At 35.6% G+C, this 57671-nt stretch carries 58 protein-coding genes and 1 pseudogene (2 of these 59 cut by a window edge); 17 read left to right on the forward strand and 42 right to left on the reverse strand.

Translation table 11 applies throughout. The features are described from left to right. The 3 genes from BCI01S_RS13275 to hxlR form a co-directional block, all read right to left on the reverse strand. Positions 1–136 carry the 5' portion of a glycoside hydrolase family 13 protein gene (locus BCI01S_RS13275; RefSeq protein WP_047942298.1) on the reverse strand. Its footprint begins 1529 nt before the window's first position, so the window shows 136 of its 1665 coding nt (coding positions 1–136); its start codon is at positions 134–136; its stop codon lies off the left edge, out of view. 57 nt (positions 137–193) lie between these two features. Next, a complete protein-coding gene (locus BCI01S_RS13280; protein WP_047942299.1) occupies positions 194–1219 on the reverse strand; it encodes a LacI family DNA-binding transcriptional regulator in 1026 nt (341 codons plus the stop codon). 262 nt (positions 1220–1481) lie between these two features. Then, a complete protein-coding gene (gene hxlR / locus BCI01S_RS13285; RefSeq protein WP_047942300.1) occupies positions 1482–1856 on the reverse strand; it encodes a transcriptional activator HxlR in 375 nt (124 codons plus the stop codon). Between the two features lie 177 nt (positions 1857–2033). Between hxlR and hxlA the strand changes: the two genes are divergently transcribed. Further along, positions 2034–2666, forward strand: coding sequence for a 3-hexulose-6-phosphate synthase (gene hxlA / locus BCI01S_RS13290; RefSeq protein WP_047942301.1), 633 nt, complete (start codon positions 2034–2036; stop codon positions 2664–2666). Positions 2667–2670: 4 nt separating this feature from the next. After that, positions 2671–3228 (forward strand): 6-phospho-3-hexuloisomerase, encoded by a 558-nt coding sequence (hxlB, locus tag BCI01S_RS13295; protein WP_047942302.1) that lies wholly within the window; start codon positions 2671–2673, stop codon positions 3226–3228. Positions 3229–3283: 55 nt separating this feature from the next. On the opposite strand, the gene BCI01S_RS13300 is transcribed toward hxlB, so the two are convergent. Both BCI01S_RS13300 and srtD read right to left on the reverse strand, forming a co-directional pair. Continuing rightward, entirely contained in the window at positions 3284–4186 is a 903-nt protein-coding gene (locus BCI01S_RS13300; protein ID WP_047942304.1) for a UCP032817 domain-containing protein, read from the reverse strand. 236 nt (positions 4187–4422) lie between these two features. Further along, complete coding sequence (gene srtD, locus BCI01S_RS13305; RefSeq protein ID WP_047942305.1) at positions 4423–5001, reverse strand: class D sortase, LPxTATN-specific; 579 nt, start codon at positions 4999–5001, stop codon at positions 4423–4425. Positions 5002–5371: 370 nt separating this feature from the next. Between srtD and BCI01S_RS13310 the strand changes: the two genes are divergently transcribed. Next, positions 5372–6073: a YoaK family protein gene (locus BCI01S_RS13310; protein ID WP_047942306.1), complete on the forward strand. Its 702-nt coding sequence runs from the start codon at positions 5372–5374 to the stop codon at positions 6071–6073. 47 nt (positions 6074–6120) lie between these two features. Here the strand turns inward: BCI01S_RS13310 and abc-f are convergent, their stop codons facing one another. Together abc-f and BCI01S_RS25635 are read right to left on the reverse strand one after the other, a co-directional pair. Further along, positions 6121–8007 carry a ribosomal protection-like ABC-F family protein gene (gene abc-f, locus BCI01S_RS13315; protein WP_047942307.1) on the reverse strand — a complete coding sequence of 629 codons (1887 nt, stop codon included), beginning with the start codon at positions 8005–8007 and terminating at the stop codon, positions 6121–6123. Positions 8008–8293: 286 nt separating this feature from the next. Beyond that, positions 8294–8431, reverse strand: a complete 138-nt coding sequence (locus BCI01S_RS25635) for an RAxF-45 family protein (protein ID WP_162837580.1) — start codon at positions 8429–8431, stop codon at positions 8294–8296. Between the two features lie 218 nt (positions 8432–8649). On the opposite strand from BCI01S_RS25635, the gene BCI01S_RS13320 reads away from it, so the two are divergent. Next, positions 8650–9627 carry a LacI family DNA-binding transcriptional regulator gene (locus BCI01S_RS13320; protein ID WP_047942308.1) on the forward strand — a complete coding sequence of 326 codons (978 nt, stop codon included), beginning with the start codon at positions 8650–8652 and terminating at the stop codon, positions 9625–9627. A gap of 59 nt (positions 9628–9686) precedes the next feature. Here BCI01S_RS13320 and BCI01S_RS13325 read toward each other — a convergent pair whose 3' ends face one another. The 10 genes from BCI01S_RS13325 to BCI01S_RS13365 form a co-directional block, all read right to left on the reverse strand. Next, the gene (locus BCI01S_RS13325) at positions 9687–10973 is read right to left on the reverse strand and encodes a Gfo/Idh/MocA family protein (protein WP_047942310.1); all 1287 of its coding nucleotides are present in this window, start codon (positions 10971–10973) and stop codon (positions 9687–9689) included. A gap of 359 nt (positions 10974–11332) precedes the next feature. Beyond that, positions 11333–13318, reverse strand: a complete 1986-nt coding sequence (locus tag BCI01S_RS13330; protein ID WP_047942311.1) for a beta-galactosidase — start codon at positions 13316–13318, stop codon at positions 11333–11335. A gap of 29 nt (positions 13319–13347) precedes the next feature. Beyond that, complete coding sequence (bglB, locus tag BCI01S_RS13335) at positions 13348–14451, reverse strand: beta-galactosidase BglB (protein ID WP_047942312.1); 1104 nt, start codon at positions 14449–14451, stop codon at positions 13348–13350. Positions 14452–14514: 63 nt separating this feature from the next. Further along, complete coding sequence (locus BCI01S_RS13340) at positions 14515–15387, reverse strand: carbohydrate ABC transporter permease (RefSeq protein WP_047942359.1); 873 nt, start codon at positions 15385–15387, stop codon at positions 14515–14517. A gap of 38 nt (positions 15388–15425) precedes the next feature. Further along, positions 15426–16325, reverse strand: a complete 900-nt coding sequence (locus BCI01S_RS13345; protein WP_047942313.1) for a carbohydrate ABC transporter permease — start codon at positions 16323–16325, stop codon at positions 15426–15428. Between the two features lie 130 nt (positions 16326–16455). Next, positions 16456–17751 (reverse strand): ABC transporter substrate-binding protein, encoded by a 1296-nt coding sequence (locus BCI01S_RS13350; RefSeq protein WP_047942314.1) that lies wholly within the window; start codon positions 17749–17751, stop codon positions 16456–16458. A 178-nt stretch (positions 17752–17929) separates the two neighbouring features. Beyond that, positions 17930–19471: a response regulator transcription factor gene (locus tag BCI01S_RS26295; RefSeq protein WP_061799107.1), complete on the reverse strand. Its 1542-nt coding sequence runs from the start codon at positions 19469–19471 to the stop codon at positions 17930–17932. 4 nt (positions 19472–19475) lie between these two features. Then, positions 19476–21227 carry a sensor histidine kinase gene (locus BCI01S_RS13360; RefSeq protein WP_061799110.1) on the reverse strand — a complete coding sequence of 584 codons (1752 nt, stop codon included), beginning with the start codon at positions 21225–21227 and terminating at the stop codon, positions 19476–19478. A gap of 19 nt (positions 21228–21246) precedes the next feature. Then, positions 21247–21408, reverse strand: coding sequence for a hypothetical protein (locus BCI01S_RS25285; protein ID WP_156485428.1), 162 nt, complete (start codon positions 21406–21408; stop codon positions 21247–21249). A gap of 62 nt (positions 21409–21470) precedes the next feature. Next, positions 21471–21884: a DUF624 domain-containing protein gene (locus BCI01S_RS13365; protein ID WP_061799114.1), complete on the reverse strand. Its 414-nt coding sequence runs from the start codon at positions 21882–21884 to the stop codon at positions 21471–21473. A 243-nt stretch (positions 21885–22127) separates the two neighbouring features. Between BCI01S_RS13365 and BCI01S_RS13370 the strand changes: the two genes are divergently transcribed. The 3 genes from BCI01S_RS13370 (at position 22128) to BCI01S_RS13380 (ending at position 23635) form a co-directional block, all read left to right on the forward strand. Continuing rightward, positions 22128–22322, forward strand: a complete 195-nt coding sequence (locus tag BCI01S_RS13370; protein WP_061799119.1) for a hypothetical protein — start codon at positions 22128–22130, stop codon at positions 22320–22322. A 26-nt stretch (positions 22323–22348) separates the two neighbouring features. Further along, positions 22349–22633 carry a spore coat protein gene (locus tag BCI01S_RS13375; RefSeq protein ID WP_053215677.1) on the forward strand — a complete coding sequence of 95 codons (285 nt, stop codon included), beginning with the start codon at positions 22349–22351 and terminating at the stop codon, positions 22631–22633. A gap of 180 nt (positions 22634–22813) precedes the next feature. Further along, a complete protein-coding gene (locus BCI01S_RS13380) occupies positions 22814–23635 on the forward strand; it encodes an STAS domain-containing protein (protein ID WP_047942319.1) in 822 nt (273 codons plus the stop codon). Positions 23636–23920: 285 nt separating this feature from the next. Here the strand turns inward: BCI01S_RS13380 and cdaS are convergent, their stop codons facing one another. Then, on the reverse strand, positions 23921–24544 hold the full coding sequence (gene cdaS, locus BCI01S_RS13385; RefSeq protein ID WP_047942320.1) for a sporulation-specific diadenylate cyclase CdaS: 624 nt from the start codon (positions 24542–24544) through the stop codon (positions 23921–23923). Between the two features lie 149 nt (positions 24545–24693). On the opposite strand from cdaS, the gene BCI01S_RS13390 reads away from it, so the two are divergent. Then, entirely contained in the window at positions 24694–25236 is a 543-nt protein-coding gene (locus tag BCI01S_RS13390) for a hypothetical protein (protein WP_061799122.1), read from the forward strand. 63 nt (positions 25237–25299) lie between these two features. On the opposite strand, the pseudogene BCI01S_RS13395 reads toward BCI01S_RS13390, so the two are convergent. From BCI01S_RS13395 to BCI01S_RS13405, 3 genes and pseudogenes are all read right to left on the reverse strand, one after another. Next, positions 25300–26674, reverse strand: a pseudogene (locus BCI01S_RS13395) (aldehyde dehydrogenase). A 145-nt stretch (positions 26675–26819) separates the two neighbouring features. Continuing rightward, positions 26820–27584 carry a type I 3-dehydroquinate dehydratase gene (gene aroD / locus BCI01S_RS13400; protein ID WP_047942362.1) on the reverse strand — a complete coding sequence of 255 codons (765 nt, stop codon included), beginning with the start codon at positions 27582–27584 and terminating at the stop codon, positions 26820–26822. A 25-nt stretch (positions 27585–27609) separates the two neighbouring features. Then, a complete protein-coding gene (locus BCI01S_RS13405) occupies positions 27610–28140 on the reverse strand; it encodes a shikimate kinase (protein WP_047942325.1) in 531 nt (176 codons plus the stop codon). Between the two features lie 379 nt (positions 28141–28519). Here BCI01S_RS13405 and katA point away from each other — a divergent pair, with 379 nt between their 5' ends. Beyond that, on the forward strand, positions 28520–29974 hold the full coding sequence (gene katA / locus BCI01S_RS13410; protein ID WP_047942326.1) for a catalase KatA: 1455 nt from the start codon (positions 28520–28522) through the stop codon (positions 29972–29974). Between the two features lie 415 nt (positions 29975–30389). Next, a complete protein-coding gene (locus BCI01S_RS13415) occupies positions 30390–31253 on the forward strand; it encodes an aldo/keto reductase (RefSeq protein WP_061799126.1) in 864 nt (287 codons plus the stop codon). 155 nt (positions 31254–31408) lie between these two features. On the opposite strand, the gene BCI01S_RS13420 is transcribed toward BCI01S_RS13415, so the two are convergent. The 9 genes from BCI01S_RS13420 to BCI01S_RS13455 form a co-directional block, all read right to left on the reverse strand. Then, on the reverse strand, positions 31409–32293 hold the full coding sequence (locus BCI01S_RS13420; RefSeq protein WP_095258638.1) for a carbohydrate ABC transporter permease: 885 nt from the start codon (positions 32291–32293) through the stop codon (positions 31409–31411). Next, entirely contained in the window at positions 32283–33155 is an 873-nt protein-coding gene (locus BCI01S_RS13425; protein ID WP_047942328.1) for a carbohydrate ABC transporter permease, read from the reverse strand. The genes BCI01S_RS13420 and BCI01S_RS13425 overlap by 11 nt, the downstream gene beginning before the upstream one ends. 78 nt (positions 33156–33233) lie before the next feature. Next, positions 33234–34547, reverse strand: coding sequence for an ABC transporter substrate-binding protein (locus BCI01S_RS13430; protein ID WP_053215675.1), 1314 nt, complete (start codon positions 34545–34547; stop codon positions 33234–33236). A gap of 37 nt (positions 34548–34584) precedes the next feature. Continuing rightward, the gene (locus tag BCI01S_RS13435) at positions 34585–36102 is read right to left on the reverse strand and encodes an alpha-glucosidase/alpha-galactosidase (protein WP_047942329.1); all 1518 of its coding nucleotides are present in this window, start codon (positions 36100–36102) and stop codon (positions 34585–34587) included. Between the two features lie 109 nt (positions 36103–36211). Continuing rightward, positions 36212–37090 (reverse strand): helix-turn-helix transcriptional regulator, encoded by an 879-nt coding sequence (locus BCI01S_RS13440; protein ID WP_061799131.1) that lies wholly within the window; start codon positions 37088–37090, stop codon positions 36212–36214. 552 nt (positions 37091–37642) lie between these two features. After that, positions 37643–37768 carry a hypothetical protein gene (locus BCI01S_RS26220; protein ID WP_095258636.1) on the reverse strand — a complete coding sequence of 42 codons (126 nt, stop codon included), beginning with the start codon at positions 37766–37768 and terminating at the stop codon, positions 37643–37645. A 93-nt stretch (positions 37769–37861) separates the two neighbouring features. Next, positions 37862–40294, reverse strand: a complete 2433-nt coding sequence (locus tag BCI01S_RS13445) for a heavy metal translocating P-type ATPase (RefSeq protein WP_172885245.1) — start codon at positions 40292–40294, stop codon at positions 37862–37864. Between the two features lie 83 nt (positions 40295–40377). Continuing rightward, entirely contained in the window at positions 40378–40584 is a 207-nt protein-coding gene (gene copZ / locus BCI01S_RS13450) for a copper chaperone CopZ (protein WP_047942331.1), read from the reverse strand. Positions 40585–40596: 12 nt separating this feature from the next. Beyond that, positions 40597–40947 (reverse strand): metal-sensitive transcriptional regulator, encoded by a 351-nt coding sequence (locus BCI01S_RS13455; RefSeq protein ID WP_061799138.1) that lies wholly within the window; start codon positions 40945–40947, stop codon positions 40597–40599. A gap of 119 nt (positions 40948–41066) precedes the next feature. Here BCI01S_RS13455 and BCI01S_RS13460 point away from each other — a divergent pair, with 119 nt between their 5' ends. Next, the gene (locus tag BCI01S_RS13460; RefSeq protein ID WP_061799140.1) at positions 41067–41714 is read left to right on the forward strand and encodes a GntR family transcriptional regulator; all 648 of its coding nucleotides are present in this window, start codon (positions 41067–41069) and stop codon (positions 41712–41714) included. 35 nt (positions 41715–41749) lie between these two features. Here the strand turns inward: BCI01S_RS13460 and BCI01S_RS13465 are convergent, their stop codons facing one another. Further along, positions 41750–42199 carry a MarR family winged helix-turn-helix transcriptional regulator gene (locus BCI01S_RS13465; protein ID WP_061799142.1) on the reverse strand — a complete coding sequence of 150 codons (450 nt, stop codon included), beginning with the start codon at positions 42197–42199 and terminating at the stop codon, positions 41750–41752. 153 nt (positions 42200–42352) lie between these two features. Here BCI01S_RS13465 and BCI01S_RS13470 point away from each other — a divergent pair, with 153 nt between their 5' ends. Then, on the forward strand, positions 42353–43813 hold the full coding sequence (locus BCI01S_RS13470; RefSeq protein WP_061799144.1) for an MFS transporter: 1461 nt from the start codon (positions 42353–42355) through the stop codon (positions 43811–43813). Between the two features lie 61 nt (positions 43814–43874). On the opposite strand, the gene BCI01S_RS13475 is transcribed toward BCI01S_RS13470, so the two are convergent. From BCI01S_RS13475 to BCI01S_RS26360, 7 genes are all read right to left on the reverse strand, one after another. Further along, positions 43875–44642 (reverse strand): MerR family transcriptional regulator, encoded by a 768-nt coding sequence (locus tag BCI01S_RS13475; protein WP_061799149.1) that lies wholly within the window; start codon positions 44640–44642, stop codon positions 43875–43877. Positions 44643–44881: 239 nt separating this feature from the next. Then, on the reverse strand, positions 44882–45595 hold the full coding sequence (locus BCI01S_RS13480) for a GntR family transcriptional regulator (RefSeq protein ID WP_047942337.1): 714 nt from the start codon (positions 45593–45595) through the stop codon (positions 44882–44884). Positions 45596–45842: 247 nt separating this feature from the next. Further along, positions 45843–46568, reverse strand: coding sequence for a DsbA family oxidoreductase (locus BCI01S_RS13485; protein WP_047942338.1), 726 nt, complete (start codon positions 46566–46568; stop codon positions 45843–45845). Positions 46569–46705: 137 nt separating this feature from the next. Further along, positions 46706–47302 (reverse strand): nitroreductase family protein, encoded by a 597-nt coding sequence (locus BCI01S_RS13490; RefSeq protein WP_047942339.1) that lies wholly within the window; start codon positions 47300–47302, stop codon positions 46706–46708. A 150-nt stretch (positions 47303–47452) separates the two neighbouring features. After that, complete coding sequence (locus tag BCI01S_RS13495) at positions 47453–47986, reverse strand: NADPH-dependent FMN reductase (protein ID WP_095258633.1); 534 nt, start codon at positions 47984–47986, stop codon at positions 47453–47455. 139 nt (positions 47987–48125) lie between these two features. Next, complete coding sequence (locus tag BCI01S_RS13500; protein WP_061799154.1) at positions 48126–49313, reverse strand: aminotransferase-like domain-containing protein; 1188 nt, start codon at positions 49311–49313, stop codon at positions 48126–48128. A gap of 171 nt (positions 49314–49484) precedes the next feature. Then, positions 49485–50642: a GNAT family N-acetyltransferase gene (locus BCI01S_RS26360; protein ID WP_082810055.1), complete on the reverse strand. Its 1158-nt coding sequence runs from the start codon at positions 50640–50642 to the stop codon at positions 49485–49487. Positions 50643–50895: 253 nt separating this feature from the next. On the opposite strand from BCI01S_RS26360, the gene BCI01S_RS13510 reads away from it, so the two are divergent. After that, the gene (locus BCI01S_RS13510) at positions 50896–51087 is read left to right on the forward strand and encodes a hypothetical protein (protein ID WP_047943810.1); all 192 of its coding nucleotides are present in this window, start codon (positions 50896–50898) and stop codon (positions 51085–51087) included. Between the two features lie 433 nt (positions 51088–51520). Here BCI01S_RS13510 and BCI01S_RS13515 read toward each other — a convergent pair whose 3' ends face one another. The 4 genes from BCI01S_RS13515 to BCI01S_RS13530 form a co-directional block, all read right to left on the reverse strand. Further along, positions 51521–52594, reverse strand: coding sequence for a sulfate/molybdate ABC transporter ATP-binding protein (locus BCI01S_RS13515; protein ID WP_061799159.1), 1074 nt, complete (start codon positions 52592–52594; stop codon positions 51521–51523). Positions 52595–52621: 27 nt separating this feature from the next. Beyond that, positions 52622–53494 (reverse strand): sulfate ABC transporter permease subunit CysW, encoded by an 873-nt coding sequence (gene cysW, locus BCI01S_RS13520; protein WP_061799163.1) that lies wholly within the window; start codon positions 53492–53494, stop codon positions 52622–52624. A 17-nt stretch (positions 53495–53511) separates the two neighbouring features. Then, positions 53512–54348, reverse strand: coding sequence for a sulfate ABC transporter permease subunit CysT (gene cysT, locus BCI01S_RS13525; RefSeq protein ID WP_047943807.1), 837 nt, complete (start codon positions 54346–54348; stop codon positions 53512–53514). Positions 54349–54478: 130 nt separating this feature from the next. Beyond that, a complete protein-coding gene (locus BCI01S_RS13530) occupies positions 54479–55531 on the reverse strand; it encodes a sulfate ABC transporter substrate-binding protein (RefSeq protein ID WP_047943806.1) in 1053 nt (350 codons plus the stop codon). Between the two features lie 356 nt (positions 55532–55887). On the opposite strand from BCI01S_RS13530, the gene BCI01S_RS25975 reads away from it, so the two are divergent. The 4 genes from BCI01S_RS25975 to BCI01S_RS13545 all read left to right on the forward strand — a co-directional run. After that, on the forward strand, positions 55888–56193 hold the full coding sequence (locus BCI01S_RS25975; protein ID WP_235844503.1) for a DEAD/DEAH box helicase family protein: 306 nt from the start codon (positions 55888–55890) through the stop codon (positions 56191–56193). Continuing rightward, entirely contained in the window at positions 56159–56383 is a 225-nt protein-coding gene (locus BCI01S_RS25980; RefSeq protein ID WP_235844507.1) for a hypothetical protein, read from the forward strand. The genes BCI01S_RS25975 and BCI01S_RS25980 overlap by 35 nt, the downstream gene beginning before the upstream one ends. A gap of 362 nt (positions 56384–56745) precedes the next feature. Further along, positions 56746–57522: an amino acid ABC transporter substrate-binding protein gene (locus BCI01S_RS13540; protein ID WP_061799168.1), complete on the forward strand. Its 777-nt coding sequence runs from the start codon at positions 56746–56748 to the stop codon at positions 57520–57522. 72 nt (positions 57523–57594) lie between these two features. Then, positions 57595–57671, forward strand: partial view of an amino acid ABC transporter permease gene (locus BCI01S_RS13545; RefSeq protein ID WP_061799171.1) — the 5' end (the start) only. The gene runs 583 nt beyond the window's last position; the window shows 77 of its 660 coding nt (coding positions 1–77); it begins with the start codon at positions 57595–57597; its stop codon lies off the right edge, out of view.

Genomic DNA, 57671 nt, shown 5'->3' on the forward strand with positions numbered 1-57671 from the left:
CAATCCCAAGTTCTTTTAAATAATCTAATTTAGTTATAATTCCTTTTAAATCCCCTATTCCATCTCCATTTGAATCCATGAAACTTCTAGGATAAATCTGATAGGCTACTGCCTCTTTCCACCACTTTTGAGTCACTCTAATTTCTCCCTTTCTACATCTAATTTCTGTTTTATTACCACATTAAAGGTCGTTTTATTCCGCTACTCGACAACAAGAGTTTCTTTCCACCATTTTCGCAGGTACGGTAATTCGCTTAGTTACAGCATTAGGATACGTAATATCATCGAGTAAGCACTTGGTTGCTTCAACACCAAGCTGAAAAATATTAATATCCACACTTGTTAAAGAAGGCTTCATATACTTACCAGTTGAAATATTATTAAATGCAACAATGGATAAATCTTCTGGAATAGATATGGAAAGTTCCTCTGCATAGCTAATTAATTCAATGGCAATAAAATCATCGGAGACAACAAGCGCTGTCGGTCGGCTTTCCAAATTCAAAATCTCTGTAAGCTTCTCTTTTGTTCGATCCACTAATTCCTTATCATAAATGATTAACTCTTTTTGATAAGCAATTCCATTTTCCTTTAATGCTTGTTTAAAACCTTTCAAACGGTCAATCGTAAAAACCATTTCCATATTGGCTCCAATAAAGGCAATTTTCTGATGACCTAATTGAATTAAGTACTCGGTAATTTGTTTCGTAATAAACACATTATCGTTATCCACAAATGTAATTCTTTCAGCATTTTGATAGGGCCTCCCAATAACAGTAAAGGGAAATTTATTTTGTAAAAGATAATCCATAATTTTATCATTCGTTTTACTATATAATAGAATAATGCCATCTACCCTTTTCCCCTGGACCATCTCGATTACTTCCTGCAATATTTCCTCTTCTGATGCTCCGGTTGTTAAATAAATGCCAAACTGACTTTTTCTTGCCTCCAAACTAATACCTCTTAAAACTTCTGGAAAAAATGGGTTTTCTAGCACCCTTTCTGTCGAATGCGGCATAACAATTCCGATTGTTTTCGTGCTCTTAACTACTAAGCTTCTTGCTTGAAGGTTTGGATGATATCCTAATTCCTCCATTGCTTCCCGGACTTTGCGCTTTGTTTCATCACTTATTTTCGGATGATTCGCCAGTACCCTTGAAACAGTGGATGGAGAAACATTTGCTAATTTACCAACATCTTTAATGGTTACTGCCATACTTTCCCCTCCGTTATTTTTAGCACAATAATGGTAAACGCTATCATTTTATATTAAAAAAATTGTTCTATCATTCACCTTTTCGTGCAAACGATTGCACTAGCATATGTAGAATATACCATAGGAAGAGCTTTATATCAATAAAAAATATTAAAATGGTAGCCAAGATTTATATTCCCATTTCTATAATATAAGCACTGAGAGTCACTCTCTGTGCTTATACTGTCACATATCCTCTCGTTCATTATTTACTATCCTAACATTATTTGTCTATCGATTCTAATTCCTTTATCACAGGAGGACTTTCAAGTACCGTATCCATATAATTTCGTCCCCAGCTATACATAGCATCTAAAATAGGCATAAGCGATTTTCCTTCATCTGTTAAGGAATATTCTACTTTTGGAGGGACAACTGGATAAACAACTCGTTTTACAATATAGTCATTTTCTAACTCACGCAATTGGTTGACAAGCATACGCTGTGTAATTCCGGGAATTAAAGCTTTTAGTTCTCCAAAGCGCTTTGTTCCTTCCTTACCCAAATGCCAAAGAATTAACATTTTCCACTTTCCACCAATTATACTTAAGGTTAGTTCTTTCTCACAATTAAATTCTTTGCCTGCCATTCGTTCCATCATCATTCCTCTTTCCTTAATTGATACTTAGTATACTTTTAGACACTATATAAAAAAAAAGTGCGTACTTACTTAAATGGATTATAAAACGTATAATAACGGTTGTACAGAAATTAGACATATTTCCAGTATTCTGCGTGCAAGATAAAATGAAAAAAAGAAAAGGAGTTAAACAAAATGAAATTACAATTAGCATTAGATTTAGTTAATATCCCACAAGCAATAGAGGTTGTTTCTCAGGTTGAACAATATGTTGATATCGTTGAGATTGGTACACCTGTAGTAATAAATGAAGGCCTTCACGCTGTTAAGCAAGTAAAAGAAGCTTTTCCTAATTTGTCTGTATTAGCGGACTTAAAAATTATGGATGCAGCTGGTTATGAAGTAAGCCAAGCAGTTAATGCTGGTGCTGACCTTGTCACTATTTTAGCTGTTGCTGAAGACGAATCTATTAAAGGTGCAGTTGCTGAAGCGAAAAAGCTTGGCAAAGAAATTCTTGTCGATATGATCGCTGTTAAAGATATTAAAACACGCGCACAACAACTTGATGAGTTTGGTGTTGATTACATTTGTGTTCATACTGGCTATGACTTACAAGCAGTTGGCAAAAACTCTTTTGAAGATTTAAAAGCAATTAAGAGTGTTGTCAAAAAAGCGAAAACTGCTGTTGCAGGTGGCATAAAACTAGAAACATTGCCAGAAGTTATTGCTGCTCAACCAGATTTAGTTATTGTTGGTGGGGGAATTACTAGCCAAGAGAACTTAAGTGAAGCTGCTTCTAAATTTAAAGAACTAATTGCTCAAGGATAAGTAAATGAAAACAAGCGATTATCTTGACCAAGTCATTCAGGAATTAACGCAGGCAGGAGCACTTATTGCAAATGAGGACTTAGAAAAGCTTGTCGAGCGTATTCTGCAATCAAAAAAAGTTTTCGTTTATGGAGCTGGTCGTTCTGGATTTATGCTTAAATCATTTGCAATGCGAATGATGCACATGGGAATTGATGCTTACGTTATTGGAGAAACGGTTACTGCTACCTATGAAAAGGATGACCTTCTCATCGTAGGAACCGGTTCTGGCGAAACAAAAAGTATTCTAACCATAGTAGAAAAAGCAAAAAGTATTGGTGGGAATATTACAGTCCTAACTATTTCTCCTGATTCTACTGTTGGGAAACTGGCTGACCAAGTTATTAAAATGCCTGGTTCACCAAAAGATCGAGGTAATAAAGAAGCGAAAAGTATTCAACCAATGGGTTCCTTATTCGAACAGTTACTCCTTATCGTCTTGGATAGTCTGATTTTAAAATACATGGAAATAAAAGAATTGGATTCCAGTAAAATGTATGGGAAGCATGCTAATTTAGAATAGATTTTTCCTAAAATAGAAAAAGATAGACATATGCTTTATCTATCTTTTTCTTCTACTAATCAGAACCTCCACCACAGCTTGAACAGGAGCTATCAGAGGAGCAAGCGCTATCAGACGAACAGAATACCGACCCAGTTCCACAACTAGTGCAGCTTGCTGAACTATCACTACTCATTTTCATATAACTGGAAAATTCAGCGTAATGAAAATAAGAAACAGATAAGTAAGGAATAAGCATGGAATTGAATTTTTGTTCCCTTTTACTTTTTTTCATTTTGTCATAGATGGTACTTTTTTGATAATCTCTAACCTTCTTTACCGACTTTTTCATAGCGGTAATCAGCGCATAAACAGTAGTATGATATTTCGTGTCCGTTTTAAAATATCGATTTAATAAGTCGTCTTCAGCTAAGTTTTTAAAGTCTTCGATAATAGTTGGATGAACTGGATGTCGAAAAAATCCCTTATATAAATAGATATTCTCTTTTCTTATAAGAAAAAGCTCTGCATAAACCCAATCAAAGAATCCCCGTAGATCAGGATTAGATTTCCCCTTTACATTAGGACTGTGATGGAGAGTAGAGCCTAAGTATTTATGGGAGAAATCCTTATATTCTCGGGTAAACATGAGCATCTGATGCCATAATTCATCAACTTTCACGCTAAACATAGGAGATTCTTTTAAAAGAGAGGTTAAAACAAAATATCGTTTTAAATCAAGTAAGCGCCATTCATACTCATTTTCTCTTAACTTGTTCTCCCTCCTTACTCGTTCTTCTACATTTTCCATATAACTTCTAGTAAGAGAATGTTCTAGGTCTTCACTTAGTTTTTTTAACCCTTTAATTGGCTGAATCTCTAATACTTTAGGAGATACACCAAATTTAAAGGTGAGTCTTGTGCGCAGAAATAAAATAATCCAAACCATAATAGCGGTAAGTAGAAGCAGCCATGCCATCTCATCTCTCCCCTTCCATTTAGAAACATTATCTAATTTATAAAGCATAAATTAGATATTAATAATACGAATTTTATTATGTAAAGTTCCGCCTTTAATAATTTTTTTATGCATTTAAAATGTAGCAGATAAAAAATACACCACTAATAACTAAGTGGTGTACGTATTAAGATAATATGTGTAGATTCTTATCTGCTGTTACGAGTATTTTTTCATTTACAGAGTTGGTATAATCACTATATTCTTTTAGCATAAATAATATAACGCTGCGGTGCATTGCCTACAAAGCGAAATGGATAACATGTTGTCAGGATAAGTTCTTCTTGTGAATCATCTAGTGTAATAATCGATTGATCATCGGCCTCGACTATTTTAGTAGAAGTGATTTGATAAGAGAATTCCCCATATGGCAAAATAATTTTAAGCTCGTCTCCTATTTCTAATTCTCCTGCTCTCCTAAAAACCGTATCACGATGGCCCGATAAGACGATTTGTCCATTTTCATCTGGATAGAAGCTGCCTTTATAATGTCCGACCCCTTTTTCCAAATCATCTGGATCTGTCCCTTCCACAATTGGTAACTCCCCATCAATTTTGTCAATCTCTAATAGCCCAACAGCATCTCCAATAGATGGGACAAAACGTTTACTTTCTTTATCCACCCACTTTTCATTCCCCTTGTTAATGGCTGCCTTAGCTTCGGATAAAGAGTTCTCCGTTTGCGCTTTCGTATCCATTATATTCCAAACGCCATACCCAATAAAAAATACTCCGCCTATTATAAGCAGGAGGGATAACCATTTAGTCCACTTCATATCATCCTATGCCTTTCTTCATTAATTTATTAAAACAACTATTTCGTATTACGACCAGTATAATTTCTACTTTGATTAAATTGTAAGCTATTGTCACAGTATCTGGCAATAGCTTTCCTTCTCTACTTTTTGTTATTTGTACTCATTACAAACATACATACATATTATTCACACGTACTTACTATCAAAAAAGTAGAAAAAAATAATTGACATTTTTTACTTTGTTTAAAACAAAGAGAAAGCGTTTAATATATTAATCCATAAAAAATTCGGTTTTTATTCAAATCCTCCTGAAACGATTTATGTTAAGATAGTAATGTTTTTCCTTATAGCTTTCAGGAAAGAATTATCTCGCAAGGAGCGTAATACCATGATTGATAAATTAAAACCAATTCCCTCTTTATCTTCTAATTCTGTATTCTTAGCCGCTTTATTGGGAATGGTTGGCGGCTTTTTAGATGCGTATACCTTTATTAGCAGGGACGGCGTATTTGCCAATGCGCAAACAGGGAATATTGTTTTGTTTGCAGTGAACGCAGCGACTGGCGAATGGAGAGAATCCCTTCATTATATTCCACCGTTAATAGCTTTTATTTTAGGAGTCCTAGTCTCAGAAATTGTGAAGATTCCTTCTTTAAGAGAGATCTTATACAGCTATAGACGTTCGATTCTAATATTGGAATGTATTGTCTTAATTACCGTTGGCTTCTTGCCGGCATCTATACCAAACATTATTGTGACAACAAGTATTTCTTTTGTATCTTCCTTACAAATATCTACTTTTAATAAACTCGATAAATGGGCCTATAATTCTACTATGACTACTGGTAATTTACGAACTGCGACACAAGCGGCTTATGCTGCTTTTATCAAACAAAGTCAAGAGGCAAGAATCCAATTTAAAGAGTTTTCCCTTATAATTGGCTCTTTTATTTTCGGAGCGCTACTAGGAACGTTTACAACCACTCAATTTGGCAATAAAGCTATCTGGATATCTGCCATCATTTTAATTATTGCATTAGTTCTCTATCATAAAGATAAAGGATATATTCGTAAGCGTTGTGCACAATAATTAATGTAAAAAGGAGAAAGGCTGAGTCTTGGCAGCCTTTCTCCTTTTTATTTGCTATTCATAAGGGTATACAGTTCCTCCCATCTTCTTTCCAGCCTTTCCTTTTCCGATAAAAATTGCGCTAAGCTCTCCCATTCCGTCTCTGTTTCTATTCTTCTCTCTACTTCTGATATCTCCTTCTCCAATCCTTCCAGTTCATTTGCCAAATCCACTGGATTAACGGCAGATTCGGTTCTTTGTCTTTTCTTAATCGGCTGCATCCTCTTTTTCGATGTTATTGTTTCGTCTATAGGCACTTGTGTCCTTTTTCTTTCCTGTGACTTTTCTCGCGCATACGTATAATTTCCTTCATAACATTGAATCTCTTGTGACTCAATCCAATAAATCTTTCGAAAAAGCTTATTTAAAAAGTAGCGATCATGGGAAACAGCAAGAATAGTACCATCAAAATTCTCTAGAGCATCTTCCAATACTTCACGAGAATCAATATCTAAATGATTCGTTGGTTCATCTAATACAAGCAGATTAATTTCTTGATGCATCAGCTGTGCTAATCGCAGCCTCATTCTTTCTCCGCCGCTTAAATTGGCAGTCTTTCGAAAAACAGAATATCCATAAAAGAGAAATTGCGCTAAAATATGTCGAGCCTCCCCTTCTGTCACAGATACTTCATTTCGAAAAGCCTCGATAACTGTTTCTCCTTCCATTTCTGTTAAGGTATGCTGAGAAAGATAACCGATTTTAACATTACTACCGATCTTTATTTCTCCTTCATCTGCCTTGATTTGCTGAAGAATCATTTTTAATAAAGTTGATTTCCCTGTGCCATTCTCTCCAATAATAGCTGCCCTATCCTTGTAGCTAATCTTCATCTGTACATCTTGAAAGAGGATTTGCTCTCCAAATTTTTTGGAAACATTACGAAGTTGAATCACATCCTTGCCACTTCGATCACTTGATTCCATTTCAAAATTCATTTTCTTTCTATTCATATTTGGCCGAGACAATTTCTCCATTCTCTCTATAGCCCGTTCCATGTTTCGCGCACGCTTATGCAGTCCTTCATTAGGCGGGTTGGCACGATTGGCCCATTCACGCAAGCGTTTAATCGCTTCCCTCATTTTCTTGATTTTCTTTTGCTGCTCCTCGTAAGCTTGGAATTCTCTTAAAAGTCTTTCTTCCTTTTCCTTCGTAAAATTGGTGAAATTAGTATGATAGGTCGTTACTTCTCCATCCTCTAAATCGATGACTTTTTGAATTACTTCATCTAAAAAGTAGCGATCATGAGAAATAAGTAAAATGGTTCCACTATAATCTTGAAGAAATCTTCCTAGCCACTCCACTGCCATTAAATCTAAATGGTTCGTCGGCTCATCTAATAAAAGGAAATCTGGTTCTTCCAGAAGAATCATGGCTAAACCAATTTTAGTTCGTTCTCCTCCACTTAAATCTCCATATTTTTTGGTTACTAAATGTTGAATGTTTAACCCGTTTACAATCTTTTCAATTTTGGCATCCATCTCATATCCGCCAGCATTTGTAAAAAACTCTTGCAGTTTTCCATACTCCTCGATTAAAAGCTGTAATTGGCTTGGAGAATTGTCCTTCGCCATTTCCTGTTCCATCTGTTTCATCTTCTCTTCGATGATAACTAGATTTGAAAATGCTTGCTTTAAAACATCCTTTGCCATCCATTCTGGTTTAAATTCTGGTATTTGTTCTAAATACCCATTTTTCATGCCTTTTTTCCAATGAATTTGCCCAGCATCTGGTGTTTCCTTCCCAGCTAGAAGCCTAAACAAGGTTGTCTTGCCACTTCCGTTTCTGCCAACAAGACCTACTTTTTCCTTCTCCTTGATCTCTATAGAAATATCTTCAAATATGGTATTTCCTCCATACATTTTCGCTATCTTATTTACGCTGCAAATAATCATTTTACCGCTCTCCTTTGTTATGATTATCTCTTTTCCCAACCTCTAAACGGACGATTCCAGTCCATTTAAAGCAACACAAAAAGCCATGGAAAACAACTTCTCCATGACTTATCTGTTATAGAAAAGACCTATCTTCTTTTCTATCCATATAACCCTCTACATCTATAACTATAAAAAATTTCCATGTACTTTTCTAAAGACTTTCGATTTTTATAAATCTATGCAAAAAGGAGCGCATGAAAATGCACTCCTTTTACCGTCCATTAGATGTGGGTAAGAGATGTTTTCACCGTTTTAATTTGCTATTTAGTTGTTTAAAAAAGGACACACTTATCCCGTTAACAACTACAATCGCAAATTTCGCACGGTTAATATAAAGACTTTCCATCATATAACCTTGCACTAAAACGGTTGAACTTAACATCCTTTCCCACCTCTTTTCTTTGTAAGATAAATTTATTATACCTTTATCAGGCATACTATACAAGAAAAATCAGTAAACTTCGAATCAAAATAATATTCACTAATTTATCAAGTTTCTTTCTATCGAAGAGGCCTTCTTGTTAAAAAGCAAAGCAGTGGATATAATAAAATGAAAACAACGTTGTTATTTTTATTTATGGATGAATCGGAGGGATGAAGATGAGTGTCACTATTAAAGATATAGCTAAAAGTGCTGGAGTAAGCTATTCCACCGTTTCAAAGGCACTTCGTGATAGTCCATTAGTAAAGAAACCTACGAAGGATCTCATTATGGCAGTTGCTAATGAATTAGGTTATCAACCCAATATTGCAGCTAGAAGCCTTGTTTCCAAAAAATCCTTTACTATTGGTGTTGTGTGGCCTACCATTGAACAAACCGTTCTCTCAAAGCTTATTACAACTATTAACAAGGAATTGGAGGAGCTTTCTTATACAACATTGATATCTATAAATGAAGTAAAGTCTGCTTTAAAAATCTTTAGCCGCTATCAAGTAGATGCCATACTAGTATTTGATTCTAGTCAATCCATCGTTTCTTCTTATTCAGATGTTCCTATTGTCATGCATGGACTAGCCAATAAGCAAACTCCTTATCCTGTTATTGATGTAAATCGCCAAAAAGCAACTTATCAAGCTGCGCAATATCTTTATAAGATGGGGCATCGTTACATTAGCTATATTGGAGATGTAGAAGGTGATAAACTGCAAAAAGAAAAGGTCAAGGGATTTGAACAGGCGATTTTAGAGTTGGAATTACCGACTTATTCTTTTCAAAAAATACGAGTGAATAATTTTGAACAATATGACGGCTATGAGGCTGCTAAGCAATTACTAACTTTAGCTAAACGGCCAACTGCCATTCTTACAGGGAGCTATGACCTTGCGCGCGGTGCTCTTCAAGCTATTTATGAATCTAACTTATCCATACCAAATGATATTTCTATAATTAGTTATGATAACTTTCCAGCACTAGAGCATTTTGATATACCCCTATCAACAGTCGGAGTTCCACTAGACAAAATTAGTGAAAAAACAATTGAAATATTGATGAAAGTGATTAACGACGAAGAAGTAGAAACTAAAATTTTTATGGAACCAGAATTAAAAATTACAAATTCCTGCACAAAAATCTCCTAGATAATAAAAGGAAACTTCTATGAAAATAGAAATTTCCTACTGTCAAACTAACACTCTATCTAAAAGTTCACCAATGAATCTAGTTTTACTGGCATGCCAGTTTTTATAGAAATATTTCCGGCAATCCCTGTTAAAATAGATTTCACGCCGTCAATATGGGTGGCGGCACGATGAAACCGATCTTCGACAGGCTCCCCAAATATATCGCGAAGCAATATTGGATCTCCTCCACCATGACCACCCTCTCCCTCTTCTATCTCTACTTCATATGGTTTTCCTAGCATGGGATGCACAGTAATAGATTTTGAGGATAAGGCTCCTTCCTCTTCCTTATTACCTCCTGAATTAACATATGATTTTTCGACTACGTTGACTTCTAATCTGCCCTTTGATCCATTAAAAACAACATTGAATCCTTCCCACGGTGCATAAGCATGTAAAGAATAAGTGAGAATCGCTTTATTTTTAAACTTAGCTATTAACCCTAATGTGTCTTCTGTGCTAATACCATCTCCAAACACACTTTGATCTCGCTGATATCCATCTTCTTTTTCGGCATTCAGATACATTTCCTTTAAGTGCTCATTTTTTTCTAAGTGTAAGGCAAAATGATCCGATTTTGCATATTTACTGCCATAAGCTCTTTGATAAAACTTAGTTTCTCCGCGTTTTTCCGCATTTTCTCTTCCATAAAACATCAAGTCCCCCATTGCTAAAACAGTATCTGGATAGGACTGCAGCCAGAAATTAACAAGATCAAAATGATGAGTTGATTTATGAACAAGCAAGCCGCCACTATTCCGTTTATCCCGATGCCATCTTCTAAAATAATCAGCTCCATGCTCTGTATTCAGCAGCCATTCAAAATGTACAGCATGCACATCTCCAATTACTCCATCTTCAATTAATTCTCTAATTTTGGTATTATGGGGAGCATAGCGATAGTTAAAAGTTACTCGTAGTTTTCTATTTGTACGTTCCACTGCATCTAAAATACACTGTGCCTTTTCTTCGTCAATCGTCAATGGCTTTTCTGTAATAACGTCACATCCCAATTCCATCGCTTTTATTATATATGTATGATGGGTGCGATCCATTGTTGTAACAATGCAGTAATCTGGGGTTTGGTCTTTCAGCATTTGTTCAAATTGATCTGCTGTATATGTTGGAACCTTTTTATAACTATACTTTGATTCTAATAGATGGTTAGCATAATCCATTCTCGTTTGATTTAAATCACAAAAACCTACTAAATCTGCAGTATCTCGAAAATCTCGCGCAACTGCTCCATAAAAAAATTCCGCCCGTCCACCTGTTCCCACTAATGCATATGTTTTCTTCTTCATAATTTTTCCTCCTTATTGTTTAACCATTTTGATTACTGCCTAACATAAACTTATTGTTGTTTTTAACCACATCAAGAAACTTTGTATACATGGAAAGTACTATAAGCACACACAATAGAAAACGTTTACATTTTATTAATAAATTAATGAAGCTATCTGCTGTGCAATATTTACAATCGAGGATCAAAATAAATAGAGAGTACAATTGAAAATAACAACGTTGTTATTTTCGATTATAAAGGAACTTTCCCTATATATCAACCATCTAAAAGTCCCCTTTTACCACATCCTTATGTGAAAATACAACATAATTAGATTGATAGCTCCTAATACCACTTTGTTATTAGGAGCTACAAGCATTATATTTGGGACATTATTATTTTGTAGCTATAGGCCGGAATTTTATATGTTCCCTCCACTAATTTTTTCTTACTTTTCCACTCCCAACTATTTTCTGGCACGGTTATGTCACCAGTTCCTCCATCCATATTTATCGCAACCCAGTAAGTGGCATTCCCTCCGATTCTCGGGATAAGAACAGTACCAGGAGTGGCTTTTATCTCCCGTCTTATAGCAGCTATTTCTGCATAATGCTGAATCAATGCCTCCAGCATTTCTTCTCCTGATTTGCCAAGGGGAAAACTGCCAAGCATAACTATTTTTCCTTTGCCCCTTTTAGTCTCTTTGATAAATGTTCCTCCAGTACCTAGTCCTTCTTTGATTAAGCCTATATTTCCTTCTTTTTCGGTATTAAAAATAGTGCTCCATAAGCCTAACTCTGCTGTGATTCCAAACGCTTCCCCTAATGTATTCGTTCCGTCTAATGGATTTGTAAATAAAGCCTCCGTACCTGATGCCTTTTCTAGCTCTCCAAGTGCACAATCTGTATGGATAGTATGTTCACTCGTACGTCCTCCGGTAAGCGGGCCCACAATCCAAATCCCTCCTTTTTCAACAAATGTTTCGGCTCTTTTTATATACTCTGTTGAAAGATAAGGAATAAATGGGGTAAACAATATTTTATAACCATCTAAGTCTGCTTTTTCCATAATCAAGTCACGTTGAATGCCCAAAGAAAGGAAGCGTTCATAAAAACTCGTTAAAATCTGTTTATATTGAACTCCATTAAATGGCTCTGTTTGAAAATAGGCTTTAGCCTGGTCCGAATAGCAAATCGCCACCTCTGCTTGCTTTGGCCTCGTATGAAGCAGAAGCGGTTCTAATTCTTTTCGAATTCGTTCTACTTCTAATACATTTTTATAACCAATTGTTGGATTTCCCCAAGCACTAATAACAGATCCATGAGAAATCTCACAACCGCTTCGCTGTTGTCTCCAAAGCCAGTAGCAAAAACCTTCAGCTCCTGCAGCATAAGCATATGCTGCTTCTGCCTGCAAATAACCATCTAAATGTGGATTTGCATATCTTTCCAGTGATGCACTAAAAGAAGTACTTGTTTCCATCAGCCAAAATGGGCTATCTTTCTTTATGTTTCTATACAAATCACACAGCATCATAAAGGAACTAGCATTTTCCTGGACCGCATATGTATCAAAAGAAGCAAAATCTAGATTTTCAAACAATAATGCTTGATCCAGATCAAAAAAGACTGTTGCATTATGTGTAATAGGTGCATTTGAATGTTGACGAATAATAGCGGCTTGCTCTGTTGCAAACTCTGCTATTTTTTCATGTGTGAATAATTTATACATTGTTAATAAAGATGCATTATGCAAAAAAGGTGTTTGTTTAGGCTGTGGAATTTGTTCAAATGTTTGATAGTATTGGCTCCATATATGTGTGCCCCACGCTTCATTTAAATTTTCAATTGTTTCATACTTTTGTTTTAACCAACGATGCCATTCAGATTTACAAGTATCACAAAAGCAGTCTCCGACATGACATTTAAATTCGTTATCTAACTGCCAGGCAATGATACCAGGCAGCTCTCCTAACTCCTTTGCCAGTGTCTCCGTTATAATGGCTGCCTTTTCACGAAAATAGCCATTATTTGTACATACATGCTGCCTTGCTCCATGACTCATAACAGTACCATTTTTATCTACATGCATACGTTCTGGATGTTGATAGGACATCCAGATTGGCGGTGTTGCAGTCGGTGTGCATAGGATAGTATCAATACCATTATCTTTCAATTTATTAATCACTTCTTTCAAAAAAGAAACATTCACATTTCCTTCTTCTTTCTCGATAAAGGACCAAATAAATTCACCTATACGCACCACATTAATTCCTACTTCTTTCATTAGTTGGATGTCTTCTTCAATAATTTCTTGATCCCATAGCTCTGGATAGAAGGCTGCACCATGATATAACTTTTGCAAATTTATTTCCTCCTCCTTATAACTTTCTGCTAACAATAACTGTATAAAAATTCGGATAGACATAAAATCGCTAATGACTGTCCATATGGCATCGTAGTCATCGGAATTTGGCGATAAAATTCCAGTGTTTCTCCCATTCCAGTTCCTACTGATACTTTTTGTAAAGCACCTTGTTCATTTATTTCTTGGATAATTGCCTGTACTGCCTTTAAAGCAACCTCTTTATATTCCGAGCCAATGTACCTTTTGTGAACTGCTTTCAATATTCCGTACGCAAAGCCAGCCGTGGCGGATGCCTCTAAATAGGAGGATCGATCGGTAATCAAGGTATGCCACATACCTGTTTCATGTTGATATTCTTTTAATCTCTCTATCTGCCTAGTTAGTGTCTCTAATAAATATTCACGAAAGAAATCTCCCTTTGGCAGTTCAAGCAAATCGATTATTTCAGGAATAGCAATGGTAATCCAGCAATTACCTCGTGCCCATAGAGCCTCCGCAAAATGGTGATCCCCCTCAAACGTCCAGCCATGGAACCATAATCCCGTTTTTCGATCACACAGATATTTTGTATGAATTAGAAACTGCTTTTTCGCTTCTTCTATATACATTTGGTTATGAAGCAGTTTTCCAATTTTTGCAAGAGGTAAAACAGTCATCATTAGTGTATCATCCCATAGCTGATTTTTATTTTCAGGTCCATAGGTCATGTGCTGAAGTCCACCTTCTTTTGTCCTTGGCATTTCATATAGCACCCAGTCAGCCCACTTCTCTAAATAAGGTAAATACGTTTGATCCCTTGTATCTTCATATAGGTATGCCAAGGTAAGCAGAGGCGCCATCGTATTGACATTTTTAGGTGGAACTCCCTCTTTTAATCTTCGGTAATACCATTCTGTGATTATTTGCTTTGCCTTTTGATTATTCGATATTTTCCAATAATTATAGATTCCATATAAGCCTACACCCTGTGGCCAATTCCATACTTCCCAGCTTTTATCATCCACCACAACTCCATCAAAATGTAGTAAGTACTCACCTGTTTGATCTTTAATACTCGCTAAATTCTCCATCAACTTTTCTATCGAACCAACCACTTTTTGTTTTTCTAACAAAAGTCTTGTATCAACCATCTCTTTCCCTCCATGTAAAGAATAAAGAAAATGTTCAACTGAAAAGATCTCTTTTTTCCGCTGCTATTTTAAGCCACTTGTACTGATACCTTCCACAATATACTTTTGGAATACGAAGAAAATCAAAATAACAGGTAATAATGAGACAACAGACATAGCAAACATTGCTCCCCAATTTGATGCTGACTCCGTATCTAAAAATAATTTTAGAGCTAGAGAAACAGGGTACAATTCTGCTTTATTTAAATATAAAACTGGATTGATTAAATCCTCCCATTTCCAATAAAACGAAAATATAGCAGATGTTGCTAACGCAGGTGTTATCAAAGGTAATATGATGCGAAAGAAGATACTAAAGCGGCCGCACCCGTCTATTCTAGCTGCTTCATCTAACTCTACAGGGATGGTACGAATAAACTGGACAATTAAAAAGATGAAAAAGGCATGCCCAAAAAACTGTGGAACAACGATTGGTTTAAAACTATTTATCCAGCCTATTTTGGCAAAGATGATATATTGAGGAATCATTAATACTTCGTGTGGAAGCATCATCGTCACCATCATGCATGCAAACCAAAAGCTTTTGCCTTTAAACTGAATTCTCGCAAATCCATAAGCGATTAGCGCAGATGAAACTACCGCACCAATGGTGGAAAGTCCAACAATAATCAAGGAGTTTTTAATGAAAGTACCAAAAGACTGTCCAGCAATTCCCTGCCAGCCATCTGCATAGTTGGTCCAAATAAATCTTTCCGGAATAAGCGAATGAGCAGTAACAAAGATAGAGGAACTTTCTTTAAAGGAGCTCACAATTAACCATATAACAGGATAGAGCATAATTATAGCAATGATGCTAGTAATCAGATGAAAGAGTATTTTTTTCGGTCTGATCTTTTTTCTTTTCTTTTCTATTGTTGGCCTGATGTCTGGTTCGATAACATTATTGGTTGCTTGTTTAAATGTCTCCACCTTTATTAATCCTCCTTCGACTCGTAATAAACCCATAAAGATGATGTTTTAAATAAAATGAGTGTGGTAAGGCCTACGATAATCAACATTACCCATGCCATGGCAGAAGCATATCCCATTTGGAAAAAGTTAAATGCTTTTTGGAATAAATAAAGTGGGTATAGTAAAGTACCATCTAGAGGACCACCCTCCCCTTTAGAAATAATGTAAGCTGGTGTAAAAGTCATAAAGGCAGATATTGTTTGCATGACTAAATTAAAAAAGATAATGGGGCTTAAAAGCGGTAATGTAATTTTGAAAAATTTGCGAATAGCATTTGCGCCATCTACACTTGCCGCTTCATAATATGTTGGCGGAATATTTTTTAGTCCTGCCAGGAAGATAAGCATGGAAGAACCAAACTGCCATACAGCAAGTAGAATCAATGTCCATAAAGCGCTTGTCGGATCTTGATACCACAGAATCTTGTTATCAATTCCCATAAAGAACAATAGCGCATTGATTACTCCTTCGTTACCAAAAATATTACGCCACATAATCGCAACTGCCACACTACCTCCGATAATCGATGGAAGATAAAAAAGTACGCGGTAAATCCCTATTCCTTTCATGTTTTGGTTTAAAAGCATTGCTACAAATAAAGCAAACATTAAACGTAGAGGAACCCCTGCAAGTACATAATAAAAAGTAACACTTAATGATTTCCAAAACTTCTCATCTCCAAAGAACATTTCTTTATAATTACCAAGCCCTATCCATGTCGGGGTTGTAAATAAATCATAATTAGTGAAGGATAAGTATAAGGAAATAAGCATCGGAACAACCGTAAATGTTGTAAATCCAATAATAAATGGTGATATAAAAGCATATCCGGATAAATTATCTTTTAATGCACGTGATTTCATAACGAAGACAACTCCTCTCTAATCAGAAATAAAGCACGAATCATTCAAAATAGAACTTTTCGTGCATTTGGTCAAGGTTGGATATGTGCTTTCATGAAAATGTTCTTTAATAGAAGGCTACAGGAGCTCTCTATTTATTTCTTCCTAGAATTTCATTTGCTTGTTCTCTAAATTTCTCTGCACCTTCTGCTGGCTTAATTTGTTTAAATAATATTTGATCGGAAACATCTTTCAGTGCTTTAATTACTTCTGCACTTCCAATCGGATCTGGCGGATCTGCCTGGCTTGCATGTTGTGCCGCAGCTTCTACGTATTCGACAATTTTTGTTTCTGACTCGCTTAACTCTGGCTTGATTGCCTCAGATACTTCAGTAGAAACTGGTACTCCTCTTTCTCCTTTAATCAATTTATTTGCTTCCACATTATTCACAAAGTAATCAATAAATTTTGCTGCCTCTTCTTTTACCTTCGAACTTTTCGGAATAGAGAATAACATACTTGGTTTTAAGAATAAGGCACTTTCCTGTTCTTGGGCTGGAGGAAAGTTAATGGTAAGAGAATCATCGGTTAATTGAGAGAATGCTAAGTATTGATTAGAGTAATTCCATGTAAATCCAGTAGCACCTTTTACGATAAAATCATCTTCCATCCCTTTTATTTGTGCTTGTTCATCTGGTGTTGGAGATGCATCTGCCTCAATTAAGCGCAATTGTCTTTCAAAGTAATCAATAAATAATTGATCATCCTCGTAAGCTAACCCTGTACCATCTTCCTTATAAAAACGCTCCCCTTGTGTTCTTAAATAATACGGAAAGAATACATCTGGGGGATGCATCCCATTCGAACCATAGATTCCTAGTTTTTCTTGTAGCAGCAAGGCTGTTTTTTCATAGTCATCCCATGTCCAAGTTTGGCTGTCAAACTCAATTCCAGCCTCTTTTAATAAGCGATCATTGGAAATAACGGATAATACATTCACACCTGCTGGTAACCCATAAAGGCTATCATCGATTTTCCCTCCTGAAATATTATTTTCAGGAATATTTGCTGTATCTATTGTTCCATTTTCAAGATAAGGTGTTAAATCTTCCAATTGTCCTTTTTCACCGTACTGAGATAAATAGGCCATATCCATTTGAATTACATCAGGTAATTGGTTTGCCGCCGCCTGCGGAGCTAACTTTTTCCAATAATCATCCCAGTTAGCAAACTCTGGCTCGATGTTCACATTAGGATTTTCCTTTTCATACATCTCAATAACTTTTGTTGTGTAATCATGACGAGGCTGACCACCCCACCACGCAAACCGGATGGTAATCTTGTCGCTGCCATTTTTTCCATCTGATTCGTTACTGCTAGATGCACTACAACCGCTAAATGCTGTTACCACAAACAGACTTAAGGCTAAAATGAGAATCTTCCTCACCAAATCCCCCTCTTCCTTCTTTATTGTAAGTGCTTTCATCATGATTCTAAATGTTATTACCACATGATGGAATATAAAAAATAGAGAAATCCTGTTTAAAAAACAGAGGTATTTATTTTAGAAAATTCATCAGTAAAAAGCTCCTAATCTCTTCTTTCCCAAAGAGATTAGGAGCTTTTTATCGTGCGTTCTTATATTCAGAAGGGGTATATCCCGTATGTTTTTTAAATACCTGACTAAAGTATTGCGGATTATCGCCGAATCCAATCATTTCTGCCAGTGTTAGTATTTTTACATCATCCGTCTTCTGAATTTCTTCCATTGCCTTATTCACTCTCATTCTCGTCACATATGTCGAAAACTTTTCCCCTGTTTCTTGCTTAAATAATTTGCCTAGATAATCTGCATTCATATAAACCTGTTTAGCAACCCACTTTAAAGAAAGGGCTGGATTGCTTAATTCACTATTAATTATTTCTTTCATTTGCTCGATTATATGCGACTGAGAAGATTTATGTTTTTCATAATAGATAAAGGTGATTTCCTTTGTATGATGGAGTAAAAACTCCTTCATGGCCTGAATGCTATCGACTTCTAGTAAATAAGAGATTTTCCCCATATAGTCAGGCAGACTTTTAGCCCAGCATGTTTGGATCATGGTGAGAAAAAGTTGAATAACATAGGTTCTTGTCAAATGAATCGGATCTCTTTTAGCTGCAATCTGCTGGAATATATCGTCCATCTCTTGCTTTACTTTATTCCAATTTCCTGATTTTATTTCTAAAAACAATGGTAAATCTCCAAATTCCAAGTTATTTATTTCCTGTTCCTGCTGAATATCTTTTTTTGTTATTATGCTTCCCTCTCCTAAATAAAAACGATGACTTAGACATTCAAGCGCTTCTTGATAAAGTTTTCGCGTTAATGTAATAGGACCTGCTCCGCTCACAGCAACCGTCATATCCATTTCGTAGACAGCATAGAAATTTTTACGGATCTCTTCAATTCTCTCTTGTAATTCATCCTGGCCATTATTTTCATCTACTAGAAACAAAATATATTCTCCGATATTAGACGATAGAATAGGTGATCCAAAAATGTCACTTCCAACATTCTCTAACATAAATAAATGTTCATAGTTAAAATCTCCTTCGAGATGAAACAGCACAACAAAAACTTTCTTACCTTCTAATCTAGTATGAAAAATTCTTTGATAATAGGCTAAAACGTTTTTTTCTGATTTTTTACTAGTAACAAGCTCTGTCAGTAATTGCTTTTTTACAAAAGGCTGCACAGTATCCATTTTCTTTTTCATTTCTAGCAAGTAACGCTTTCTTTTTTCTTTCATCCGAATTTCACTAATCGTCTGTTGAATCGCTTCCATAATTTGCTTTTCGTTACAAGGCTTTAATAAATAATGTTTAACTCCATACTCCATTGCTTTTTTCGCAAAATGAAATTCGGAAAATCCAGATAGAAGGATAAAATGAATAGAAGGATATTCCTTTTTAATTTTAGAAACTAACTCAACGCCATTTAATCCCGGCATCTTTATATCACTAATAACAATATGCGGCTGTAAATTTTTAATTAATTGATAGGCTTCCATCCCATTGGCAGCCTTACCCACGAGCCTTGTATGTAACATATCCCAGTCAATAATACTAGAAATGCCATCTAAAATGATTTTTTCATCATCTACTAGAATTACCTTATACATGTTCTCACCGCCATTTATTTGGAATAATTAGATGTACTTGTGTTCCTGTTCCTCGTTTACTTTTAATTATTAAACCAAATTCCTCACCGTATAGAAGCTTTATCCGTGAATCAATATTATAAAGGCCGATTCCAGTTCCTCTTGTTTTTACTTCCTGCTTTCTAACTTTTGCTAATAGTTCCTCCTCCATTCCTGGTCCATTATCCTCTACTGTAATATGCAAATTATTTTCTCTAAGAACAGCACGGACCGTTATTTTGCAAGGCTCTATCATCTGTTCGAGCGCATAATGAATAGCATTTTCTACGAGCGGCTGAATCATCAATTTAGGTATATAGCAATTCTTCGTCTCTGGAGGTATCATTTTATGAAAAGTTAAGCGGTCACCATATCGATATTTTTGTATTCTTATATAATGATCTACAATAAATATCTCCTCTTCTAACAGAACTGCATCATTTTTTGCACTAATGGCATTCCGCAATAAGTAACCCAATGACTCCACCATACTGGAAATATCAGTTTGCCGATTCATCTTTGCCTGCCAATTAATCGATTCCAATGTGTTGTATAAAAAATGGGGGTTTATTTGTGCCTGTAATGCTTTAAATTCTGTATCCTTAATTAATAATTGTTTCTCATAGTTTTCTTTGATTAATGTATTAATACGTTCAATCATCAAGATAAAATGATCAGTAAGAATGCCGATCTCATCTTTCGCTTGCACAGGCTGCAATGTATTTTTTATGGATAAATCTCCTTTTTGGACATTTTTCATCGCAGACACTAACTGTTCTATTGGCTTTGTCAGTTTACTAGAAAAAACGACTGCCATAAATAAAACAACTAAGTTCAGCAAAAAGAAAATCGCCAGCATAATGTATTTTGTAGTTTGCACTTTTGCAATAATCGAATCAAATGACACAATATTCCAATAAACCCAGTTAACATAGGAGGAAGAAGTATGTGTAATAAAGTATTTCTGACCGCCTATTGACTGAATTTCATAGCCGACCTTCTGATTCGGCAAATAGGGAATATTTTCTATTTCTTTGAATATTCCTTTATAAAAGAATTGATTATCTTCTCCGCTAATCATCATATTACTTGTCACTTTATTATTTTCTGATACACTGTCTTCTACAATTTTATCTACATTGACTTGAATAAGGAGTGTGCCTAAATTATCTAAACTCAAGTTCTGATGGGTTCTGATTTTGCGAATAGCAAAGATCTTATTGCTGTCTGTCTCTGTTACCCACTGATTAGCTCCTTTTTTTCCTTCTCCTATCTCAATCCATTTCTCCTTTTTTTTTGAAATCATGGATGATGTATATCCGCCAGCTCGATATTCCCTTCCATTTGCATCAAATATGTGAATCGCATGAATATATTTTGAAGAGCCCACGTACTCTGTCAGCAGATCCCAAAGCTGGTTATCCAGCTGATAGCGCTGGTAAGGATTGGAGTCTATCTTTATTTCCGAAAGAATTTTTTGAATTTTATTATCTGACATGAGGGAAAAGGAGACTTCCTCAATACTTTTTAATTCTTTTTCTAATTGCTTGGATGACATATGCAAGACATCCGTTGTCTTTTGATAATACAATTGATCGTATACATGAAAGGCATATTGAAATCCAATTAATAAAAAGGATAAGGAACCAACCATTATGAATAAAATGGTTAACGTCAACTTTTTCTTTATTTTTAACTGTCGGTATTTATTTATAATAGAAAAAATGAAATGTTTCATCGTTAACCCCTTTTCATTTTTAAACAATCCTTTGTTGGGTCATTTTCTTTAAACGATGATCAACACTGCCAAAAGCTCTGGCAGCCAGCCAAGTAATAACAAATGCAAGGCTACTAATACTAAAGAATAGAAGAAGCGTTATATGAAGTGATGCCAGAAAAGCTATACAAAATACAGCCATAAAGATTCCTACTGTATGGGCGGGACGTAGAAACCCGATAACAAATGCATATTTTATGTATTCTAATAACTTGAGATCGTAGTATGTGTAAACTGGTAGAAGATATAAAAAAGTCGTACTAAAAAAAAGAAGTAATCCACAAATAAAAAAAGAAGAAGTGTTGTGGGGCCATCCAATATGCCGATAATCCGAAAATCCATATAAAGTAACAGGAAAATAAGCATGAAAATCATCCCAAGAATATTGCCTTTCCACCAATCTTGCTTATAGCTGGCCCAAAATAGAGGAAAAATGCGGATATCCCTTTCCCCATTCACCCATTTTTTTGTAATGGAAAACATAGCAATACTTGCTGGCATCCATCCAAAAAAGCCTAATCCTAAAAATGTAAAAAATATCCATAGTAAATTTACATAGGCTAGTCGCGTTACCCATTCGCAAAACTTATACACACCATTTGTTAAACTGTGTACCAATCTCCCATCTCCCTTATTACATTTTTATTTATTGTACACTAAATTTGTAAGCCTTTACATACTATTATGTAAAGAAAAGGAAAGCAATTAAAAAATTTTAATAACTATCAAAGACTGGAATGCTTTAACTGACTCTATCGCTCCCATCGGATAGGATTCATATATGAAAAAAAATTGGTTTAAGCCTATCCAATTGCGGATATATCAAATACTGAAAAGACAAGTCCAACAGGAGGAGAAAACATGGCTTCTACTAAATTAGCAATACATGAAACGTTAGAATTACATGAAGTACTGACGTTAAAACAGAGTTGTCTCGTAAAATCCTATGCATTACAATCCCTGGTTGATGATGATACTTTAAAAGCAATTTTAGATAATGATGTATCTAGTTCAGAGAAAGCAATCAAAGAACTACAGGAAATTCTAAAACAATAAAGGGACGGGTGATGGGAATGAGCTTCATGGATAAATTAAAGGCCACTGGAAAAATGTGTGATGAGTTAATTGCTACAGAGCTGCTGATTTCTGCGAAAGCAACGGTAAGAACATATGCTGTTGCCATAACAGAGACAGCTTCTCCACAAGTAAGAGAAATCCTAAAGAAACAACTCAATGAAGCGATTGACAATCATGCTAAAATCGCCAATTATATGATAAAAAATGATATGTATTATGCCTATGATGTGGATAAACAATTAGAGCATGATAAAGAAAAAATAGACATATCATTAGAATTAGTAAAATAAATTAAAAGAAGGAGATAAGTGATATAGTCAGCTTATCTCCTTCTTTTTAAACTTTAAATCAATATTTTAATATTTTGGGTTTAATTATGTTTATAATAGGGTAAAGTAGTTTATCGAAAACTATTATTTGTGTAGTTTAGTATATTTCATACTTAAATTAAATCCATGGGAGTAACGAAAATGAACACAATAATGTACATAAAGGACGAATTAAAAAATTTCATTAATGAGAATGGGAACACCTTCAATCAAAAATTATTGACAGAAGCAACAAATGTTTCTATAAAAATTACCGATATATTAAATAAAGGAAATATTGATTTGCTAAAAAATGCCAAAAAACTGATATTTTACACAGTAGATCAACAAGAGTCAGATTTAATTTCTTTTGCCAAAGTAGAAGGAATTGCATGGGCTAAACACTCTTTGACCTTAGAATTAAAGCTAGAATGGGTCCAAGCCATCAGAAGAACCTTATGGCATTTTATTAGCATGATTGATGAGGAAAAGGATATCATACATAATCGCGAGGATTATTATGGAATGGAAAAATTATTTAACGAAAAGATAGATCAATTTTTAAATAATTTTTTCCTTAGCTATTCGCATTATAAAGATGAGATGTTGAATAAACAAAGAAAAATGGTTGAACATTTATCTGTTCCCATTATTCCGATTAAACAATCTATTTCCGTTTTACCATTAATCGGTACCATTGACTCATATAGAATTAAAGTTATTGAAGAGAAAGTTTTAAACGATATAGCAGATTCAAAAATTCAAACATTAGTGATAGATCTTTCGGGTACAGCAAAAATGGAAATGGATGTTATTGATTATTTTGAAAAAGTATTAGCTGGTATTTCGATGATGGGCTGTAACGCCATCCTTACTGGACTTAGACCAGAGTTAGTAAAAAAAATGGTGCATGCCGGTATTCATTTTGAAAAAAATGCTGAAACAAGAGGCACCCTCCAAGAAACCTTAAAGAATATTCTTTAAAACTCCTATTGAAAATACTTAGCAAGGGTATTCAACCAAAGATAGTCATCTGAATATTGGTTGGATACCCATTATTTTTATTTTTCAATCGTTATAATGGTGGTTATTCCCCCGCAGCCTGAATACATTTTGTTTCCTAATGTGGCGAGTGTGGTTTCGTTTATCCTAAAAAGTCTCAGCCATTCTTGCAGCTGCTAAGGAGGGGCAACGTATATTAAGTTGCTTAATTTTAAATAATATATTTTTTATGCAAAATTTTCCAATTCTCTTTCTATACTGGCTATCTTACATATTTATATCACCTGGCTGAATGGGATATAATGCTCCACCCAATGTAAACGATATTCTCCCTGTTTCCTCTGACACAACAATCACTAATGCATCTGATATTTCACTTAACCCAATGGCTGCTCTATGTCTTGTTCCTAATTTATCCTTGCCGTTAAATTTACTTGCAGTTGGAAATATATTGCCTGCAGAAATAATCGAATCCTCTTCGATTAACACTCCCCCATCGTGCAATGGGTTTCCAGGATAAAAAATTGCTTCTAGTAAAGAAGCAGATAATTTTGCATGTAAGGGGATTCCAGAATGAATCAATCTGTCTAAAGAATCCTTACGCTTAATAGCTATTAACGCTCCATGTCGTTTATCAGAAAGAGCTTGGGCGCTAGCAGTAAGGATTTCTAAATTCTTAGTATATGGCTTTAAATATAATTGTAAATAAAATGTAGCTGCACGATGATGAATACTTTTAAATAACTTATTTACTTCCTCAAAATCGTTTAAAATACAGCAATCTTTTTCATCCAGCGTATTTTTTAGTTCGCTAAGTTCCGCCTCTAAATCCTCCAGTAATTGATGCATCTCTTGGTTAAACTCATTAGGTAAATGGTTGTCTCCTTCCATACCAACACTCCCTTTTTTGTTACCTTGTCCAGCTTTAATGAATTTATACAAGCAAGATAATCATTCAAAGGGTTTTGCATGATTGTATTCCATTTTCACTAATGATAGACTGATAGTTGAATATTACTATGGGAGGAAAAATTTCACATATGAAATTTTGGACTTGGACTATTATTATTTTACTATCTGTTACCGCAATAGGTGTTTCTTCCTATTTTATTTTCCAATCATTATTTGACAGCAAATCACCCTTGCAGTCAGAAAACGACCGTCCAGTTGTGAAACAAGCTTCATCAGAGACAGAAGAAAGCTTTGATAAAGAACAGGTCAATACACCAGTCAATGAGGAAGTGGTTGTTCTGGCAGATGGCACAAGTGGACACACCTTTATTTCTAAATGGCATGATTTTTATAACAAAACATTAGGCTGGGGCAGACTTGAAACAACAAACTACGAGAAGCAAAAAGAAGCAGCTTCATCCATCCTGGAGGCTCTAAAGAACATAAAGGTTAACGATGAGCAAATTAAGCAGGATATTAATGATATTGGCGCAAATGCTCAAATAGTAGCAGAGAAAGATGATCGTGTCGCCATGCGAAATCTACATCGCTATTTTCATGATTTAGATATTTATTTTAATGGCTATAATTATGAGCAAACTTTTGGAATTACTGAATTTAGAGGGAACTAATCTTTAAGACGTTCCACTCTCTTTCCGTTTTTTTTAATGTTATTGGGCATTTTTACTTCATCATTATTTAAGTACTTTACGAATTATCTTCTCTTTCTTATTCGTGTATGGTGGAAAAAGAAAGGGAAGATCTACTTTAGTACTCTTTCTAAGGATACTTTTTTGATGAGAGAATGTTTTAAAACTGTATTCACCGTGATAAGCTCCCATTCCCGAGGCACCTACACCGCCAAAAGGCAGACTAGGCGGGACAATGTGGGTTAACACATCATTAATACAAACACCTCCTGATGATAGGCAACGAATCACTTTCGCTTCTGTTTCCTTGTTATTTGTAAAAAGGTAGAGTGCTAACGGTTTCTCCAGCTTCCGAATCGATTCCATTGCGTCCTCTAGTTTTGTATAGGTTAAAATAGGCAAAAGCGGTCCAAAGATTTCTTCTTGCATTGTTGCGGAATCCCACGTAGCATCCAGTAGCGTGGGTTCAATAAAACGTGTATCTCGATTGTTCTTCCCGCCAAAAAGGATGGTCTTCCGATCAGCTTCTAGCATTGCAATTAAGCGCTGAAAATGTCGATCACTCACAATTCGGCCAAAATCTTCTTTATCTTCAATCTCTTCTCCAAAATAGTTTCCTAGTGTCTTTTTCATTTCGACAATCAATGGTTCTTTAACTGACTCATGCACCATAATATAATCTGGTGCTACACATGTTTGTCCGGCATTTAACGTTTTTCCCCATATAATACGCTTGGCCGCTACATTTAAATTTGCAGTCTCATCGATAATTACTGGACTTTTCCCACCTAATTCGAGCGTTACTGGTGTTAAGTGCTGAGACGCTGCTTCCATCACAATCTTCCCTACCTTCGTACTGCCTGTAAAGAAAATATAGTCAAAATCAGCGTGTATCAATGCTTGATTTGTTTCTATTCCCCCTTCTATTGCACTAATATAGGCAGGATTAAAGGTATTATTTATCATGTCCGTTACAACAGCTGAAACTGTTGGCACAAGCTCCGAGGGCTTTAAGATCGCACAATTTCCTGCAGCGATGGCCCCAATTAAAGGCTCGATTAATAATTGAAAAGGATAGTTAAATGGACCGATAATAAGAACCGTTCCATATGGCTCATATACAGTTTTCCCCCTTGAAGGAAATAGACTCCATGTACTTTTTGCTTTTTGGGGCTTCATCCATCTCTTCAAGTGTTTCGTTGTATGACGAATACTCTGAAGCACAAAGCCAATTTCAGAGGCATATGATTCAAAAGGATGCTTTCCCAAGTCTTTCTGTAGTGCCTTTATAAGAAGAAGTTCTTTTTCTAAAATAACATTTTTTAATTTTTCCAGCTGCTCTTATTCGAAAAGAAAGGGGCAATGTTGCTTGCGTCGAAAAGAATGAATTTGTTTGTTCTAATCTTTGATTTACTTCCATTTTTTATTTACGCTCCCTTAATGGGTATTATTTTAATGATGAGTGTATCAAGTAATTCTTCCTATAAGCAAGTTTAAAAAAACACAGTTGAAAAATAACAATAAGGATTTCGCATAAGAATGAGGTTTCTTACACGAAATCCTTGTTATAAACTTTTATGTAAAACATTTAAAATAGTTCTCAACTCTTCTAATGGAATTTGTCCTGGTGCAGATGCCTTATTTGCTGCAGCAAATGTAATTGCAGACCCAAATACTTCTCCTGCCATCCTGCTCACAGCTCCTTTTCCTCCCATTGACATCGTGACAATCGGTTGATTGGGGGCTTCTTCCTTCATCGTAACAGTCGCATCTAATAATGCTATAACATCCTTAACTGATTTTGGCATGACCGCAATTTTGGGAATATCAGCACCTAGCTGGCGCGCCATTTGTAGGCGCGAAACAATTTCCTCCTTAGATGGTGTTTTGTCAAAATCATGATTAGATACGACAACGGCAATTTGTTTAGAATGGGCCATATTTACAACTTCTTTAATGGCTTCCGTCTCCATGAATAACTCTATGTCTAGTAAATCAATCAGTCCTGTTTCTAACACACTTTTGTTTAACGAGAAATATTCTTGCTCCTCTATTTGTCTTTCGCCCCCCTCTTTTGCTGTACGAAATGTAAATAGTAAAGGCATATTGCCAATTATTTCTCTTACTTGCTGCAGCATTTCTATTACCCTTTTTTTATTATCTATTTCTGTGAAATAATCTGCACGCCATTCAAGGATATCTATCCTCAGCTCCTTTAATGCTGCTGCCTCTTCCCTTAGCTCTTCTTTTGTTCTACCAATAAGAGAAACACAAATTTTCGGGATTCCTTCTCCAATAATGACCTCTCTTACCTTTATGCTTTTACTCACCATTTTCCCCTCCAAGAGCTTACTTTTAAGCCAGATCCAATGAATCTATAATAGCATCAACTGTTTCCTCTACCTTGTTTCCATCGGTTGTGACTTTCAGATGGTGATTCCTATAAATTTCTTTTCTCGTATTAAATAACGCCTTTACTTCATCATCAGTCTTACCTTGCAGTACAGGTCTACTATCAATAATAAACGGGATTCTTTCCTTCCACGCCTTAAAGGACATATCGATATATATAACTATCCCATTTTCTAGACAAGCATTGCGAATATCTTCTTGCAGAAAAGCTCCTCCTCCAAGCGAAATCACTTTTTCCTTCTGTTCCGATAACGCCTTAATCAGCTCTTTTTCCTTTTTCCGAAAAAAGGCTTCTCCATAATGGCTAAAAATTTCTGGAATGGTCATGTTATACTCTTCTTCTATCTGATGATCAACGTCTACAAATTCACGTTGAAGTTTTTTCGCTAATTCTTTTCCAATCGTCGTTTTTCCGACTCCCATAAACCCTATTAAAAAAATACTTTTCTCTTTCACTGATCCATTCTGCAGCATGAAATGAAGCCCCCTATAACTATATCCGGCAAAATCTTTCTTTTCATTATAAGGGAAATTGAGTCTTTATCCTAGCAGATTATTGGAATAAATCTGTTTCTTCTCACATATAATGCAGTGGATAAAAGCTATCTTCTTTTGAAAAAACACGTTTTTCTCCCATCCTATATTCTCATTCATGCGCATACGTTCTCTATTAGTTATTTTTTCAATTTTCTAATCCTATCAAGTATTACGTAGTTTTAATGGTTAAATACATTTATAAATTACTATTTTAGAACTTATTTATAATTATTATAAAATTATATTGATTTTTTAATTATAGATGATATTATAATATACATATGCTAAAGAACTAAATTATGAGGTGATTTTTTATATGTCAAATAATCGATTAACGACTAGCTGGGGAGCACCAGTTGGGGACAACCAAAATTCTATTACTGCTGGCCATCGTGGACCAACATTAATCCAAGATGTACATTTACTTGAAAAATTAGCTCATTTTAATAGAGAACGTGTGCCTGAGCGAGTTGTTCATGCTAAAGGGGCTGGAGCTCATGGATATTTCGAAGTGACAAATGACTTAACGAAATATACAAAAGCTAACTTCTTATCTGAAGTAGGAAAAAGAACTCCAATGTTTATCCGTTTTTCAACCGTTGCAGGGGAGCTAGGTTCTGCAGATACTGTTCGTGATCCACGTGGATTTGCGGTGAAGTTTTATACAGAAGATGGAAATTATGATATCGTTGGTAATAATACACCTGTATTCTTTATTCGTGATGCCATTAAATTTCCTGATTTCATCCATACACAAAAAAGAGATCCAAAAACACATTTAAAAAACCCAACAGCTGTATGGGATTTCTGGTCTCATTCCCCTGAATCTTTACATCAAGTAACTATCCTGATGTCAGATCGTGGTATTCCAGCAACATTACGTCATATGCATGGTTTCGGAAGCCATACTTTTAAATGGGTAAATGAAGAGGGAGAAGGCGTTTGGGTTAAATATCATTTTAAAACAGAACAAGGGATTAAAAACCTGGATGTTAATTTAGCTGCTAAACTTGCTGGAGAGAATCCTGATTATCATACAGAAGATTTATTTAATGCAATAGAAAAAGGAGATTTTCCTGCTTGGACACTATACGTACAAATTATGCCATTAGAGGATGCCGATACGTATCGTTTTGATCCATTCGATGTAACAAAAGTATGGTCACAAAAAGATTATCCGTTAATCGAAGTTGGTCGTATGGTACTTGATCGCAACCCAGAAAACTACTTTGCAGAAGTGGAGCAAGCTACATTCTCTCCTGGAACATTAGTACCTGGTGTAGAAGTTTCACCAGATAAAATGCTACAAGGCCGTCTATTTGCTTACAGTGACGCACATCGCTACCGTGTAGGTGCAAACCATAATGCCCTTCCAATTAACCGTCCACGCAATGAAGTAAATAACTATCAACGTGATGGGCAAATGCGCTTTGATGGTAATGGCGGCGGTTCTGTTTATTATGAGCCAAATAGCTTTAGTGGTCCAAAAGAAACACCTGAAAACAAAACAACGCCATTTGCAGTATCTGGAGTAGCCGAAAGTGTAGCATATGATCATAATGATCACTACACACAAGCAGGAGATTTATACCGTCTAATGACCACAGAAGAACGCGAAAGATTAGTCGCAAACATTGTTGGCGCAATGAAACCTGTAGCATTAGAAGAAATCAAGCTTCGTCAAATCGGTCACTTCTACAAAGCAGATCCTGAATACGGCACAAAAGTTGCTGAAGGCTTAGGTCTAAGTGTTCCCGAAACAGTAAAATAATAATAATTGGCGAAAAACCCTCTTTTCTGAGGGTTTTTCTTTTCTATTTGGAGGAGGTTGTAATACTATAATATAAGGATTACAGCCTGTTGTTTGTTGGTACAGTACCCCTTTTAAGTGAAACTCAAACTAATTTTATGATAATTTGTAGTCACTTATTTTTAAGGGATTATTTTCATTGCGTCATTTGCCTAGATGCTTGCTGTTTTTAGCAAATTACTTGCGGGTTTCGGCATTTTTTTGCGGTTATTTATCTTTTCCTTGCGACTTTTCGCTTTTTACTTGCGACTCCGAACCTATTACATACGGCTCCCCCCCTTCGTACAATCCATGCATTTCATCTCAATTATTTGATAATCCCTCAAGAAAGCGCTACTCTTAGAATAGGAAAACTATATTCTAACGAGGTGAAAAGATGGAATTATCAATCAATTCAACAAAAAAACTAAGCAATGGCGTAGAAATTCCTTATTTAGGTTTTGGTGTTTTCTTAGTAAATGATCCAAAAGAATGTGAAGAAAGTGTCCTTGCAGCCATAAAAAATGGTTATCGCTCCATTGATACCGCTACAAGATATGAAAACGAAGAATTTGTAGGCACTGCGATAAAAGCTGCTGGTGTCCCTCGTGAAGAATTGTTTATCACTACAAAAGTGTGGGTAACAGATTTTGGTTATGAAGAAACAAAGAAGGCATTTCATGAATCTTTAAAGAAGCTTCAGTTAGATTATTTAGATCTTTATCTTATTCACTGGGCTGCACCTGGATTTGAAGAAACATGGAGAGCAATGGAAGATCTTTATGAAGAGGGGTTAATCCGCGCAATTGGTGTATGCAACTTCCAAATCCACCATTTAGAAAAATTAGCGGAAACAGCGAGAATCACTCCTATGCTAAATCAAGTTGAAACACATCCTCTTTTCCAACAGGTGGAACTAAGAAATTACTTAGCACAACATAATATTGCCCATGAAGCGTGGGCACCGCTTGGACAAGGTAAGAATGGATTATTCGATTTACCAGCTTTAACGGAGATTGCTAAAAAACACAATAAAACAGTTGCCCAAGTAATTCTAAGATGGCATTTAGAACGTGATACCATCATTATTCCTAAATCAGTTCATGAACATCGCATTATGGAAAATGCTGATTTATTTGGTTTCGCACTTGATTCAGAGGATATAAAAACCATTACTTCCCTCGATACAAACGAACGAAGCTTTGGGAATCCTGATGATATCGAACGGTTTAAAGCGATGCAGGAAGCTGCTTCAAAATAATGTTCCTATATTTAGTCTATTATTGAGTGGCAGGAGGCGTATAACCTCCTACCACTCCACCAAACACAATATAGTTCTGTGCATTTATCAGGAAAAGATTTTGCAGGAGCTTAAGATATATTAAAACAAACAATCAAATTATTAACCTCATATACTTATCCCTTCATGCCTGTTATGGATATTCCTTCAATTATATGACGCTGTGCAATAATATACACAATTAATACTGGAATAATAGATATAACTGTACCTGCCATCATTAACGACCAGTCAGCTGTATATAGCCCTTTAAAAGAATTTAATAATAAAGGTACAGTAAAGTTCTCAGGAGAATTCAGATATATCAAAGGATCAAGAAAGTTATTCCAAGATTGCATAAAAGTAAAGATACCAATGGCAGCTAAAGCAGGTCGAATTAATGGTAATATGATATTCCAATATATTCGAACATATCCTGCCCCGTCCATTATAGCTGCTTCTTCTAACTCTTTTGGAATCCCCATAACAAATTGTCTTAATAAAAATACTGCAAAAGCATTAAATAGTGCTCCTGGTACAATTAATGTTAAATGAGTATCTAACCAACCTAATTTATCCATTACCAAATATAAAGGAATCATTGTAACCTGCTTTGGTATCATCATCGTAGCCAGAAATAAAATAAAAAGAAGATTGGCACCTTTAAAATTAATTTTTGCAAAGGCATAAGCTGCCATTGAAGCAGTGAATAATGTAAAGCCCACGATAATAACAGTAATATAAAAGCTATTAAAGTACGCTAAATTAAAGGGCATTGCCTGTAAAGAATCAAGAAAATTACTCCAAACAAAAGGATCAGGAATCCATTTTGGCGGAATAACAAATATTTGGGACATATCCTTTAAGGAGCTAAGGATCGTCCAAACAAACGGGAAGATCATTACTAGTGCCCCAATTCCCAATATAAAATGCAGAACTAATTTTGGGATAAATGTTCGTCTCTTACGTGCTTTTTGGATGTCAAATTTAGTATCAGTATTTAATACATATTTATTCTCCATAAAACACCCACCTTTTTTGAAATTTAAATTGGATAAGTGTAAAGATTAAAATAATAACGAATAATATCATGGAAGCAGCGGCACTCTTTCCCATCGTAAAATCAACAAATGCCTGATCATAAATGTGGAAGACAATGGTATAACTTGCCTTTGCAGGTCCACCATTTGTCATAACAAATGCTTGGTCAAATACTTGGAAGGAAGAAATGATGGTCATGATTGTTACAAAAAAGGTAGTTGGTGTTAGTAATGGTAACGTTATGTGCCTAAATTTCTGAATAGCATTTGCCCCATCCATTTCTGCAGCTTCATAATAGCTCCTTGATATGCCTTGTAGTCCTGCCAAGAAAATTACCATGTTATATCCAAGCCCCCACCATATACTTAATAATGCAATGGAAGGTATTACCCACTTAGTATCAGTTAACCAATGAGGTCCAGTTATCCCAATATAGGATAACAATTCATTTAAAATACCGAAATCTCCATTTAGAATCCACATAAATATTACCCCTACAGAAACTGAACTTGTTACTACAGGCATAAAGAAAAAGACACGGTAGATTGCTTTACCTTTTACTTTATTAAGGGCAACAGCTAAAATTAGAGCTAACGCAATTCCAATAGGTACAACTAAAAACATATAATAGATTGTATTAACCATTGCCTTCCAAAAATCAGGGTTATTTATTTGATTAATATAATTAGATATTCCAATAAAGCTGCTACTCCCAAATCCACTCCAGTCTGTAAAGCTTAAATAAAAGGCATAGATTAATGGAACTAACGAAAAAAACAGCAACCCTAATAGCTGAGGACTAATAAAAAGAAAACCCCATAAATTCGCATTTTTTCTAGCCAACTGCCCCACACCCCTTTAGGAAAATATACCAAGAAGGTTTATCTTCTTGGTATATTCTCTCTTTTTAGAAAGATAGAATTATTTATCCACATACTGATTAATTATCTTAATTACCTTATCAATAGTAGTATCAGCGTCTTCTTTACCAAGGAACATTAAGTCAATTGTCTCCGATATTTCAGTCGTTAATCCTGCAAATTGGGCATCACGCGCAAAGTTAGAACCATGTGTAAAACCATTATTCCGCCCATCAAATAAATACTCCATATGTTTTTCACTACTACCTTCTAGTGCATTTTCATCTGCGGAAGGGAGAGATGGGAGTGCATTTCCGTCTTTTCCAGTTCTTGCTTCTTGCCCTTCTTTCCCAACATAATAAGACACAAATTTCATCGCTTCTTCCAAATGCTCACTTTTCTTATTTACTGACATATAGGCTACTGGTACACTTACCATTTCTTGTTTTTCTTTAGTGTTACTCGGAAAATAGATATAATCATAATCTAAACTAGGATTTTGATCGAATTGGGGAGTAAACCAGCGACCGCCTGCTACCATACCTACTTGATTAGACATAAACATGGCGTCAACCCCTTGACCTTGTGGTAGCGAACCTGCATATACTGCATTTCCATTGGAAACTAAATCATGTAAAAAATGAAAGGTTTCCTTCGCTTTCTCATTTTCTGGTAATACAAAATTACCTTCTTCATCAAAGATTCTTCCTCCATTTGACCAAATCCAACTATACCAATGCCCCTGCCAGTTTTCCATAATTAATCCTTCTTTTCCTGATTCCTTAATCTTACTAGTAACCTCAATAAATGTATCCCAGTTCCAATTGCCCTCTTCATAATATTCTTGTGGCGTTTTTAGACCAGCCTCTTTAAAAATGGTCTTATTATAATAGATAACCATCGGGTTTGCATCTGGAGCAACTCCATAGGTAATTCCTTCTTGTCTTGCTGGACCAAATAATCCTTCAGGAAACTCCTTTAAGTTCACATAACTTGCTTCACTATTAAAAAAATCATCCAATGGTTGTACCACATCTGCCTCTATCATTTGCGGCATAGTTGGCTCATGTGCATAAAACACATCTGGTCCCTTACTTCCTTGTAAAGAAGTCATTAGCTTTTGATCATACTGATCACTTGAAACCGGAACTAGTTTCACCCTAATATTAGGGTTTTCATCCATAAACCCATCAATTGCTTTCTGATAAACTTTTAATTCTGCAGGGTTTCCCCATGCTTGCATCGTTAATTGAATTGTTTTTCCATTTCCTGAACTGGTTTTACCACTGGAAGTACTATTACTGCTGCAACCGATTACAATAAACATAACTAAAAGTATCCATATCCCACTTTTAATTGGATTACTAATTTTCATCTAGTTACCTCCCAACTTATAGTTATCTTTAACTAAACTATAACTCCTTTATCTGCTTACTAACTGGGCGTTCTTTTGCTTTATCTGCTTCCCCTGCATTTTTATTTGCAGCTTCCCTGTCTTTCTCCATTTCTTCAATTGTTTTTACTTTTAATCTTGCTGCTCCACGATATTCTTTTGTCGGTAGAAGGTTCCCAGATTTCAGTCTAATTTTCGCTTCTGCTATTGCTTCTGCATATTGAGGGAGCCATTCTGCTTGAGCAACTAATAATTCATCAACCATCTGCCATATTTCTTTCGGATTACAAACCGCACCAACAAGTGGATCCATCATCATCGCTTGACGTAATAATTGATCATCACCTCTCACTGCAGCTTCCACTGCCAATCGTTGTACAGAAATACTCACATTACATACTGCTGCACATCCGAGTGGTAATTCTCCAACTAGAGGCATATTAATACCATTTCTATCTACATAGCCTGGTGCTTCAATAATAGCGTCATCTGGAAGGTTTGAAATTACTCCATTGTTAACCATATTAAAGTGACCTCGATATACTCTCCCTGTTTCAAGCCCTTCTAAAATATAGGAACCATGCTCTTCACTCCTATTCTCTTGCTTATATTCAAGAGCAGGATCCTTTAACCAATTAGGAAAATCAGTTTTAAACCAAGTACGCCCTTCTGTACAAACCCTTAAATACCCTCCAGTTTCTCCGTTAATCCATGACCCTAAATCAATCCATTCCCTTATTTCTTCTGGTCTTTTTCGATACCATGGAACATACTCACTGAGATGCCCATTGGACTCTGTACTGTAATAACCGAATCTGCGTAGCATGTCAATCCTTACTTTTTCTGTTTGGCTGTATTCTGGATGATTTTCAAAAGCAGTCAATAATTTACTAGTTTGATCCTGTCCCTTATAGCCAACCTTGATATACCAAGTTTGATGATTAATACCAGCACAAATAATATCAAGGTCATTTTTGTCTTTTCCTAATACATTAGCGATTTGTCTATGCCCGCCTTGTACGCCATGACATAAGCCAATAGTTCGGATACCGCCATATTTGTTACAAGCCCATGTTATCATTGCCATCGGATTTGCATAGTTTAATAGAAGACAATCCTCTTCTGCCACCTCTTTAATATCTTTGCAAATTTCTAACATTTCAGCTATTCCTCGTTGACCATACATAATTCCACCAGCACTTAACGTATCACCAACGCATTGATCTATTCCGTATTTCAAAGGTATCTCAATATCTTTTTGAAATGCAGACAGTCCTCCAATACGAACCACATTAAAAATATACTTTGCACCCAACAACGCTTCTCTGCGATTAGTAGTAGAATGAATAGTGATTTTCAAACCATTTTCATTAATGTCACGTTGGCATAGTTGCGTTACCATAGCCAAATTATCTTGATTTATGTCAGTAAAAGATACTTCCATGTTTCTAAACTCTGGTACAGAGAGTAAATCTCTTAATAGACCTCTCGTAAACCCAATGCTTCCAGCGCCTATAAATGTAACTTTAAATGCCATTTTAACCCTCCTTTTCGTTATATTTATGTTACCATCGGAAAAATGTAAACGCTTTAAATAATCTCATCTCTTCTTTAGATTTTTGTGTACTATTCTAACCTGTTAAAATTTAGTCTATGATCCCCTTCTTTCTTAGGGCTGAAGGAGTTATACCAATGTGCTTTTTAAATACCTTGCTAAAATATTGACTACTATTCATCCCAATAAAACTAGCAACTTTCGTAATCGGTATATCTGTTTGTGTAATAAGCATTTTCGCTTTCTCTATTCTAATCTTGGTTAAGTATTCAATGATGGTACATCCCATTGACTCCTTAAAAATTCGATGGATATAATTAGGGTGAAGATGAGTAATCGCAGATAGATGCTCTATTCTTATATCATAATCATAATTCTCATGAAGATATTCAATTACCTTTTTTAAATATAGATTCGATAGCTGTGTGGATTCATTTTTAGCTTGAACTACATTTCTTGCAATAAGTAATAATAACTGGGTAAAAATTATATGAACCATTAAATAATTGTCGCTTGTATCATTCATCTGACTGTCTAACTCCAACACTAGATTTCTTAATGAGTGAAAAACACCGTTTCTATCTTTCAAAAAATGATAGGCCTCTTTCATTACTAGTAATTCTTGTAATTCTTTGCTTTCTTCTGCAAGCTCATTAATAGGAGGAAATGTACGATTCATTTCAGTTAATGCAAATTCCAAATTCAACATTCTACAAGGCTTATTTTTTTCAACAATCAAACGGTGGGGTACTTCACTATCAATAAAAATAAATTGATGCTTTTTCATTTGAAAATCTTGCCTTTCTACCTCCACCCGGCATTCACCAGATATAACATACATAATTTCCATAGAAGAATGCGTATGATTGGCCATATAAAATCCATCCCACTCTTTGAAGTAATAAGCAGTAACCTTAGGATGGTAACCTTTACTGCTACTAATTTGATATAAACTACCTGAGTTTATCATTATGTATTCCTCCCTCATTATTTTTTAAATAAAGAAGACAGACAGTTACCTTTTGAAGCTGTTTTTCTATGCTTATTAATTCTTTTTAATTTAAATCGCTAATTATTTCTGGAAAATTTTAAATTTTCCCTTTATCCTTATTTTTATCCTAACTTAAAAAAGGGTTAGAAAATAGAAAAGGCGGATATTTTTCTGTAGCGAAAAAAGAAAAGGCGAATCGCAAGCTAATTGTGAATAAAAATGGGAAGAACCAAAAAAGGTATACTGAAACGAAGCTTTCAGAAGAGGAAACAGCTAAGATTTACCATCAATCTAAGATTGATGAGAAGCCAGTTTTTAGATTCACAAACGCTATAGGCTTTTGAGAAATCCAGAGTTAAAAATAAAACTGGTTTAAGCATTAATAATCGCTGTGGGAAAATATTCCATTAATTAGGTGAAATTTTGCTAAAATTCCTTAAAGCAAGTAAAAAAAGTGAAATCACACCCGGCGACTTCACTTTTTTTTACTTAAAGAGACTTGTGTTCCAACCTCTTTATTTTAATCAAATTTTATTGCTTCTTATTTGTTGAAGTCCACTGGTTATCTGTTGCTGTTTTATGCTGCTTTTTACTTGTAACTTCTGTATTAGCAGTTGCCCATTGGTTATTTACTTCAGACTTTTTCTGCTTCGCCATTATTCATTACCTCCCGCTAGAAATAATTACGTACTATTCTAGTATGAGATAAAGTGGCAAAGATTATGAAGCAAACAGAAAATTGTTTTGCTCTTATAGTTTTAAACGCTGCAAGCGAAGAGCATTTAGTACAACAGATACGGAACTAAAAGCCATTGCAGCACCAGCAAGCCATGGTGCAAGCAAACCAATTGCCGCAATTGGTATACCAAGCGTATTGTAGCCAAAAGCCCAGAATAAGTTTTGTTTAATATTTGTTATCGTTTTTCTACTGATTAAGATACTGTCTGCAATTGCTTGTAAATCTCCACGGATAAGTGTAATATCAGCTGCCTCCATGGCAATATCTGTTCCTGTTCCAATCGCCATCCCGATATCCGCTAATGCTAGTGCAGGAGCATCATTGATTCCATCTCCAACCATTGCCACTTTTTTTCCTTGTTGCTGTAGTTTTTTCACTGCTTCTGCTTTTCCATCTGGCAATACCTCTGCAATGATATGGTCAATTCCTGCTTGTCGTCCGATGGCTTCCGCTGTTTGCTGGTTATCTCCTGTAATCATCATGACATCAATGTTCATCTGTTTTAATCGTTTAATGGCATTTTTAGAAGTTTGTTTAATTGTATCGGCTACAGCCAGCAGTCCAGCATATTTGCCATTAACACTTACAAGCATCGCTGTTTTCCCTTGGGATTCCAGGTCTTTCATAATCGGAAGAATTTTCCCGACATTTATCCGGTAACGATCCATTAATCGTCGTGTTCCGACTAAGAGTTCACGGCCATCCACATTTGCACGAATTCCGAAACCTGGGATTGCTTCAAAGTCAGCAGTTTCTCGCAGAACAATCCCTCGCTCTGTAATTCCTTTGACTATCGCCTCTGCAAGAGGATGTTCGGATTTGCTTTCCGCCGCTCCCACTAAAGAAAGTAATTCTTCTTCTTGCCATTCCGTTACTATATCTGTTAAGATTGGCTTTCCATTTGTTACAGTTCCTGTCTTATCTAATAAAATCGTATCAATTTTATGGGTCATTTCTAGGTGTTCTCCACCTTTAAATAATATTCCATATTCTGCAGCTCTTCCTGATCCAGCCATAATAGATGTCGGTGTCGCAAGCCCTAATGCACAAGGACAAGCAATAACTAAAACAGCGATCAGCTTTTCGAGACTTTCCGCAAAATCACCAGGTGTAATGATAAAATACCAGAAAAGAAAAGTAATCAGCGCAAGACTCACAACAATGGGCACAAAAATACCAGAAATATGATCGGCCAAACGCTGAATGGGCGCTTTCGAACCTTGTGCTTCTTCGACCACTTTAATGATTTGTGCCAGTGCGGTTTCTTTGCCAACCTTTGTTGCTTTTATTTTTAAAAAGCCATTTTTATTTATGGTGGCCCCTATAACAGTGTCCCCAGCCTGTTTATCAACTGGAATGCTCTCCCCCGTTAACATGGATTCATCAATGGCAGACTGTCCTTCGATAATTTCTCCATCAACAGGAATTTTTTCACCTGGTTTTACAAGCAGTATCTCACCAGCCACAACTTCTTCAAGCGGTATTTCCATTTGTTCTCCGTGGCGAATAACAACCGCTGTTTTCGCTTGAAGCCCCATTAGTTTTTTTATTGCCTCAGAAGATCTTCCTTTTGCTTTAGTTTCAAATAATTTCCCTAATAGAATTAAGGTAATCAAGATTGCACTTGTTTCAAAATAAAGCCCTGCAGGGTGGCCAGAATGTCCCAATGCTTCAAAGGATAAATAAACGCTATAAAAATAGGCAGCGGAAGTTCCTAACGCAACTAGAACATCCATATTAGCGCTCTTATTTTTCAATGCTTTATATGCCCCTACATAAAACTGCTTCCCGACAAAAAATTGAATAGGAGTTGCCAATGCCATCTGAACCCATGGATTCATCAATAAATCTGGGACATATAGAAAAGAAGTAAAGGAAAAGTGGCCCACCATTGTCCATAAAAGAGGCAGTGATAAAATCATCGAGAAGATAAATTTTCGTTTTTGTCTCTTAAATTCTGCTTCTTTTTGATTGATGAATGCTTGTTTTGATTCTTTCTTCGTTGCCCCATAACCAAGCTTTGTTACTTTACCAATTAGTTCCTCAGGTACAACAGTGGCTGGATTATATTCTACCGTGGCATTTTCTAAAGCCAGATTAACGGTTGCTTTATTCACCCCAGCCATTTTATTAAGTCCTTTTTCAATTCTTGTTGCACATGCTGCGCAGGTCATTCCTGAAATGTCTAATTCAATTTTTTCCGTAACAATTCCATAACCTAACCCTTCCACTTTTTCTTTAATTTCGCTTGGGGAGAGTTCATCCACCCTATATTTAACTGTCGCTTTTTCCAGCGCCAAATTTACAGTAGCATTCTCTACACCTTGCATTTTATTTAATCCTTTTTCAATACGAGTTGCACAAGCAGCACAAGTCATTCCCGTAATTTCAAAGGTTTGTTCTTTTACTTGCTCTTTCCTTTTCATAACACTTTGTTCCGCCATATCACAAAACTCCTTATACCTATATAGGGTATATTTTATTAAAAATAAAAATGTGCAAAAAAACAGCACATTTCCTCTTTAAATTACTTTACATCATAACCTTGCTCATCAATTGTTTCCTTAATCATATCTAGAGTTACTTCATTTGCATTGTATGAAACATCAACTAATCCTTCTTTTAAATGAACTTTGACAGCAGAAACTCCATTAAGCTCTCCTACGCTTCCTTCTACCGCTTTCACACAATGATTACAAGACATGCCCTCTACTGTTAATGTTACATTTTCCATTTAAAACACTCCTTATTTTTTCATTAATTTCTGAATAGTTGTTAAAACCTCGTCGACTACTTCCATGTCGCCTTCTTGGATACGTTCAACAACACAGTTTTTTAAATGTCCTTCTAATAAAATCTTTGCTACACTATTTAAAGCAGATTGAGTCGCAGAAATTTGTGTAATAACATCATCACAATACGTATCTTTTTCGATTAACCCTTTTATGCCTCTGATCTGGCCTTCAATCCGATTTAGCCTAGTGACTAAGTTTTGCTTTACTTTATCTGAATGATGACTTTTTCGGTCACTCGTAATATGGCAATTATCTATTCCTTGTTCCTTCTTCTCCAATAAGTCTCCCCCCCCTTCTTCCATATTCCACCTTATATTTATATCATACCCCCGTATCGTATAAATGTAAACAATAAAGTATGACAAAATAGTGAAAAATACTCTTTTTCCCTAATATAACCAAATTATGATATATTATTGCTATGAAAAATATTAGGCATATTCCTCGTCAATCATTAAGAGATCAAGTATACGAACAATTAAAATCAGCAATCATTCATCTTGAATTAACACCAGGGGAAAGAATTAACGATAAGGCACTGGCTGAACAATTTGGTGTAAGCAGAACCCCTGTACGAGAAGCAATCAAAAAATTGGAGGATGAAGGATTAATTGTAACTTCTCCAGGTTCAGAAACCATTGTCAGCCTAATAGAAGTAGACCAAGCAATGCATGCCTTAACAGTCGTTGCCGCCCTCCATGCATTAGCAGCTAAATTAGCTTCTATTACTTTATCTTCTACCGATGTCGAAAAAATGAAGGCCATTAATAACGAATTTGGTGAAGCACTCAAATCTGAGGATAAGTATAAAGCAATCCAAAAAGACGACCAATTTCATGCCGTTATTTTAGAAGCATCTCAAAATCCAGAAATAGTTATCGCTCTAGAACGACTTCTCCCTAAAATTCGGCGTTTAGAATTATTAAAATTTAATACTATCGCTGGGAAAAAGTCGATCAAACAGCATTACGAGATTATTACATGTATTGAAAAGGGAAACAAATCCCTGCTTCCAACCTTAATCGAGAATAATTGGCTAAGCTTGGTCGAATATTTAGCAGAAAAATGAAAGTAGGAGGGGAATTTTTTATTCCCCTCCTACTTTCATTTTTCCTTCTCTACCGTCACCATATTACTCATTAATTCTGGATAAATCTTCAATAGTAAGGAAAGTAATTGCTGCTCCTCTTCTTCTGTTAGATTTTTCGTCATCTCTTTATTTAATCTTTCTAGCACTTTTTGTATCTCTGGAAAAATGTTCAATGCTTTTGTAGTTGGATATAAATTATTGGCACGCCGATCGTTATCATCTGTATGCCTAACAATATATCCCACGCTTTCTAGATGTTTTACCGCTCTAGCTGTTGTTGCTTTATCAAATTTTAAAACAAAGGAAAGTTCGTCTTGATTAATTCCTGGTTTCGCAATAATTGTTTTCAAAAAAGCTTGCTGCCCACCATTTCCTAATTCATAAGGTTTTAATTCCTTGGAAAGGAATTTCTGATTCTGCCTGTGAATCATCGATACAATCCTTCCAATTGGTATATCGCTCATTATGTTCCTCCCCCCTCGGATAGTTTCGCTTCGGAAAGCGAACACTAAAATCACTGATTGTAGCATACAAAATAATAGTTGCCTGCGCAACTAACTTATTTTAAAATAAAGCAATAATAGTTGCTCATGCAACTAAATAAATGAGGTGATTATTTGCATACTTCTGTAACTGAAAATAAAAACGAAGGACATCAGCGCCGATGGCTCATTTTTATTGTTTTAAATATATTCACATTTATGGGGACGCTCGATGCGAGTATTGTCAATATTGCGCTTCCGACTATATCTAAACAATTAAGTCTTGCTTTTGCTAACTCTCAATGGATTGTGATTAGTTATTTACTAACCATTTGTACCGTTATCCTTTTTTTCGGAAAAATGGGAGACATATTTGGGAAAATCAAAGTTTTTAAATGGGGATCTGTTCTGTTTATTATTGGTTCTTTTCTTTGTGGCTTGAGTGGTTCGCTTGCTTTTTTAGTCTTTTCTCGAATTATCCAAGCAATTGGTTCAGCTATGACGATGGCAAATAGCCAAGGGATTGTGACAGAAATTTTTCCAGTTAAAGAAAGAGGAAAAGCCCTAGGACTTATTGGTACCTTTGTCTCTCTAGGAAGTATTACTGGACCAAGCTTAGGAGGAATTATTATTTCAAGTTTAGGATGGGAATACATATTCTGGATTAACATCCCCATTGGCGTTATTGCTATATCACTAGCATGGAAGACCCTGCCTAAGGATATAACACTAACTAAGACAAAAATCGATGTAGCAGGAAGTTTATTATTCAGCATTGCGATTATTCTCCTTATCGGCGGCTTACTGCTTGGTCAGCAATATGGCTACAACAACTGGATGATTATTGCTTCTATCCTAATCGGTTTGATTACATTCATCAGTTTTGTCATGGTGGAATATCGAAGAGAAAGCCCAATGTTAGAGCTCTCGATTTTTAAAAATCCACTTTTTTCTATTAGTATTTTTTGTGCATTTATCGTTTTTATTGCGAACTTCTGCTTTAATATCCTATCACCATTTTACACACAGGACATTCTTGGGATGTCTGCATTACATTCAGGATATATTCTGATGCTCTTTCCGATTACGATGGCCATTGTGGCTCCAATAAGCGGCTCGTTATCGGACAAAATTAGCGGTCAGGCCATTACTTTTGCTGGATTATTAGTAATGATTGCTGCTCAAATTGGACTAACATTCCTTCATGAAGGAAGTTCTATAACTCACCTTGCCTTGTGGATTATTATGCTTGGTGCGAGTTCGGGTCTCTTCCAATCCCCTAACAATTCGCTAATTATGTCAACCGTAGAGCGAAAGCAGTTAGGAATAGCTGGAAGCATTAATTCACTTGTTCGAAACTTAGGAATGGTTGTTGGTATTTCTCTTGCTACAAGCATCTTATTCTCTGTGATGAGCATGAAAGCAGGATACCGAGTAACTGCCCTGATTCCTGGTAGACCTGATATTTTTCTAAGCGGTATGCATGTAGTATTTCTTGTATCCAGCAGCCTTTGTTTCATTGGTTTGCTTCTCACCGGCTGGAGATATGCTGCATCGCACAAAGCGGATGAAAAAAAAGTTCGAAACGCTTCTTAATCGATAACTTGTTAAGAAAGCTCCTTGATTTTCATCAAGGAGCTTTTTCATTAACTAGCTATTAATCAGAATCCATACCGGTATAAATTAAAATAGCTTCGCGTAAAAACGCTGTCGTCCCTACTTGCACCTTATCATAATATGCCGTAAATCGTTCATCAGCAATATACATATCAGCAAGTCCTGCATGTGCCTCTTTCTTGTATTCTGGCCAATTGAAGGTTAGCCATTGGCGATGTAAATCAGCAGCATTCTGAGCAGCTTTCCCAGCAGGATTACCTTCTTTTAGCGCTTCTTTAAGAGTGGAAAAAAGCTTATTTTCTATCTCTATCATATTGCGGTAATCCTCTTCAGACATATTCATTAGTTTCGCATTAGATTGGTCGATAATTTTTTCGCCATACTTTTCTCGCAGTTCTTTCCCATACTTTGCTTCATTATCAGAAATCAGCTTATTCTTAAAGCCCTCGAACTTTTCTTTATCAGACATTGTCATACTCCCTTCTAATGTTTTCATCGTTTTCTCAACATTTTCAATCAATTGTATTAACTGTTTATGCTTTGCCAGAAGTTTTTCGTGATGCTCCTTTAACGCTTCTTTGACGTCAAAAGAAGGAGAAGCCATCATTTTTTTTATTGTTTCTAATGGAACATCTAATTCGCGGTAAAAAAGAATTTGCTGTAACCTATCTACTTCATTTGGTCCATAAATCCGATATCCTGATGAATTGATTCTCGCCGGCTTGAGAAGATCAATTTCATCATAATAGCGTAATGTTCGTGTGCTTACTCCAGCTAACTTTCCTAATGACTGTACGGTATATTCCATCTTTTCATCTCCTGACTATTCCATCATAAAAGATTAACGTAACGTTAATGCAAATTGTTTTTTTCATACTTGAACAAAAAAGCAGTTATCACATCGAAGGATAACTACTTTTTTGATTAAAGACAATCAATCTCTCATTTAATTAGTTAAGGAAAAAGATTTCGTCATTCCACCTTGTTTGTATCCAATGATATAAAAACAGACTAAATGAATTTTCCCTATAGTGTTGAGCCACCAATTTATCTTTTTAAATTTACAGTTGTTACTTCAAATTTGTCATAGCGGTGACGGGAAAAGGAATACTCAAATGGAACGCCATTGTTTAAATATCCTACATGCTCTACTTCTAGAATTGGATCATTTAATTCACATTCCAGATGTTCATGGTCCAATTCTGTTGATTTACATGCTCTTATTTTTCGATGGGAACCAGCTATGGTTAACCCTAATGTTTTGGTAATATGCTCATAAACCGATCCATATAACACTGCATCATTTAATCCCGAAATAACTGTCGTTGGCATATAAGTAATTTCTAAAACATATGGTTCACTTTTTACAGATCTTAATCGGATTAAATAATATACAGGTGTTTTAATATCTATCGCTAAGTGGGCTGCAACCTCCTCGGAAGGAAAATGGACTTCAAATTTAATAATTTTGCTTTCAATCTTTTCGCCATCCAATAGCTTGGAAAGTCCAGTTATTTCATTTGTTAACACATTTACTCTGCTAGCATGCAAAGCGGATTGAACTATAAAGGTTCCATGCCCTCTTTTTCGATAGAGCAGCCCTTCCATCACTAGTTTGTCCAATGCTCTTTTCATTGTCATTCTACTGCAAGAAAACTCTTTAGATAATGATATTTCATCCGGTATTGGATGATCCAATGGGTAATAATTTTCTTTAATTCGACGTTTTACTTCGACTGCAATTGCTTCATACTTGTTCATACACGAGCCACCTTAATTAAGAAGAAATAATTCTAAATATGTTATTTGTTATTTTAATTATAAACATTTATCTTTAAAAGTCTATACTTTAAAAACCAACCCTTAGTATATCTATTTATAGTATAGTACATTTTCTTATAAATCGTATACTTTTTTAAAAACGCTTTCAAAAAAATAACAAAGAGAGATAGCCATCTCTCATGCGACTATCCCTTGCTCTTTTTTATTTATTCTTATCAAATATGGGTTATTTCTTCGGAATTTCGCAGCCTTCATCTGTACAAATAGCACCTTCTGCATCAGTTCCTGAAAGATCTTGAAATTTAGGGGCTGGATGGTCTTCCTGCCACACTTGTTCAAGCACACGTTTGAAAGTCTCTGTAGGCTGCGCACCAGAAACAGAGTATTTTTGATTGATTACAAAGAATGGGACACCAGTTACGCCGATTTGGCTAGCAAGCGCTTCGTCTATTCGGACATCATTAGCAAAGCTTGTGGAATCAGCCAATACTTGTCTTAGTGCTTCCTCTTCCAACCCTACTGATTTCCCTATTTCCACCAAAGTATCTGGATCACTTATTAGTTTTCCTTCTGTAAAGTAGGCATGCAATAACTGCTCGGTTAGCTCTTTATCTTTTCCAACCGTTTTCGCATACTTTGTTAGTCGATGGGCATCAAATGTATTGGTAGGTTTCATATTATCAAAATCATATTTCAAGCCTGTGCTTGCAGCTTGACTTCCTACATTGTTATTAGCATTTTTTGCTTCTTCAATACTCATTCTGTATTTACCAGCAAGTACTTCATGAATACTTTTACCACTGTAAACTTCAGCATTTGGATCTAATTCAAAGCTCTTAAATTCTACTTCCACTTGATCTTTATAAGGAAATTGCTCTAAGGCAATCTCTAAACGGCGTTTTCCTATATAACAAAATGGACACACAAAGTCTGACCATACTTCAATTTTCATCATTTCACCTTCTTCATAATGATCCTATAATCCTATCACACCAACAGAAATATTACTTCTATTTTGCTTTAGGTAATGCTGCCCATCTCTTACTAATAGAAAAACCCCTGTTACAGGAGTCCTTCTGGTTATCTTGTTTATTTATATATTTTCACGCGATCCTCTAATGGTTTGAATTCTTTTTCTCCTGGTTCTGCTATTGGCTTGCCGAATGGCATTTGGGCAACAAGCTTCCAAGAAGAGGGTATCGACCATTCTCCTTGTACTGCCTCATCAATAAGTGGATTGTAGTGTTGTAAAGAAGCTCCGAATCCCACTTCCTCCAGAGCAGTCCAAATGACTAATTGATGCATGGCATTTGTTTGATTAGCCCAAACAGGAAAATTCTCAGCATATAAGGCAAATTGTTTTTGTAGTCCTTCTATCACTTCCTGATCTTCGAAGAACAAAATTGTTCCATATCCTGCTTTAAAAGAATTTATTTTTTCTTTTGTAGAAGAGAAATTCTCAGCAGGAACAATTTTTTCTAACTCACTTGCTGTCATATCCCATAGTTTATCATGCTGTTCCTGTAATAAAACCACCACTCTTGAACTTTGAGAATTAAAAGAAGAAGGCGTATGTAGCACAGCTTCATTTACTATTTCTTGGATTTTTTCATCCGACACAACAGCTTCTTTGCTTATACCATAATAGGAACGACGATTTTTTATTGCTTCTAAAAATGCACTCATTTTTTCCTCCAGTAAAAAATTTTTTCTTCTATAATATTACCCATTTGTCTTATTCTTAAAATGACTTCTAAAAAATTTTACAAGGCTTTATCTCTTCGATATTTCTCAAAAAAGAGAGTAATCTTTAAAAGGCTTACTCTCTGTACTGCATTATCCACGAATGGTTTTTAATGCAGTGCTCCAAGCGACTACTTGGTCAAGCATCGCATTCATATTTTCTAAATGTAGAGGTGCTGGTTTAAAGGTTGTAAAGTTCTCAAAATCTGTAAATAGTGAAAGGGTAGGATGAACGCGAACATCTGCAATATGTAATTCGCCCAGAATTCCTCTTAAGTGTTCTGCTGCACGTGCACCACCTGTGGATCCATAACTTACGATTCCTGCTGCTTTATTATTCCATGCTTCTCTTGCAGAATCTAATGCATTTTTTAATGCGCCAGAAATACTGTGATTATATTCCGCTACAACAAATACGAAGCCATCCAGGCTTGCTAACTTTTCATTCCATGCTGCAACATTCTCTTGTCCTTCAGCTGCACCTAAAAATGGTAAGTTAAATTCGGCAATATCAACGATTTCATATTCGGCATCGCCACGCTTGTCAGCAATTTCCTTTACCCATGCCCCAACTTGTGGACTTACTCTTCCTTGACGAGTGCTACCTAAGATAATTCCAATTTTCATCATCCAACCTCCAAATTTTAAAAATATTATTACATTTTTTATCCTAATACTGAGATTATTTAATTGCAAGCAAAAACACTTACTATTATTCAAAACGTTATTAAAAGTAACTAACTTGTACTTATGTTATTTAAGAGTTCTAACAAACGTCCTTGACTATTTCCCCCAAATTTGTAATTCCCTTTATAATCTTTTCTTCTGACATATAAGAATAATTTATTCGGCAATGATTTTTCTCTTGCTTATTAGGGAAAAAACTCTCTCCAGGAACATAGGCAACCTTAGCGATTGGTAAACTGTGTTCCTGCATGAGTATTTTTGTATCGATATGCTGTGGAAAAGTAAGCCATGTAAACAATCCTCCCTGTGGATTTGTATAGGTAATACTATTAGGAAAAGTATCGCGTAAGGTTTGGAACATTACTTCTTTTTTCTGTTTATACGTTTCACAAATATGGGCAATATGTTCATCTAAATCATACATGTCCATAAATCGGTTCACTGCATACATATTTAAGGTAGAATTTTGTGTATCGGAAGCCATTTTTAATAGGCTTAGTTTTTCCGCTAAATCACGATTAGCAATTAACCAACCTAGGCGGAGACCTGGACTAAGAATTTTTGAGAAGCTGCCAATATGAATCACTCTTCCCTCTGTATCAAAACTTTTAATCGCTGGCAAATCCTTCCCTTCATAACGTATTTCCCGATATGGACTATCCTCTACGATAACCACATTATATTTATTGGCTAAGCTTACTAGGGCCTTTCTTCTCTCTAAGCTCATTGTCACACCTGTAGGATTCTGAAATTCAGGAACCGTATAGATAAGCTTTGCATTAGGATGCTTCTGTAATGCCGCTTCAAGCTCGTCCATACGCATCCCATTTTCATCCATCGAAACACCTACATATTCCGGTTCATATGGGTTAAACGCAGCAAGTGCTCCTAGAAAAGTCGGATTCTCTGTAATTATGATATCTCCTCTATCGATAAATGCTTTAGCTGTAAGGTCTAAACCTTGCTGACCTCCTTGAATAATAAAAAGATTATCAACACTACAGCTTATCCCAATCGTTTTTACTCGACTTACAAGCTTTTCTCTTAATGACATTAGCCCCTCTGTCCCTGTGTATTGAAGCGCTAATTTTCCTTCTTCCTGCAAAACCTGATCATACACCTTCCTTAATTTTTCAATAGGAAAAATTTCCGGGTCTGGATATCCGCCCCCAAATGAAATAATAGCTGGATCTCCCCCTAATCTTAATAATTCGCGGATAGCTGATGGCTTTACTCTTTCTATTCGATTAGCAAATTTATATTTCATTTTGTCCTCCTTATGTCTATTCCCCTCTTTTTATTGTAGGCGGAATTTTCAGTATATTTATTCATTATATGGTAATGTTTCAATCTTGGATATATTATTTTTTAAGATATGAGTGGAGATTGGCAAAATAAAAGCCATTCTCTTCCGTAGAGAATAGCCTTTTAAAGAAAATTATATTATGGATGGAGTGATCTTTGTTATCCTTTTTTCCATCGTTACCGCTTTGACGGACAGCCCATTAGGATTAGGAGCTGTCTCTTCTTTTGTGATGACAAATCCTATTTTTTCGTATAATTGGATATTTTTTAGGACATTCGCTCTTACTTTGCACACTACTTTCTGCTTGCCATTTTGGATGGCATATTCTTCTATCCAAGCTAGCAGTTTTTTAGCTATTCCTTTCCCTCTTGCTGACGGAATGACAGAAAGTCTGGAAAAATAGAGAGAATCATCTTGAAGCTGCAGACGAGAAGAACCAAGGGGAACATCATCTATCCAACATATGATTGCTTGCTCTGTTCCATTTTTAAGAGCATAAAGGAATTTGTCAGCTGGTTCCGTTAGTGCACTAGAAGGTACCTCGCTATAACGATAATCTTCAAATGCTTCTAGCATTAGTCTATGAACAATCGGAGCATCTTCTTCTGTCACAAGCCTTATCCGCTCTTTTCGCTTCCTATCTATTAAGATACCCTTTAAGGAAGAAATACTGCCTGCAATAAATGTTGCCTTTACTTTGTTCAGCTCGTCATAGGACCCATAGCCGTAAGTAACACCGATTGAATCTATTCCTGCATTGTTCGCTCCAATAATATCATGTTCCCGATCTCCTATCATCACAAACTCTTCAGGCTTATACGCAGGATACAAATCTAATATGTATTGAATTATTTCTGTTTTCGATGATCTAGTGCCATCCAGATTACTTCCAATTATGTGGGTAAAGTACGTTTCTATTTGAAAATACTTCAAAATCTTTTCTGCGAATATAGTTGGTTTTGAAGTTGCCACAATCATAATACAGCCTTTTGCTCTTAAGCTTTCAAGTAATGGAATAATTTCAGGATATAGTTCATTTTCATACATTCCTAACTGCGTAAACCTCTCTCTATAATAGGAAATCGCTTGATCCGTTATTTCTTGATTATAACCATAATATTCCATAAATGATTCTTGTAGAGGTGGTCCAATAAATTTTTCTAGTTTACGTAAATCAGATTCTTCCTTTCCAAGCTTTTGTAGTGCATATTGAATAGATTTTGTTATTCCTTCTTTAGGATCTGAAATCGTACCATCTAAGTCAAATAATATTATTTGATAATTCCCCATTAAGACACCTCTTTTTCTATACTAAAAAACTCAAAATTCTCAATCTTCTCATCCTTTTGCCCTATTATAACGAATGGTTCCACTCGCCTCAATAGAAATTTTGCCATACAAAAAAATATGATTGTTTATTTTAATTCCTTCTTAACCACTATGAATAGTCGATTATTTGTTGTATAATAAAAGAAAGCTTCGGCAAACTTAATAATTATTATTCTAGTGCACTCAAATTCACTTATTAATAGGAGGAAGTAAAATGGTTTACTATGATAAATCGAAAACCGTTAAAAATATATTGATTCAAAAGATTGTTTGCAATAGCGGTCTCTCCTCTGAAATGCTACAAAATCTCTCTATTCCTGAATTAAAAGAAACATTAAACAAAGTTTACCCCAGCACACATCCACATAATGGCTGCGGTTCTCTTAAGTGGAAAAAAGTACGATAATTTCACATACAACAAAAAGGAGAGTGGGACATAACAAAATAATTATTGGAGAAAGACGAACAATCTCTAAATTAGTAGGGAAACCAATTCGTTCCATTACGCTACAGACACTCTATGCGCCAGTGAGCAAACTAAGCCTGTGGGGTCTTAGGCTTTGCTCTACTTCCCGCAGGAGTTGAGTGTCCTCCGCTCCATTTCACTCCGTTTTTAAAGATTATTTAGTTCTAGCATTTTTTTCAAAAGAAAATAAAACGGAGCAGACTGAATACACTGCGCTCGGAAAGCGCAGTGTATTACAGTCTGCGGGCGATTACCACAAACCTTCTTTCTTAAAATAAATAAAAAACCCAAACAATTATACGAATTTTTTTAGTGTACACATATAATTGTTCAGGATTAAATTTAATTGACATACTTATGTCTTAGTATGTTTTTATATGGAGAAATCTTCTGGAATAAATACTTTTAATTGATTGGGCTTCACGTAAACCTGGTCTTTTAAATGAATAGAAAGTGACCGATACATTTCTTTTGTAATTTCTGCTTCTAAAAATTCATCTGAATCCTCTCTCTTTAATTCTAAATGGACAATCGGACCGACTATATGAATATGATGAATCGAGGCTAAAATTGAATCATCTCCTTGTTCTTCTTTACTTATATGAATATCATGGGGACGAACATATCCTATTGCTTGCTTGTTATGTTCATGCTTCCATTCTGGAACAGAAAAACTACTCTTTCCTTGAATAAGCTTTCCAGCTTCAAGTCTGCCATAGAATAAGTTTACATTGCCGAGAAAGTCATATACAAACGGACTATTTGGGTGTTCATACACTTCTTCCGGTGAACCAATTTGCTCTATTTTCCCTTCATTCATAACAACTATTCGATCAGCGACGTCCAGTGCCTCTTCTTGGTCATGGGTAACAAACACACTTGTAATATGAAACTCATCATGTAGCCGCCTTAACCACCGTCTTAAGTCCTTTCTAACCTTTGCATCTAACGCACCGAACGGCTCATCCAGCAATAGCACCTTAGGCTCCACTGCCAATGCCCGTGCTAAGGCGACTCGTTGCTTTTGGCCTCCAGATAATTGGGAAGGATAGCGGTTTTTTAATTCTTCCAGTTTCACTAATTGTAATAATTCATTTACCTTTGATTCGATATCATGCTTTGCAGGTCGGTCTTTTCTTGGTCTTACCTTTAGTCCATAAGCAATATTATCAAAAACAGTCATATGGCGAAAAAGAGCATAATGCTGAAAGACAAACCCAACATTTCTCTCCTTTGTGCTTATTTCCGTCATATTATTTTCTCCAAAGTAAATGACTCCTTGATCCGCGGTCTCCAATCCAGCAATAATTCTTAATAGAGAGGTTTTTCCGGACCCTGAAGGACCTAGTAAGGCAACTAATTCCCCTGAATTAATTTCTAAATGTATATCCTTTAATGCTTGGAAAGAACCAAATGCTTTGGAAACATCTTTTATTAAAATACTCATCCCTATTTCCTCCTCTCATATGACTAATTATTCATAAGCTGTTTTTTTGGTCTTCCACTCTAGTAAGCTTTTAATAATTAACGTGATAATAGCTAATATCGACATAAGTGTTGCGACTGCGAATGCAGCGGCAAAACGATACTCCCCATACAAGATTTCTATATGCAGAGGCATGGTATTTGTCAATCCACGAATATGGCCTGAGACAACAGACACAGCTCCAAATTCTCCGATTGCTCTTGCATTACATAGAATAACTCCATATAATAATCCCCACTTTATATTCGGCAATGTTACATACCAAAACGTTTTCCAGCCTCCTGCCCCGAGTGTCAGTGATGCCTCTTCTTCTGAAGTTCCTTGTGCTTGCATTAAGGGAATTAATTCTCTTGCAACAAACGGTAAGGTAACAAAAACAGTTGCAAGGACAATACCTGGAACAGCAAAGATAATTTTTATATTATGGGCTAAAAGCCATTCTCCAAACAAACCATGGGTACTAAAAAGCAGCACGAATACCAATCCAGCTATTACTGGCGATACGGCGAAAGGTAGATCAATTAATGTAATGAATAGATTCTTTCCTTTAAAATGGAACTTTGATACAGCCCACGCTGCAGCAACTCCGAAAATCGCATTTAACGGTACTGCAATCACTGCTACCAATAAAGTAAGCTTTATTGCAGCTAAAGCATCAGGTTCAGTAATTGCTGCAAGATATAGCTTAGCCCCTTGATCAAATGCTTGAATAAAAATAGTCGCTAAAGGTAGTAACAAAAACAAGGCCAAGAATAAAAGTGCAGCACTAATGAGTACCCAACGCAGCCATTTTGGCTCTGAAGTATTTGATGTAGTTTGAATTGGTGTGGATACTTGCTGTAATCGCACATTTCCTGCCATATTTCACTCCTCCTTTCTTAATTTGGCGTCATATTTCGATTTGTCCACCACTGTAATAGATTTATGCAGAAAAGCAAAATAAAGGAGATAAATAACATGACAGATGCAATCGCAGTGGCACCCGCATAGTCATACTGCTCCAGTTTCGTAATTATTAATAATGGCGTAATTTCTGTTTTCATCGGCATATTTCCCGCGATAAAAACAACAGAGCCATATTCTCCTAACGATCGTGCAAATGCCAGCGTAAATCCTGCAAGAATTGCCGGCAGCAGCTCTGGAATTATTACTTTAATAAATGTCTGGAGCCGTGATGCGCCAAGGCTTGCTGATGCCTCTTCTATCTCCTTATCTAAATTTTGCAAAACTGGCTGAACCATCCGAACGACAAAAGGCAATCCAATAAAGGTTAAGGCAATAGTTATCCCAATAGGCGTAAAGGCAACCTTAAACCCAAGGAGACTGCCTATCCATCCATTTGGAGCATAAAGTGTTGTCAGTGCAATCCCTGCCACAGCAGTTGGAAGTGCAAAAGGCAAATCAACTAATCCATCCACCATTCTCTTGCCTGGAAAGGGATAGCGAACTAATACCCATGCAAGCAGCACACCAAATACTACATTTATTAAAGCAGCCGTAAAAGAAGCTCCAAAGCTTAATTTATAGGAGGCAACTACCCTTGGATCTAGGACCGTATCCCAAAACCTCTCCCAGCCCATTTTGGTTGTATTAAAGAAAATCATCGTTAATGGCAAAATGACCAATATACTTAGATAGAGCATAGTATATCCCAAGGACAAACCAAAGCCAGGAAGAGCATTATTCATTTTAATCCTTCTTTTTCCGTTCCTCATTTCTTCACCTCTTTAGCTTGTAGGTTAAATTGTTTTACAGCAAATTCATCATCATTCCCATATAACTGTATTAAAGGGAATGATGATGTAAAAATATGTTTCTCATAAAAATGCCCTTTTTCTCGTTCACTTAATTAGAAGGTATATAGATTTGATCAAATGTCCCACCATCACTAAAATGTTTTTCTTGTGCCTTTGTCCAGCCGCCGAAATCATCATCAATCGTAACTAATTCTATCTCTTCGAATTGATCTGCATATTTTTTTAACACTTCTGGATTCCTTGGACGATAATAATTTTTTGCAGCAATTTCCTGTCCTTCCTCACTATACAGAAACTGAAGGTACTCTTTGGCAACTTCTGTTGTTCCCTTTTTCTCTGTAATTCCTTCGACAACCGCTACTGGCGGCTCCGCTAAAATACTAAGAGATGGACTAACAATTTCGAACTTTTCTTTTCCTAACTCATCAATTGCTAAATACGCTTCATTTTCCCATGCTATTAAAACATCACCTATTCCTCTTTGAACAAATGTGTTCGTAGAATCTCGCGCTCCTGAATCAAGAACTTCTACATTTTGAAATAGTGCTTTAATAAATGCTTTGATTTTCTCTTCATCGCCATTAAACTGTTTGGCAGCATAAGCCCATGCAGCTAGATAATTCCACCTTGCTCCACCGGAGGTTTTAGGATTAGGTGTAACAACAGAGACATCAGCTTTAATTAAATCATCCCAATCCTTAATATTCTTGGGATTTCCCTTTCTGACAAGAAACACAATAGTTGACGTATAAGGTGTAGAATTACTTTCAAACTTTGTTTGCCAATCTTCTGGAATAGCTCCTCTTTCCTTTACAATCGCATCAATATCACCTGCTAATGCTAGTGTAACTACATCAGCTTCGATACCATCAATTACTGCTCGAGCTTGCTTTCCAGATCCGCCATGAGATTGTTGTATCGCTACATCCTGGCCGGTTTTTTCTTTCCAATGTCTTGTGAATGCTTTGTTATATTCTTGGTAAAGTTCTCTCGTGGGATCATAGGAAACATTCAATAGTTCTATCTTAGAAGCATTAGTATTTTCTCCACTACTTTTTTCGCCACTGCATCCAGAGAGTACTAGTGATGCAGCTAGGAGAATGGTAAACATCTTAACAAATGATTTGACCTGTTTTTTCATAAAATAACTCCCCCTCTTTTGCAATAAAAAAGGCTGTTACCCTCTTTATTTAAGGTAACAGCCTTCAGTTTATCTGATCAGCATTCTTCCAATTGGAATATTAAATATTTTCAATAAATTTATTATTATTAATTTATACTCATTTCTCTTATAAGTCAACTAGGAATTATATTTTTCTTAGTGTATTATTTATCTAACTATCATCCTTATTTAACTAGTTATCTTTCCATGGAAAAACTCTATAATAGAATTATTATTTAATAAAGAGGTGCATAATTGGAAAATAAAAAAAGCTGTTTCTTGAAGGGAAAGAAAAATTACATGTTTTCTTCTTTTATACAGGCATGCGAAACTATATGGAAGAAGTCCTGCGCTTTATTTATGCTGGTATCGAAGCAAGAGAATATGTAATCCTTATCGACAATGATCGAAATTGCAAAAGGATATTCGAACAATTAAAATACAAACTTACATCTTCGCAATTGAAACAGATCCATTATGTAAATAGCTTAGATTTTTATTTTTCAAGTGGAAGTTATCATCCACCAGCTATTACAGATTATTTTAATAAAATGGTTCAGCCTTATCTAGATCAAAGTATTCCCTTTCGATGTAGAATGGGCAACGATGGAAGAGCCTTTTCATTTAATCGGAAATTTTGAGAAAATAGTTAATAACGCTGCCAACCACATTTCCTTTCCATTAATTTGTGCTTATGGAGAATGGAAAGTGCCAAGTGTCTTAGAAACTACCTTGCACGAGACTCATCCTTATATTTTAAAAGATGATAAGCTTATTTCATCAAAAAAATACATAACAGATACACCCTTTTATGAAAAAGACGACAATTGAACTTGATTGATACGTAATTAATCGTTTAAAGGAGTAGGAGCAATCACAGTCTTTAATAATTGCTCCTACTCCTTCCCATATATCTCCATTCCTCACTGCCTCCTTTTGCTTCTATTAAACCTCAAATCTGATCTCTATAATTTCCATTAGATTAAAAAAAGCTCGCATAATTTTTTTTACATATTTCACCACGAAATCCTTTACTCTACTAATATGTTAAATTATTTTATTGACAACTTCTTTTTTGGTATGGTAAATTTTATACATTAGTTTATCACTCTAATATATTATCGAACTAAAGGATTTTAGTTTTATAGATTTTTTGTACTGAAAACATAATTTATAAAGGTGGCTTTTACAACATGAAACGTTTAGCAATTAATTTAGTTATTTTGGCATCTGTATTTTTCATTTTTACGGCATGTTCCAACAATTCTAAAGATAATAAGGAAGATACATTAGTCATTGGTATTGATGATAAATTCGCTCCAATGGGGTTTAGGGATGACAATAATGAAATTGTCGGCTTCGATATTGATTATGCAAAAGCTGCAGCTAAAAAAATGAATATGTCAGTTGAATTTCAACCAATTGATTGGAAAACAAAGGAATCAGAATTAAGCAGCGGCCGGATTGACTTAATTTGGAATGGCTATACTATTACAGATGAACGAAAAGAAAAAGTTCTTTTCACAAAGCCTTATCTAAAAAATGCACAAGTTGTCGTAACATTAGCGGACTCAAAAATAACCAAATTAGATGATTTAGAAGGAAAAGTTGTTGGTCTCCAATCTCTTTCTTCTGCATCCGATGCATTAAATGGTAGTCCTATTAAATCAAAAATTAAGGAAGTTACCGAGTTTTCCGATAACGTATTAGCATTAAATGATCTGAAATCTGGTCGTTTAGATGCAGTTGTCATAGATGAAATTGTTATTGATTACTATATGACAAAAGAACAAGATTCCTTTAAAATCCTTGATGAATCACTTGCCCCAGAAGAATACGGAATTGGGGTTAAAAAAGGGAACGAAGCATTATTAGAGAAGCTTCAAAAAGCACTTGATGAGATGAATGAAGATGGCACAGCCGCTGAAGTTTCCGAAAAATGGTTTGGTGAAAATAAAGTATTAAAGTAACATCGCAAATGAATCATAAACAAAACAGGATTTCTTTCCGAAACCCTGTTTTGTTTTGTTGGAGGAATAGAAATGGAAATTGATTATATTATTTCGATACTAAAACCAATGTTGGAAGGGGCCAAAGCAACCGTTCTTTTATTTCTTAT

It is taken from the genome of Niallia circulans NBRC 13626, assembly GCF_001591585.1.
Taxonomy (GTDB): domain Bacteria; phylum Bacillota; class Bacilli; order Bacillales; family Cytobacillaceae; genus Niallia; species Niallia circulans.

Coding starts and splice junctions, on each gene's coding strand:
- BCI01S_RS13280 (WP_047942299.1), bottom strand. CDS start 1,219: ATGGCAGTAACCATTAAAGATGTTGGTAAATTAGCAAATGTTTCTCCA.
- hxlR (WP_047942300.1), bottom strand. CDS start 1,856: ATGGAACGAATGGCAGGCAAAGAATTTAATTGTGAGAAAGAACTAACC.
- hxlA (WP_047942301.1), top strand. CDS start 2,034: ATGAAATTACAATTAGCATTAGATTTAGTTAATATCCCACAAGCAATA.
- hxlB (WP_047942302.1), top strand. CDS start 2,671: ATGAAAACAAGCGATTATCTTGACCAAGTCATTCAGGAATTAACGCAG.
- BCI01S_RS13300 (WP_047942304.1), bottom strand. CDS start 4,186: ATGGCATGGCTGCTTCTACTTACCGCTATTATGGTTTGGATTATTTTA.
- srtD (WP_047942305.1), bottom strand. CDS start 5,001: ATGAAGTGGACTAAATGGTTATCCCTCCTGCTTATAATAGGCGGAGTA.
- BCI01S_RS13310 (WP_047942306.1), top strand. CDS start 5,372: ATGATTGATAAATTAAAACCAATTCCCTCTTTATCTTCTAATTCTGTA.
- abc-f (WP_047942307.1), bottom strand. CDS start 8,007: ATGATTATTTGCAGCGTAAATAAGATAGCGAAAATGTATGGAGGAAAT.
- BCI01S_RS25635 (WP_162837580.1), bottom strand. CDS start 8,431: ATGTTAAGTTCAACCGTTTTAGTGCAAGGTTATATGATGGAAAGTCTT.
- BCI01S_RS13320 (WP_047942308.1), top strand. CDS start 8,650: ATGAGTGTCACTATTAAAGATATAGCTAAAAGTGCTGGAGTAAGCTAT.
- BCI01S_RS13325 (WP_047942310.1), bottom strand. CDS start 10,973: ATGAAGAAGAAAACATATGCATTAGTGGGAACAGGTGGACGGGCGGAA.
- bglB (WP_047942312.1), bottom strand. CDS start 14,451: ATGGTTGATACAAGACTTTTGTTAGAAAAACAAAAAGTGGTTGGTTCG.
- BCI01S_RS13345 (WP_047942313.1), bottom strand. CDS start 16,325: ATGAAATCACGTGCATTAAAAGATAATTTATCCGGATATGCTTTTATA.
- BCI01S_RS26295 (WP_061799107.1), bottom strand. CDS start 19,471: ATGTATAAGGTAATTCTAGTAGATGATGAAAAAATCATTTTAGATGGC.
- BCI01S_RS13360 (WP_061799110.1), bottom strand. CDS start 21,227: ATGAAACATTTCATTTTTTCTATTATAAATAAATACCGACAGTTAAAA.
- BCI01S_RS25285 (WP_156485428.1), bottom strand. CDS start 21,408: ATGGCTGTATTTTGTATAGCTTTTCTGGCATCACTTCATATAACGCTT.
- BCI01S_RS13370 (WP_061799119.1), top strand. CDS start 22,128: ATGGCTTCTACTAAATTAGCAATACATGAAACGTTAGAATTACATGAA.
- BCI01S_RS13375 (WP_053215677.1), top strand. CDS start 22,349: ATGGATAAATTAAAGGCCACTGGAAAAATGTGTGATGAGTTAATTGCT.
- BCI01S_RS13380 (WP_047942319.1), top strand. CDS start 22,814: ATGAACACAATAATGTACATAAAGGACGAATTAAAAAATTTCATTAAT.
- cdaS (WP_047942320.1), bottom strand. CDS start 24,544: ATGGAAGGAGACAACCATTTACCTAATGAGTTTAACCAAGAGATGCAT.
- BCI01S_RS13390 (WP_061799122.1), top strand. CDS start 24,694: ATGAAATTTTGGACTTGGACTATTATTATTTTACTATCTGTTACCGCA.
- BCI01S_RS13405 (WP_047942325.1), bottom strand. CDS start 28,140: ATGCTGCAGAATGGATCAGTGAAAGAGAAAAGTATTTTTTTAATAGGG.
- katA (WP_047942326.1), top strand. CDS start 28,520: ATGTCAAATAATCGATTAACGACTAGCTGGGGAGCACCAGTTGGGGAC.
- BCI01S_RS13415 (WP_061799126.1), top strand. CDS start 30,390: ATGGAATTATCAATCAATTCAACAAAAAAACTAAGCAATGGCGTAGAA.
- BCI01S_RS13420 (WP_095258638.1), bottom strand. CDS start 32,293: ATGGAGAATAAATATGTATTAAATACTGATACTAAATTTGACATCCAA.
- BCI01S_RS13430 (WP_053215675.1), bottom strand. CDS start 34,547: ATGAAAATTAGTAATCCAATTAAAAGTGGGATATGGATACTTTTAGTT.
- BCI01S_RS13435 (WP_047942329.1), bottom strand. CDS start 36,102: ATGGCATTTAAAGTTACATTTATAGGCGCTGGAAGCATTGGGTTTACG.
- BCI01S_RS13440 (WP_061799131.1), bottom strand. CDS start 37,090: ATGATAAACTCAGGTAGTTTATATCAAATTAGTAGCAGTAAAGGTTAC.
- BCI01S_RS26220 (WP_095258636.1), bottom strand. CDS start 37,768: ATGGCGAAGCAGAAAAAGTCTGAAGTAAATAACCAATGGGCAACTGCT.
- BCI01S_RS13445 (WP_172885245.1), bottom strand. CDS start 40,294: ATGGCGGAACAAAGTGTTATGAAAAGGAAAGAGCAAGTAAAAGAACAA.
- copZ (WP_047942331.1), bottom strand. CDS start 40,584: ATGGAAAATGTAACATTAACAGTAGAGGGCATGTCTTGTAATCATTGT.
- BCI01S_RS13455 (WP_061799138.1), bottom strand. CDS start 40,947: ATGGAAGAAGGGGGGGGAGACTTATTGGAGAAGAAGGAACAAGGAATA.
- BCI01S_RS13460 (WP_061799140.1), top strand. CDS start 41,067: ATGAAAAATATTAGGCATATTCCTCGTCAATCATTAAGAGATCAAGTA.
- BCI01S_RS13465 (WP_061799142.1), bottom strand. CDS start 42,199: ATGAGCGATATACCAATTGGAAGGATTGTATCGATGATTCACAGGCAG.
- BCI01S_RS13475 (WP_061799149.1), bottom strand. CDS start 44,642: ATGGAATATACCGTACAGTCATTAGGAAAGTTAGCTGGAGTAAGCACA.
- BCI01S_RS13480 (WP_047942337.1), bottom strand. CDS start 45,595: ATGAACAAGTATGAAGCAATTGCAGTCGAAGTAAAACGTCGAATTAAA.
- BCI01S_RS13485 (WP_047942338.1), bottom strand. CDS start 46,568: ATGAAAATTGAAGTATGGTCAGACTTTGTGTGTCCATTTTGTTATATA.
- BCI01S_RS13490 (WP_047942339.1), bottom strand. CDS start 47,302: ATGAGTGCATTTTTAGAAGCAATAAAAAATCGTCGTTCCTATTATGGT.
- BCI01S_RS13495 (WP_095258633.1), bottom strand. CDS start 47,986: ATGAAAATTGGAATTATCTTAGGTAGCACTCGTCAAGGAAGAGTAAGT.
- BCI01S_RS13500 (WP_061799154.1), bottom strand. CDS start 49,313: ATGAAATATAAATTTGCTAATCGAATAGAAAGAGTAAAGCCATCAGCT.
- BCI01S_RS26360 (WP_082810055.1), bottom strand. CDS start 50,642: ATGGGGAATTATCAAATAATATTATTTGACTTAGATGGTACGATTTCA.
- BCI01S_RS13510 (WP_047943810.1), top strand. CDS start 50,896: ATGGTTTACTATGATAAATCGAAAACCGTTAAAAATATATTGATTCAA.
- BCI01S_RS13515 (WP_061799159.1), bottom strand. CDS start 52,594: ATGAGTATTTTAATAAAAGATGTTTCCAAAGCATTTGGTTCTTTCCAA.
- cysW (WP_061799163.1), bottom strand. CDS start 53,494: ATGGCAGGAAATGTGCGATTACAGCAAGTATCCACACCAATTCAAACT.
- cysT (WP_047943807.1), bottom strand. CDS start 54,348: ATGAGGAACGGAAAAAGAAGGATTAAAATGAATAATGCTCTTCCTGGC.
- BCI01S_RS13530 (WP_047943806.1), bottom strand. CDS start 55,531: ATGAAAAAACAGGTCAAATCATTTGTTAAGATGTTTACCATTCTCCTA.
- BCI01S_RS25975 (WP_235844503.1), top strand. CDS start 55,888: ATGGAAGAAGTCCTGCGCTTTATTTATGCTGGTATCGAAGCAAGAGAA.
- BCI01S_RS25980 (WP_235844507.1), top strand. CDS start 56,159: ATGGAAGAGCCTTTTCATTTAATCGGAAATTTTGAGAAAATAGTTAAT.
- BCI01S_RS13540 (WP_061799168.1), top strand. CDS start 56,746: ATGAAACGTTTAGCAATTAATTTAGTTATTTTGGCATCTGTATTTTTC.